The sequence below is a fragment of the Klebsiella sp. CN_Kp104 genome (assembly GCF_040064515.1).
In the GTDB taxonomy this organism is placed as follows: Bacteria; Pseudomonadota; Gammaproteobacteria; order Enterobacterales; family Enterobacteriaceae; genus Klebsiella; species Klebsiella aerogenes.
Genome location: NZ_JBEAII010000002.1, coordinates 508686 through 566356, shown reverse-complemented (window position 1 = coordinate 566356; position 57671 = coordinate 508686). Strand labels below are relative to the sequence as shown.

52 protein-coding genes, 1 pseudogene and 2 riboswitches (1 of these 55 only partly in view) are annotated in these 57671 nt (G+C 54.3%); of the genes and pseudogenes, 29 read left to right on the top strand and 24 right to left on the bottom strand.

Annotated features, from left to right (window positions below):
- The 3 genes from ABLU80_RS04710 to ABLU80_RS04700 all read left to right on the top strand — a co-directional run.
- Positions 1-577 carry the 3' portion of a cation diffusion facilitator family transporter gene (locus ABLU80_RS04710; protein ID WP_063445762.1) on the top strand. It extends 350 nt beyond the left edge of the window, so 577 of the gene's 927 nt are visible here — the last part of the coding sequence; the start codon falls outside the window, past its left edge; it ends in the stop codon at positions 575-577.
- Positions 578-646: 69 nt separating this feature from the next.
- Positions 647-1591, top strand: coding sequence for a Dyp-type peroxidase (locus tag ABLU80_RS04705; RefSeq protein ID WP_015366501.1), 945 nt, complete (start codon positions 647-649; stop codon positions 1589-1591).
- 259 nt (positions 1592-1850) lie between these two features.
- Positions 1851-2768: a bestrophin family ion channel gene (locus ABLU80_RS04700; protein ID WP_015366502.1), complete on the top strand. Its 918-nt coding sequence runs from the start codon at positions 1851-1853 to the stop codon at positions 2766-2768.
- 38 nt (positions 2769-2806) lie between these two features.
- Here ABLU80_RS04700 and ABLU80_RS04695 read toward each other — a convergent pair whose 3' ends face one another.
- Genes ABLU80_RS04695 through ABLU80_RS04685 form a run of 3 tightly spaced genes read right to left on the bottom strand, consistent with a single transcriptional unit; the run spans position 2807 to position 5389 of the window.
- Entirely contained in the window at positions 2807-2968 is a 162-nt protein-coding gene (locus tag ABLU80_RS04695) for a DUF2474 domain-containing protein (RefSeq protein WP_064568862.1), read from the bottom strand.
- Positions 2968-3978, bottom strand: coding sequence for a cytochrome d ubiquinol oxidase subunit II (cydB, locus tag ABLU80_RS04690; protein WP_020078720.1), 1011 nt, complete (start codon positions 3976-3978; stop codon positions 2968-2970). The genes ABLU80_RS04695 and cydB overlap by 1 nt, the downstream gene beginning before the upstream one ends.
- A 1-nt stretch (position 3979) precedes the next feature.
- Complete coding sequence (locus tag ABLU80_RS04685) at positions 3980-5389, bottom strand: cytochrome ubiquinol oxidase subunit I (RefSeq protein ID WP_015366505.1); 1410 nt, start codon at positions 5387-5389, stop codon at positions 3980-3982.
- Positions 5390-5842: 453 nt separating this feature from the next.
- On the opposite strand from ABLU80_RS04685, the gene ABLU80_RS04680 reads away from it, so the two are divergent.
- Both ABLU80_RS04680 and ABLU80_RS04675 read left to right on the top strand, forming a co-directional pair.
- The gene (locus ABLU80_RS04680) at positions 5843-8143 is read left to right on the top strand and encodes an FdhF/YdeP family oxidoreductase (RefSeq protein WP_063444729.1); all 2301 of its coding nucleotides are present in this window, start codon (positions 5843-5845) and stop codon (positions 8141-8143) included.
- 161 nt (positions 8144-8304) lie between these two features.
- The gene (locus tag ABLU80_RS04675) at positions 8305-9201 is read left to right on the top strand and encodes a LysR family transcriptional regulator (protein WP_015366507.1); all 897 of its coding nucleotides are present in this window, start codon (positions 8305-8307) and stop codon (positions 9199-9201) included.
- Here the strand turns inward: ABLU80_RS04675 and ABLU80_RS04670 are convergent.
- On the bottom strand, positions 9198-10100 hold the full coding sequence (locus ABLU80_RS04670; RefSeq protein ID WP_230249632.1) for a LysR family transcriptional regulator: 903 nt from the start codon (positions 10098-10100) through the stop codon (positions 9198-9200). The two genes, ABLU80_RS04675 and ABLU80_RS04670, sit on opposite strands and share 4 nt — an antisense overlap.
- A gap of 104 nt (positions 10101-10204) precedes the next feature.
- On the opposite strand from ABLU80_RS04670, the gene ABLU80_RS04665 reads away from it, so the two are divergent.
- Positions 10205-11395 (top strand): MFS transporter, encoded by a 1191-nt coding sequence (locus tag ABLU80_RS04665; RefSeq protein WP_327638374.1) that lies wholly within the window; start codon positions 10205-10207, stop codon positions 11393-11395.
- On the opposite strand, the gene ABLU80_RS04660 is transcribed toward ABLU80_RS04665, so the two are convergent.
- On the bottom strand, positions 11392-12798 hold the full coding sequence (locus ABLU80_RS04660) for an MFS transporter (protein ID WP_348849767.1): 1407 nt from the start codon (positions 12796-12798) through the stop codon (positions 11392-11394). The genes ABLU80_RS04665 and ABLU80_RS04660 overlap by 4 nt on opposite strands.
- Before the next feature lie 272 nt (positions 12799-13070).
- Here ABLU80_RS04660 and ABLU80_RS04655 point away from each other — a divergent pair, with 272 nt between their 5' ends.
- Positions 13071-13571 (top strand): anti-virulence regulator CigR family protein, encoded by a 501-nt coding sequence (locus ABLU80_RS04655; protein ID WP_047739718.1) that lies wholly within the window; start codon positions 13071-13073, stop codon positions 13569-13571.
- A gap of 40 nt (positions 13572-13611) precedes the next feature.
- Here the strand turns inward: ABLU80_RS04655 and ABLU80_RS04650 are convergent, their stop codons facing one another.
- Positions 13612-14733, bottom strand: coding sequence for a polysaccharide pyruvyl transferase family protein (locus tag ABLU80_RS04650; RefSeq protein ID WP_047064724.1), 1122 nt, complete (start codon positions 14731-14733; stop codon positions 13612-13614).
- Between the two features lie 683 nt (positions 14734-15416).
- Between ABLU80_RS04650 and mgtA the strand changes: the two genes are divergently transcribed.
- Genes mgtA through mgtU form a run of 3 tightly spaced genes read left to right on the top strand, consistent with a single transcriptional unit; the run spans position 15417 to position 18359 of the window.
- Positions 15417-18149, top strand: coding sequence for a magnesium-translocating P-type ATPase (gene mgtA / locus ABLU80_RS04645; RefSeq protein ID WP_348849766.1), 2733 nt, complete (start codon positions 15417-15419; stop codon positions 18147-18149).
- Between the two features lie 20 nt (positions 18150-18169).
- On the top strand, positions 18170-18262 hold the full coding sequence (gene mgtR / locus ABLU80_RS04640; protein ID WP_020078726.1) for a protein MgtR: 93 nt from the start codon (positions 18170-18172) through the stop codon (positions 18260-18262).
- 10 nt (positions 18263-18272) lie between these two features.
- A complete protein-coding gene (gene mgtU / locus ABLU80_RS04635) occupies positions 18273-18359 on the top strand; it encodes a magnesium transporter protection protein MgtU (RefSeq protein ID WP_251009860.1) in 87 nt (28 codons plus the stop codon).
- A gap of 95 nt (positions 18360-18454) precedes the next feature.
- Here the strand turns inward: mgtU and ABLU80_RS04630 are convergent, their stop codons facing one another.
- Positions 18455-19324 carry an arginase family protein gene (locus ABLU80_RS04630; protein WP_348849820.1) on the bottom strand — a complete coding sequence of 290 codons (870 nt, stop codon included), beginning with the start codon at positions 19322-19324 and terminating at the stop codon, positions 18455-18457.
- Between the two features lie 169 nt (positions 19325-19493).
- Here ABLU80_RS04630 and ABLU80_RS04625 point away from each other — a divergent pair, with 169 nt between their 5' ends.
- Both ABLU80_RS04625 and zapE read left to right on the top strand, forming a co-directional pair.
- Positions 19494-20102, top strand: a complete 609-nt coding sequence (locus tag ABLU80_RS04625; RefSeq protein ID WP_015366516.1) for a TetR/AcrR family transcriptional regulator — start codon at positions 19494-19496, stop codon at positions 20100-20102.
- Positions 20086-21108 (top strand): annotated as a pseudogene (gene zapE, locus ABLU80_RS04620) (cell division protein ZapE). Before ABLU80_RS04625 ends, zapE begins: the two are co-directional and overlap by 17 nt.
- 75 nt (positions 21109-21183) lie before the next feature.
- Here the strand turns inward: zapE and katG are convergent.
- A complete protein-coding gene (katG, locus tag ABLU80_RS04615) occupies positions 21184-23361 on the bottom strand; it encodes a catalase/peroxidase HPI (RefSeq protein ID WP_348849765.1) in 2178 nt (725 codons plus the stop codon).
- A gap of 264 nt (positions 23362-23625) precedes the next feature.
- Positions 23626-24558: a LysR family transcriptional regulator gene (locus tag ABLU80_RS04610; protein ID WP_015366519.1), complete on the bottom strand. Its 933-nt coding sequence runs from the start codon at positions 24556-24558 to the stop codon at positions 23626-23628.
- 100 nt (positions 24559-24658) lie between these two features.
- On the opposite strand from ABLU80_RS04610, the gene ABLU80_RS04605 reads away from it, so the two are divergent.
- The 4 genes from ABLU80_RS04605 to mrdA all read left to right on the top strand — a co-directional run bounded on the left by ABLU80_RS04605 (position 24659) and on the right by mrdA (position 28451).
- On the top strand, positions 24659-25093 hold the full coding sequence (locus ABLU80_RS04605) for a DMT family transporter (RefSeq protein WP_015705485.1): 435 nt from the start codon (positions 24659-24661) through the stop codon (positions 25091-25093).
- A 9-nt stretch (positions 25094-25102) separates the two neighbouring features.
- Complete coding sequence (locus ABLU80_RS04600; RefSeq protein ID WP_015705484.1) at positions 25103-25606, top strand: DMT family transporter; 504 nt, start codon at positions 25103-25105, stop codon at positions 25604-25606.
- A gap of 9 nt (positions 25607-25615) precedes the next feature.
- Positions 25616-25695: riboswitch (ZMP/ZTP riboswitch) on the top strand.
- A 17-nt stretch (positions 25696-25712) separates the two neighbouring features.
- Entirely contained in the window at positions 25713-26345 is a 633-nt protein-coding gene (locus ABLU80_RS04595; protein ID WP_020078729.1) for a LysE family translocator, read from the top strand.
- A 186-nt stretch (positions 26346-26531) separates the two neighbouring features.
- Positions 26532-28451 (top strand): penicillin-binding protein 2, encoded by a 1920-nt coding sequence (gene mrdA, locus ABLU80_RS04590; protein WP_015366523.1) that lies wholly within the window; start codon positions 26532-26534, stop codon positions 28449-28451.
- Positions 28452-28456: 5 nt separating this feature from the next.
- On the opposite strand, the gene pqqF is transcribed toward mrdA, so the two are convergent.
- The 7 genes from pqqF to ABLU80_RS04555 all read right to left on the bottom strand — a co-directional run bounded on the left by pqqF (position 28457) and on the right by ABLU80_RS04555 (position 35123).
- Positions 28457-30754: a pyrroloquinoline quinone biosynthesis protein PqqF gene (gene pqqF / locus ABLU80_RS04585; RefSeq protein ID WP_348849764.1), complete on the bottom strand. Its 2298-nt coding sequence runs from the start codon at positions 30752-30754 to the stop codon at positions 28457-28459.
- Positions 30754-31896 (bottom strand): pyrroloquinoline quinone biosynthesis protein PqqE, encoded by a 1143-nt coding sequence (gene pqqE, locus ABLU80_RS04580; protein WP_260841475.1) that lies wholly within the window; start codon positions 31894-31896, stop codon positions 30754-30756. The genes pqqF and pqqE overlap by 1 nt, the downstream gene beginning before the upstream one ends.
- Positions 31883-32161, bottom strand: coding sequence for a pyrroloquinoline quinone biosynthesis peptide chaperone PqqD (gene pqqD, locus ABLU80_RS04575; protein ID WP_015366526.1), 279 nt, complete (start codon positions 32159-32161; stop codon positions 31883-31885). The genes pqqE and pqqD overlap by 14 nt, the downstream gene beginning before the upstream one ends.
- Positions 32162-32163: 2 nt before the next feature.
- On the bottom strand, positions 32164-32919 hold the full coding sequence (gene pqqC / locus ABLU80_RS04570) for a pyrroloquinoline-quinone synthase PqqC (protein WP_020078733.1): 756 nt from the start codon (positions 32917-32919) through the stop codon (positions 32164-32166).
- Between the two features lie 2 nt (positions 32920-32921).
- Positions 32922-33839 (bottom strand): pyrroloquinoline quinone biosynthesis protein PqqB, encoded by a 918-nt coding sequence (gene pqqB, locus ABLU80_RS04565; protein ID WP_042897361.1) that lies wholly within the window; start codon positions 33837-33839, stop codon positions 32922-32924.
- A 54-nt stretch (positions 33840-33893) separates the two neighbouring features.
- Positions 33894-33965, bottom strand: a complete 72-nt coding sequence (gene pqqA / locus ABLU80_RS04560; RefSeq protein ID WP_002905689.1) for a pyrroloquinoline quinone precursor peptide PqqA — start codon at positions 33963-33965, stop codon at positions 33894-33896.
- Between the two features lie 138 nt (positions 33966-34103).
- Positions 34104-35123 carry a dipeptidase gene (locus ABLU80_RS04555; RefSeq protein ID WP_047080816.1) on the bottom strand — a complete coding sequence of 340 codons (1020 nt, stop codon included), beginning with the start codon at positions 35121-35123 and terminating at the stop codon, positions 34104-34106.
- A gap of 247 nt (positions 35124-35370) precedes the next feature.
- Between ABLU80_RS04555 and ABLU80_RS04550 the strand changes: the two genes are divergently transcribed.
- From ABLU80_RS04550 to ABLU80_RS04530, 5 genes are all read left to right on the top strand, one after another.
- On the top strand, positions 35371-36363 hold the full coding sequence (locus ABLU80_RS04550; RefSeq protein ID WP_348849763.1) for an alpha/beta hydrolase: 993 nt from the start codon (positions 35371-35373) through the stop codon (positions 36361-36363).
- A 160-nt stretch (positions 36364-36523) separates the two neighbouring features.
- Positions 36524-37771: a hypothetical protein gene (locus ABLU80_RS04545; protein WP_143830259.1), complete on the top strand. Its 1248-nt coding sequence runs from the start codon at positions 36524-36526 to the stop codon at positions 37769-37771.
- Between the two features lie 66 nt (positions 37772-37837).
- A complete protein-coding gene (locus tag ABLU80_RS04540) occupies positions 37838-38575 on the top strand; it encodes a response regulator (RefSeq protein ID WP_047080813.1) in 738 nt (245 codons plus the stop codon).
- A complete protein-coding gene (locus tag ABLU80_RS04535; RefSeq protein ID WP_047080812.1) occupies positions 38575-39927 on the top strand; it encodes an ATP-binding protein in 1353 nt (450 codons plus the stop codon). The genes ABLU80_RS04540 and ABLU80_RS04535 overlap by 1 nt, the downstream gene beginning before the upstream one ends.
- Positions 39928-40015: 88 nt before the next feature.
- The gene (locus tag ABLU80_RS04530) at positions 40016-41206 is read left to right on the top strand and encodes a cytochrome c biogenesis protein/redoxin (protein ID WP_348849762.1); all 1191 of its coding nucleotides are present in this window, start codon (positions 40016-40018) and stop codon (positions 41204-41206) included.
- 67 nt (positions 41207-41273) lie between these two features.
- Here the strand turns inward: ABLU80_RS04530 and ABLU80_RS04525 are convergent, their stop codons facing one another.
- From ABLU80_RS04525 to ABLU80_RS04500, 6 genes are all read right to left on the bottom strand, one after another.
- Entirely contained in the window at positions 41274-42755 is a 1482-nt protein-coding gene (locus ABLU80_RS04525) for an aspartate aminotransferase family protein (protein WP_161798787.1), read from the bottom strand.
- A 9-nt stretch (positions 42756-42764) separates the two neighbouring features.
- Positions 42765-44150 carry a diaminobutyrate--2-oxoglutarate transaminase gene (locus tag ABLU80_RS04520; protein ID WP_348849761.1) on the bottom strand — a complete coding sequence of 462 codons (1386 nt, stop codon included), beginning with the start codon at positions 44148-44150 and terminating at the stop codon, positions 42765-42767.
- 307 nt (positions 44151-44457) lie between these two features.
- Positions 44458-45387 (bottom strand): ABC transporter substrate-binding protein, encoded by a 930-nt coding sequence (locus ABLU80_RS04515; protein ID WP_129242724.1) that lies wholly within the window; start codon positions 45385-45387, stop codon positions 44458-44460.
- A 27-nt stretch (positions 45388-45414) separates the two neighbouring features.
- Positions 45415-46155 (bottom strand): ABC transporter permease, encoded by a 741-nt coding sequence (locus tag ABLU80_RS04510; protein WP_110921412.1) that lies wholly within the window; start codon positions 46153-46155, stop codon positions 45415-45417.
- Complete coding sequence (locus ABLU80_RS04505) at positions 46152-46877, bottom strand: ABC transporter ATP-binding protein (protein WP_032711677.1); 726 nt, start codon at positions 46875-46877, stop codon at positions 46152-46154. Before ABLU80_RS04505 ends, ABLU80_RS04510 begins: the two co-directional genes overlap by 4 nt.
- Positions 46874-47569 (bottom strand): TenA family protein, encoded by a 696-nt coding sequence (locus tag ABLU80_RS04500; RefSeq protein WP_032711676.1) that lies wholly within the window; start codon positions 47567-47569, stop codon positions 46874-46876. Before ABLU80_RS04500 ends, ABLU80_RS04505 begins: the two co-directional genes overlap by 4 nt.
- A gap of 66 nt (positions 47570-47635) precedes the next feature.
- Positions 47636-47739: riboswitch (TPP riboswitch) on the bottom strand.
- Between the two features lie 257 nt (positions 47740-47996).
- Between ABLU80_RS04500 and ABLU80_RS04495 the strand changes: the two genes are divergently transcribed.
- The 6 genes from ABLU80_RS04495 (at position 47997) to ABLU80_RS04470 (ending at position 53380) form a co-directional block, all read left to right on the top strand.
- A complete protein-coding gene (locus ABLU80_RS04495; protein WP_015705471.1) occupies positions 47997-49121 on the top strand; it encodes a BamA/TamA family outer membrane protein in 1125 nt (374 codons plus the stop codon).
- Positions 49122-49135: 14 nt separating this feature from the next.
- Positions 49136-50089, top strand: coding sequence for a hypothetical protein (locus ABLU80_RS04490; RefSeq protein WP_047076422.1), 954 nt, complete (start codon positions 49136-49138; stop codon positions 50087-50089).
- Positions 50090-50155: 66 nt separating this feature from the next.
- Positions 50156-51262, top strand: coding sequence for a DUF4056 domain-containing protein (locus ABLU80_RS04485; RefSeq protein ID WP_045366070.1), 1107 nt, complete (start codon positions 50156-50158; stop codon positions 51260-51262).
- Between the two features lie 66 nt (positions 51263-51328).
- Entirely contained in the window at positions 51329-52282 is a 954-nt protein-coding gene (locus ABLU80_RS04480) for a hypothetical protein (RefSeq protein ID WP_348849760.1), read from the top strand.
- 109 nt (positions 52283-52391) lie between these two features.
- A complete protein-coding gene (locus ABLU80_RS04475; protein ID WP_026612304.1) occupies positions 52392-52814 on the top strand; it encodes a hypothetical protein in 423 nt (140 codons plus the stop codon).
- A 17-nt stretch (positions 52815-52831) separates the two neighbouring features.
- The gene (locus ABLU80_RS04470; RefSeq protein ID WP_015366547.1) at positions 52832-53380 is read left to right on the top strand and encodes an RNA polymerase sigma factor; all 549 of its coding nucleotides are present in this window, start codon (positions 52832-52834) and stop codon (positions 53378-53380) included.
- Positions 53381-53427: 47 nt separating this feature from the next.
- Here ABLU80_RS04470 and ABLU80_RS04465 read toward each other — a convergent pair whose 3' ends face one another.
- Positions 53428-54312, bottom strand: coding sequence for a LysR family transcriptional regulator (locus tag ABLU80_RS04465; protein WP_047038477.1), 885 nt, complete (start codon positions 54310-54312; stop codon positions 53428-53430).
- 162 nt (positions 54313-54474) lie between these two features.
- Between ABLU80_RS04465 and ABLU80_RS04460 the strand changes: the two genes are divergently transcribed.
- Positions 54475-55452: a nitronate monooxygenase gene (locus tag ABLU80_RS04460; protein WP_213794022.1), complete on the top strand. Its 978-nt coding sequence runs from the start codon at positions 54475-54477 to the stop codon at positions 55450-55452.
- A gap of 74 nt (positions 55453-55526) precedes the next feature.
- Here ABLU80_RS04460 and ABLU80_RS04455 read toward each other — a convergent pair whose 3' ends face one another.
- Positions 55527-56810 (bottom strand): glycoside hydrolase family 10 protein, encoded by a 1284-nt coding sequence (locus tag ABLU80_RS04455; protein ID WP_162872090.1) that lies wholly within the window; start codon positions 56808-56810, stop codon positions 55527-55529.
- Between the two features lie 280 nt (positions 56811-57090).
- On the opposite strand from ABLU80_RS04455, the gene ABLU80_RS04450 reads away from it, so the two are divergent.
- Positions 57091-57405: a DUF2502 domain-containing protein gene (locus ABLU80_RS04450; protein ID WP_015705463.1), complete on the top strand. Its 315-nt coding sequence runs from the start codon at positions 57091-57093 to the stop codon at positions 57403-57405.
- Positions 57406-57671: the final 266 nt, after the last annotated feature.

The window sequence follows — 57671 nt, the reverse complement described above, 5'->3', positions numbered from 1 at the left end:
TCCGGAAACCATTCAATCCGTGCATGTAACGGCATTATGGGTGGCCCTTGCAGCGCTGATCGCAAAAGAGACGCTGTTCCGTTATATGCTGGCGGTAGCAAAGCGCATTCAGTCGTCATTATTAATTGCCAACGCCTGGCATGCGCGCTCGGATGCGGCGTCGTCGGTAGTAGTGGCGGTAGGGATCGTTGGTAACCTCGCCGGTATTGTCTGGTTGGATCCCGTGGCGGCATTGTTAGTAGGGGTATTGATTACACGAATGGGTTACACTTTTGCCGGCGATGCCTTGCATGATTTAATGGATCGCTCGGTCGACGCGGGAACCCAAAACGCAATACGTGACACCATCGCCGCAACCTGCGGCGTTGTGGGGCTGCACGATCTTAAAACCCGCAAGGCGGGCGACCTGATCCTCGTCGATGTCCATATTGAAGTTCCGGGCGAGCTGTCGGTTCGTGCAGGCCATGCTATTGCGCTGGCGGTGCGGGAAAATGTGCTCGCGCGCCATGAGGTGCTACAGGTGATGATTCACATTGATCCCTACGAAGCGCCCGGCGGTGAACTGGCTCACGCGTAAACAACTTTCGACTCCTGCCTGCAGGAGCCAACGCTACCTTGCCGTTAATTGGCAATAACAGAGGATGATATGAAAATTAACGAACCTCAGGCGATTACTTTACCGCTGCCGCGAACGGCGATATTCATCGTCGCGACCGTAGCGCGCAGCGCTGAGAGCCTGAGCCGCGTGCGCGACTGGTGCGATGATTTTGCCGCGGTGGTGCGTTCCGTTGGTACCCGCATGCCGGAGGCGGGGATTTCCTGCATCTGCGGATTTGGCGCTGAGATCTGGCCGCAGTTGTTTGGTCAACCCACCCCGCAGCAACTGCATCCTTTCCGCCGCGTGGGCAGCGGAGAGCGCGTGGCGGTCTCTACGCCGGGCGATCTGCTGCTGCATATCCGTTCCGATGATATGGGGCTTAGCTTCGAGCTGGCGACGCAGTTGATGGATAAGTTGGGGGATGCCGTAACGGTCGTCGATGAAGTTCACGGCTTCCGCTATTTCGACCGTCGGGCGATGATCGGTTTCGTTGACGGTAGCGAAAACCCGCAGGGGCGCGCGGCGGCGGATTTCACCATTATCGGTGACGAAGACCCGGATTTCGCCGGTGGTAGCTACGTGATTGTTCAGAAATATCTGCACGATATGGCGGGCTGGAATGCGTTAACCGTCGAACAGCAGGAGCGTATTATCGGGCGTAAAAAAATGACCAACATCGAACTGGATGCCGATGTCAAACCCAGCTGTTCGCACAGTTCGCTGACCACCCTTGAAGAGAACGGCGAGGAGATTAAAATCCTGCGCGACAACATGCCGTTCGGCAAGCCCGGTATGGGCGAGTTTGGTACCTATTTTATCGGTTATGCGCGCAGCCCGGCACCCATCGAACAGATGCTGGAAAACATGTTCGTCGGTCGCCCGGCCGGTAATTACGATCGACTGCTCGATTATAGCCGCCCGGTTACCGGCAGTTTGTTCTTTGTACCTTCCGCGACGCTACTTGAAGAATTATCCAGCCGCCAGGCTGAATAACCCTGCATAATATCGGCCATTAAGCCGTTACTGATGGTTTATTTCTCCGGCCTGCTTGCAGGCCGTATATTGCGTGGAAAATAAAAAGAGCCCATAATTAAACCACCATTAATTCATCGCTAATTAATGGCGGTTATCAACGCGATGTCGTGTTTGTGTACAATAAAATTAACCAATGGCTTAATAGATAATATCTATACTCGTCATCCTTCATTTAGGGTATGTACTGAGCATCATTGGGTCTTCAGGAAGTAATACAATGATCATCCGGCCAGAACAACACTGGTTTTTTCGTCTGTTTGACTGGCACGGTTCCGTGCTGTCAAAAATTGTTTTCCGTCTGTTATTGAACGTTCTGATGTCGGTCATCGCCATCATCAGCTATCAATGGTATGAACAACTTGGCATTCACTTAACCGTTGCGCCATTTAGCCTGTTGGGGATCGCGATTGCGATTTTTCTCGGCTTTCGTAATAGCGCGAGCTACAGCCGCTTCGTTGAGGCGCGTAATTTATGGGGAACCGTGCTGATTGCCGAACGAACCCTGGTCAGGCAATTGAAAAATATCCTTCCCGCTGAGGAGGAAACGCATAAAACGTTAGTCAGTTATCTGGTGGCGTTCAGCTGGAGCCTTAAGCATCAGCTGCGTAAAACCGACCCGGCGGTTGACCTCTATCGCCTGTTGCCGAAAGAAAAAGTGGCGGAAATTCTCGCCAGCTCAATGCCGACTAACCGAATATTATTATTGATTGGTAATGAGTTAGGTAAGCTGCGCGAGCAGGGTAAGCTCAGCGATATTACCTACGGCTTGATGGATAATAAACTCGATGAGTTAGCCCATGTTCTGGGGGGCTGCGAGCGTCTGGCGAGCACGCCGGTGCCGTTTGCCTACACCTTGATTTTGCAGCGTACCGTTTATCTTTTCTGCGCGTTATTGCCCTTCGCGCTGGTGGGGGATTTGCATTACATGACGCCGTTTGTTTCGGTGTTTATCTCCTACACCTTCCTGTCATGGGATTCCCTGGCGGAAGAGCTGGAAGATCCGTTTGGCACCTCGGCCAACGACCTGCCGCTGAATGCAATGTGCAATACCATTGAACGTAATTTGATGGATATGACCGGGCAACATCCGTTACCGGAAAAAATGCAGCCCGACCGTTATTACAACCTTACATAAAAAAACGCCGGGCGGGTCAGCCCGTCCGGCGTTGAGTATTAGTGAGTGCGCATTCCTGCCGCCGTCATCAATAGCTTAAAGAAGGTGGCGACCACGCCGAGCGCCAGCACGCTGGCCCCCCAGATAATCACCAGCCACATCAGTTTGTGCCAGAACGGACGATGATGCGTCGTTAACGTTTTATCAGATTGAGTCGCCATCAATGATACCCCTCATCGGGTTTGATTTTGCCGCGGAACACGTAGTAGCTCCAGCAGGTGTACATCAAAATAACCGGAATGATCAGCAATCCGCCGACCAGCATAAAGCCCTGACTCTGCGGCGGCGAAGCGGCCTGCCAGATAGAGATTGCCGGTGGAATAATATTCGGCCAGATGCTGATCCCAAGGCCGCTGAACCCGAGGAACACCAGCGCCAGAGTGAGTAAAAACGGCCCATAGCTGGCCTGACGATTATAGGCGCTACGGACAATCCCCCAGCAGCAAACCAGCACCAGCAACGGCACCGGCATAAACCAGATGATATTGGGGAATGTAAACCAGCGGTGAGCGATTTCCGGGTGAGTCAGCGGCGTCCAGATGCTGATAATAGCGACCACTGCTAACAACGCCAGCGTCAGCGGGATCGCCAGCTCGGACATTTTGCGATGTAGTGCGCCTTCGGTTTTCATTATCAGCCAGGTGCAGCCCAGCAGAGCGTAGGCAATCACCAGCCCGATGCCGCAAAACAGCGGGAAGGGCGCCAGCCAGTCGAGGGTTGAGCCGCTAAATTCGCGACCCGTGACGCTGAGGCCGTTGAGCAGGGTACCTACGGCTATCCCCTGACTAAACGTCGCCAGTAGCGAACCGCCGATAAACGCCTTATCCCACAACGGGCGATGTTCCGGCGTCGCCTTAAAGCGAAACTCAAACGCTACGCCGCGGAAAATAAGACCCAGTAACATGGCGGTTAACGGGATGCTGAGCGCATCGATAATCACCGCGTAGGCCAGCGGAAACGCGCCATACAGCGCCGCGCCGCCCAGCACCATCCAGGTTTCGTTGCCGTCCCACACCGGCGCCACGCTATTCATCATCATGTCGCGGTCGGTTTCATTTTTATTAAACGGGAACAGAATGCCGATCCCGAGATCGAAACCGTCCATCACGATATACATCAGGGTGGCAAAAACGATGATCGTGAACCAGATAATTGACAGGTCGATACCCATATTATTTTCTCCCCGAAGTATTCATAGGTTCGCGCACCGCAGACAGCGGGCGGGCAGGGGTTTGGTTCTGAGTCGGGTCCTCCGGCGTGTGCGCACTTTCCGGCCCTTTTTTTATCAGGCGAATCAGATACACGTAGCCGACGCCAAACACCGAGGCGTAGACCACGATAAAGGCCAGCAGGCTGAGGGACATATGCAGATCGCCATGGGCGGAGACCGCATCCCGGGTGCGCTGAACGCCATAGACTACCCACGGCTGACGGCCAATCTCAGTAGTAAACCAGCCAGCCAGTAGCGCGACCAGCCCGGAAGGGCCCATCAACAGGGCAAATCGCAGGAACGGTTTTGAGGTGTAGAGCCGGCCACGCCAACGCAGCCAGGCGCTGACCACGCCGAGCAGTACCATTAACATACCGAGCCCGGCCATCACCCTGAACGACCAGAAAATAATGGTGGAATTTGGGCGATCTTCTTTCGGGAAACTTTTTAAGGCCGGAACCTGTTTATCGAGGCTATGGGTCAGGATGATGCTACCAAGATAGGGAACCTCAATTTTATATTTGGTGCGCTCCTCATCCATATCCGGCAGACCAAACAGCACCAATGGCGTGGCTTCACCCGGTTTATTCTCCCAGTGCCCTTCAATCGCGGCGATTTTTGCCGGTTGATGTTCGAGCGTATTCAAGCCGTGCGCATCGCCAATCATCGCCTGAATGGGGGCGACGATCAGCGCCATCCACAGCGCCATCGAGAACATCTTGCGGATTGCCGGCGTATCATTGCCTTTCAGCAGATGCCAGGCCGCCGAAGCGCCGACGAAAAAGGCGCTGGCAAGGAAGGCGGCGGTAGACATGTGCAGCAGGCGATACGGGAATGAAGGGTTAAAAACGACCTTCAGCCAGTCTACCGGCACCACGATGCCATTCTCGATAATGTAGCCCTGGGGCGTATGCATCCAGCTATTGGACGCGAGGATCCAGAAGGTGGAAAACAGCGTGCCCAGCGCCACCATACAGGTCGCGAAGAAGTGCAGGCCGCGGCCGACGCGATGCCAGCCAAACAGCATGACGCCAAGAAAGCCAGCTTCGAGGAAGAAGGCGGTCAGGACTTCATAGGTCAACAGCGGCCCGGTAATACTACCGGCGAACTGCGAGAACCCGCTCCAGTTAGTGCCAAACTGATAGGCCATCACCAGCCCGGAAACGACGCCCATACCAAAATTAACGGCAAATATTTTTGACCAGAAATGGTAAAGCTGGCGGTAGGTATCCTCTTTTGTTTTTAACCACAGCCCTTCCAGTACCGCAAGGTAGCTGGCGAGACCAATGGTAATAGCGGGGAAAATGATGTGGAAAGATACAGTAAATGCAAACTGTATCCTGGCTAAATAAAAGGCATCTAATCCGAACATGGCTCACCCCTGTACGACATTACTTCATTGTATTTATGGAATATTTTCTGCATAGCGGATACGGCTTTACCTGCGTAAAGCCTCCTGTTGATGACAATTAAATTACGACGTTGACGGGCATTGAAATATGTTAATGCCCTTGATAATAAAGTTTAAAAATAATTCTTTAATTATCAAATAGGTTAAATTTAACACCCGATAGATAACATCTATTATACAACACGAAATGACATGTTATTATTTGGTTAACGAGTAAATTTGCTCATTTCATTTTCACCAGACATTTAGTTAAAGATTAAAAACAACGAGTTAACCCTGTCATTTGCTATTCATTGGAAAATGAAATGTGGTATTTCCCGCTTAATTAATGTGGTTATTTAACATCGCCGCAAAAAACCGTGACCAATGTTGTTAATAACATCCGTTAGCTGAAGAGAGTATTCAGGAGTTCATATGAATAAGAAAAAACGCGCTGTCCCCGGTGTTCATCCCTATGATGGCCCAGCGGGTGGATGGGGGGCGTTAAAAGCGACCGCCATCGCCGTGCGTACGCAAATGGACGCGCTTGACGCCCCGGTCACGCTGCTGCGTACCAACCAGCCTGACGGTTTTGACTGCCCCGGCTGCGCCTGGCCGGATAAAGAACATAAATCAACCTTCCAGTTTTGTGAGAACGGCGCGAAGGCGGTTACCTGGGAAGCCACCAGCAAACGCGTGACGCCAGAGTTCCTCGCCGCCAATACCGTGACCTCACTGCTGGCGAAAAGCGACTTTGAACTGGAAGGTTACGGACGTATTACCCATCCCTTGTCTTACGATCGTGAGAGCGACACGCTGCGCCCGGTCTCCTGGGAAAGCGCGTTTGCCCGCATTGGCGAAGTATTACAGGGCATGCAGCCCGATGAAGTTGAGTTCTATACCTCCGGGCGCGCCTCTAACGAAGCGGCATATCTGTTCCAGCTTTACGCCCGCGAGTTCGGCACCAATAACTTCCCGGACTGCTCCAATATGTGCCACGAGGCGACCAGCGTCGGTCTGCCGCAATCGATCGGCATCGGCAAAGGCACGGTGTCTTTGGACGACTTTGATAAAACAGAACTGGTTATTTCCATCGGTCACAACCCCGGAACCAACCATCCGCGCATGATGGGCACGTTGCATGAACTGTCCCGCCGCGGTGTGCCGATTATCGTCTTTAACCCGCTGCGTGAAAGGGCGCTGGAACGTTTTGCCGACCCGCAGAACGTCATCGAAATGGCAACCTACAGTTCGACGAATATCGCCTCAACCTATTTCCAGGTGAAAGCGGGCGGCGATGCCGCGGCGCTGAAAGGGATCGCTAAAGCATTACTGGAGATCGAAGCGGACCAGGGCCAGGTGCTGGACCAGGCGTTTATTAACGAGCACACCCTGGGCTTCGAGGCTTTTGCCGAAGATTTACGTCAGACCAGCTGGCCGGAAATTGAGCGTGAGTCCGGATTAACCCGCGACGATCTGCAGCGCGTTGCCGTTGCCTACGCCAAATCCAATGCCACTATCGTGACCTATGGCATGGGGATCACCCAGCATAACAAAGGCACCTCTAACGTCCGGTTGATTGCCGACCTTCTGCTGATGCGCGGCAATATCGGCAAACCGGGGGCTGGGATCTGCCCGCTGCGCGGTCACTCTAACGTGCAGGGCAACCGTACCGTCGGCATTACCGAAAAACCGAGTGCGGAGTTTCTGAATAACCTCGAAAGCGTGTTCGGTTTTGTCGCTCCACGCGGACATGGCCACGATGCGGTGAAAGCGCTGCAGGCAATGGTTGCCGGCGACGCGAAAGCGCTGATCTGTCTTGGCGGTAATTTCGCGGTGGCGATGCCGGATCATGAACGGGCGTTCCCGGCGATGCGTGGGCTGGATCTTAGCGTGCACATCGGCACCAAATTGAACCGTTCGCATCTGCTGGTGGCGAAAGAGACCTTTATTCTGCCTTGTCTGGGCCGCACTGAACTCGATATGCAGGAGAGCGGACGTCAGTCGATTACCGTGGAAGACTCGATGTCGATGGTCCATGCCTCATCCGGCAAATTGAAACCGGCCTCTGATCGTCTGCGCTCGGAACCGGCTATCGTCGCCGGGATGGCGGCGGCGACGCTGCCGAACAGTAAGATCGACTGGTTATCGCTGGTGGCTGATTACGACCGCATCCGCGATCTCATCGAGCAGACTATCCCCGGGTTCGAGGATTATAACGAACGTATTCGTCATCCGGGCGGTTTCCGTATGCCGTTGCCGCCAACCGAGCGGATCTGGCCGACGCCGACCGGCAAAGCGATGTTCTCGGTATTCAAAGGCGTCCATGAGAATTCCCGCGTTGACGGCGACGACGTGATGCGCCTGGTTACGCTGCGCAGTCACGATCAGTACAACACCACGATTTACGCGATGGACGATCGCTATCGCGGAGTGTTTGGCCGCCGCGATGTGCTGTTTATGAATGAGCAGGATATGGCCGAGCAGGGGCTGGAGCATGGTGACCGCGTCGATATTTTCACCGCGCTGCCGAATAGCGATCTGCGCCTTGAGGATATCACCGTGGTTGCTTACAGCATCGCGCCGGGCACCGTGGGCGCCTATTATCCGGAAGCTAACGTTCTGGTGCCGCTGGATTACATCGATGAAGAGAGCGGCACGCCGTCGTACAAATCAGTTCCTATCCGCCTGACGCTGCGTTCGAAAGAGGTGCGCGCCGTCCCCGGTTTGCGTTAATTTGCTGAATATTGCCAGTGGCCTGCGATCGGGCCACTGGCAAATGGCATCTTGAAATCAGCCCCTACCGCAAGTAACATTTAAATAACATATCTTATCGCAGCTGTGTTCTGCATCGCGTCCACCACTGACCCGCGGACGTCACTATTCTGGAAGTTAAGATGGACATTAAACAGCTGAAATATCTGATCGCGCTCGATCAGACGCGCCATTTCGGCCAGGCCGCGGCGGCCTGCCATATCACTCAACCGACGCTTTCAATGCGCATTCGCAACCTGGAAGACGAACTTAATCTCACGCTGATTCAGCGCGGCCAACGCTTTGAAGGCTTCACCCCGGAAGGGGAACGCATCCTCGCCTGGGCGCGGGCGCTGCTGGCGGCGCACGATGGACTGGCGGCTGAAGCGGCGATTTGTCGCGGCCAGATGGTGGGCCAGTTACGCGTAGGCATGGTGCCGTTAGCCAGCCTGAACCCGATGCAATTGATCAAACCGCTGGCGGAAAAATACCCAGAACTGCAGTTCAGTCTGCTGTCGATGACCTCTGAGCAAATTATTGACGGCGTCAGCCGTAACCAGCTCGATCTAGGCATCTGCTATTTGCACCACGTCGATAGCGCATTATTTAACGTCACCTGGCTGCCGAAAACGCGAATGGGCCTGCTGCACGACAGTCGCCATTTCCAGTTTGACGCAGGCATACCTGAGTGGGAGACATTAGCGGGGCTGCCGCTCGGTTTCCTTACCAAGGGAATGTATTATCGTGAATCGATTGAAATGAGCTTTAAAGCCAAAGGGTTAACGCCGAAATATGTCTTTGAAAGCGATTCGACATTTCAGATAATCCAGGCGGTACAGGCCGGGATCTGTTGCGCCATCATGCCGCTCAATAACGGCCTGGAAGCGCTGAGCGACAATCTGGCGATTATGCCTATCGGGGAAACCGAGGTTGATTCCACGCTTGCGCTTATCATGCGCAACCAGGAGCCGGTGTCGTCGTTGGCGGAAAAATGTTTCGCCGATGCGCAGATGATTTTTGGCGAAGCGCCGCAAATTTAATTGGCGGCCAAATGCTGCTGCATGAAATCGAGCCAGACGCGAGAGCGGGCAGGTAAAAAGTGGCGTTCGCGATACAGCGCCATTAAATGTAGCGGTGCCGGCGGTAGCTCCAGTTCAACCACCTTTAACTGACCTGAGGCGATAAACGGGCGGCAAGCCTGTTCAGCGAGGATGGCGAAACCTACGCCGGCGACGGCGGCATGAAGGGCGATCTCTCCGCTATTCACCCGAAAATGAGCCTGGACGTTCACTTTTTTAAACGCGTTTCGTGTGGTGATAAATTGCCAGGCTTGCCCCTTCAGCGCGCTGACGGTGGTGATGCAGGGAAGTGAGGCAAGCTGCTCGCAACGTACTGGCTGTCCGCATTTTTCCAGCAGCGAAGGCGCAGCGACAACACAACAGGGAAATGTCGCCAACGGCATGGCGATATAGCTGGCATCCTCCATTTTGCCTCGGACGATGGCGACGGCAATGTCGATATCTTCTTTAAGCGCGTCGGCTCCGGCAAGGCTGACCACACAGCTTACTTCGATTTTGGGATAACGCATGGCGAACTGCGCCAGCATGGGGCCAAAAAGGGTCGGTCCAATCTCGTTGGGAAGACATAAGCGCAACAGCCCCTCAGGATCGGCCTGCTGTTGAGTTAAGGCCGCTTCGGTTGCCGCGAGCTGATCAAGCAGGGGACGCATACTATTAAAAAAAGCCTGCCCGGCATCGGTGAGATGCATGTGTCTGGTGCTGCGCTGGATAAGGCGCAATTGCAGTTTTTCTTCCAGTTGAGAAATCTGGCGACTGACATTTGACGAAGGCATGCGTAATGCCCGCGCCGCCCCGCTGAAGCTGCCGTTTTCCACGACATTCACAAACACGCGTAGTGCATTCAAATCCAGTTTACTCACCGCTGATTATCCCATTTTTGATAATTAACCCGCCCATTTTTACCGACTTATGCGTTTTTTTACTAGCCGATAAACTGACGCTCCCCCTGATGAGAGGACGTGTAATGACCATAAATCTACGGCGAATGGGCGCGATCATCGCTTTTATCCAATTTACCAACGCGCTCGAATATATGATTTTTAATCCGCTATTTGTCTACATGGCGCCAACTTTTCAGGTGCCGGTGAGCTGGGCAGGTTATGTCAGCGGTATTTATACGCTTGCGTCGGTCATTTCTGGAATCGGCGCGTGGCGCCTGGTGGGAAAGCTAAATCCGCGTAAGTTTCTACTGGTTAATATGGCCTTACTGGGAGCATTAACGCTGATGGTTCTGGCTACCCAGCACTTCATATTGTTGCTGATACTGCGTTTTTTGTCCGGGCTCCTCGGCGGAATGACAATGGGGGTGGCCAGCAGTTTACTGATCAACGCGGCGGACCAGGAACACCGCGCGCGATTGTTGGCAACGGTCATCTCTGCCTTTTCGCTGGTCAGTATTCTCGGCATGCCCGCCATGTTGTTTCTCTGCGAACGTTTCGGCTGGCAGACGGCGCCGGCATTGATTGGCGTTCTCTGCCTGCTGGCGCTCATCATGATCTTTGTTGGTCTGCCGAAGGCTTCCGGCAGCGCTGGCTCTGGTACAAAGATACGCATCACGCCAACGATGCTGTTATTTGCCAGCGGCAATGCGTTAACCCAGTTTAGCCCGATGCTATTACTGCCGATCCTGGTGCCTTTGCTGCTGGGCAATATGCGGGCAAGCAGCGAGGCGCTACCGTGGTTATTCTTTCTCGGCGGTATGGCGGGATTCGCGGCGACAAAGTTGAGCGGCAGCCTGTGTCAACGCTTTGGCGGCTATCGGCTGAGCCTGGCGGCAACCGCAGTTTTTATCATTAGTTTGCTGATGGTGCTGTGGCTGGACGGCGCGAGTTGGTTGTTTATGATTACCTTCCTTGGGGCATCTTATAGCCGGCTGGTTGCCTCCTCGGCGGTGGCGATTCGTTTCCCGGACGATAACTGGCGCGCGGGATTTATCACTCTGCAAGGCGGTGTCATGTCATTCAGTACGGCACTTGCTTTTATGCTCTGCTCACTGTGGCTGGCCGACGGCGAGATGAGTCAGCAGGCGTCTACTGGGTTGATTGCATTTAGCGGCGCTAGCGCCTTGCTGCTGCCATTTTTACTGCGCTATCAAGAAAAAATACTCGTACGCAACGCCGCCGAACGGGCAACCGGCGGCGTTGGTGAGCTTTAAATATTCTCCAGACGAATACCCCGGGTTCTTGGCCCAAATATGCCTACCGACAGCATGACCATCAGCATACTGGCGACGATAAAGCTAATCACGCCCGGCGTTCCGGCATATTGCAGGATCACGCCAATCATAATGCTGGTAACCGCGGTGGACAGACGGCTAAAGGAGTAACAGAAGCCCACCGCCCGGGCGCGGATGTGGGTAGGGAACACCTCCGCCTGATAGGCGTGATAGCTGATGGTGAGCCAGGCATTGGACCAGGTGATCATAAAGCCGCAGATAACCAGCAGTACCGGACTATTTTGTAAAGCGAACAGTGTGCCGAAGATCACAGTCATCAGCGCTGACAGAACAATTTGCCATTTGTTTTCAAAACGATGGACAAAGCGAGTACAGAACAGGCAGCCAAGCGGGTAGGCAAGGGTGATAAAAAAAGCGTACAGAAGGCTATGGGTAATACTGGCGCCCTGGCCGGAGAGCAGCGCGGGCAGCCAGTTACCGAAACCGAAGAAGCCGATCGCCTGGAAAAAGTTCATCACCATTAACATGAGGGTGCGTTGACGGTACTGCGGCGCCCAAATCTCTTTAAAATTGCTGCGTAGCGGCACCGCTATCGCCGGACTGGCATGGCGCCGGGAAGGCGATAAACCGCAGCGTTGTTCCATTTCACCCATAACCCGGTGCGCGTCATCGTGGCGACCTTTGCTTTCCAGCCAGCGGGCGGATTCCGGCAGCTTTTTGCGGATAACCCAAATGACCAGTGAACACAGTGCGCCGAGAATAATCACCCAACGCCAGCCGCTCAGGCCGAGAATGGTCATTGGCACCAGTAGCCAGGACATCAGCGCCACCGTCGGTACCGAGAGAAACTGAATAAAGAAGGCGTAAGCGAAGGCTTTATTACGTAAATGCGTCGGCATCCATTCACTGAGATAAGTATCGATAGTCACCAGTTCAATTCCCAGGCCGATCCCCACCAGGAAACGAAAGAAAATAACCCCTTCAGCGCTATTTTGCAGCGCCATAATCAGCGAAAAGATGCCATACCACGCCAGCGCGAACATAAAGGTCAGGCGGCGTCCAAGTCTGTCCGCCAGCGGCGCGAGCAGACTGGCGCCGATAAACAGCCCCATAAAGGTCGAGGAAGCGAAGGCTGCCTGATCGGCAATACCAAATACCCCATCTTTCCCGGTATGGAAAATACCCTCGGCGAGCAGGCCGGTGCTGATATAACCGGTCTGGAACAGGTCGTAAAGTTCGAAAAAGCCGCCTAATGCCAGTAGGGTGATAAAGGACCAAAGACCGGGGGAGGAGGGCAGAGCGTCGATACGCGCGGTTAAGCTATCGGGATGTTGTCCTGGCGGGCTAAAGGAGGCGTCGCCGAGAACCTGGGTAGTAGACATATTATTATTTTCCTCAGGAGAAATGTTTGCCTGCTAATGTTAATTGGTTGTTAATGGTTTTAAATTTTAAATTGTTAGCGGTGTGGCGATTTAACAGTCGGAAATCATGTTTAATACGCTGATGGATGATAAATATGCTGCTTTTTTGTCAGCGCAGACGGCAGAATTGAAGTAAACGACCAGCAGCGATCAATCAGACTAAGAGAAATGGTGACTTCGGTGAAAATCACCTACATTTGCAGTGTGTATCTATGTCTACCAGGGAAAAGAATATGTTAAAGCGTCAGGCAATAAAAACGGCGTTGGCAATGGTGATGTCGGTAACGATGGCCGCGGCACCGGCGCTTGCTAATCCCGGGAACGGTAATGGCAATGGTGGGCACGGCAATAGTGGTAAAAACATCTATCATGGCGATAAAAGCAATAATGGTCATAGCGCCAGCCAAAGCGATAACGGCGGCGGCAAGGGACAGCGTAAGAACTACGGCAAACCGGATCACGTCGATAGTGATATCAGCTATAGTACCGCTCGCGCGCTGGCAGTAAACTACGGCTTAACCGGCTATCAGGCCCTGCCTCCGGGGATTGCGAAAAATCTCGCGCGAGGAAAACCGTTACCTCCGGGCATCGCTAAAAAAACAGTGCCTTCCTCGATGCTCAATCAGTTACCTTATTATCCCGGCTATGAGTGGCGGGTCGTTGGCAACGATCTGGTACTGATTGCGCTCAGTACCGCCGTGGTCACCGCGATCATTAATAGCGTCTTTGATTAAACCAGCGGTCCTCCGGCAGCGCCAGGGGACCGCTGTATCGTTATTCCTGATAAAGCGCTAAAGCCTTATTTAATTTGCTTGAGGCAATCTTACTGAGTTGCGTCTGAAAATCGTCATTGATGGTTGAGTGTAAATTGCCGGCAAGGGTTTCCGCCGATTGCACATTCCAGCCGGTACCTAACAGGCTCAATGACTCGTGTTTGTTCTTATAATATTCGCGATCGATATTAAGTGCGGTGCCTTTAATCCCAAGGCAAGCGCCTACCAGATGGTGATGAAAACGGGTACTAATAATCTCACCATCAGCCTGAACCGGGATACCTCCATGCCAGACATGCGAGAAAGGATAAAACTGAATATCAGGGATGGCCTTCTGCAGTTCGACAAATGCCGTGTTGTCGGCGCCTGGAATAGCTTCTATATAACCTATTTTCTTGCCGCATTTATGCTGTTGCTGAAGGTAATCGGCAACCAGGGAAACAAGTTTTTGAAATATATCGTCTTCAGAAAGTTCATTCTGAATACAGCATAAAATATCCGGCAGATCGGGGCTATTGTTTTTGGATACCACATCCAGGTCATAACCCAGGAACACATCGTCCTGAGTATTTTCAACCGCAAATCGACTGGCAGTTGCGGGATCGCGAACGGAAAAATAATCAAATGAGGTTATCGCATCGTTAAAAATTTCAGCGGCAAGGAACTCTTCGTGCGGGTAAATACTGATGCCGGTGGCAATCGTTTTAGCTTGCGAGACCTGTTTTAACGCCTGGCAAGCGAACAGGATGGCATAGTTTTCTTTCCAGTTGGCATTGATATAGCCGCCACCAAGAATATGTACAATATCAGCAGAGCGTAAAATATCGATATTCAGGTCAATATCAGGAGAACCATAATCCTTAATAAGACTAGCGGTTTTATTATTTATATCATTTAGAATATCTACGGAACGCCAGCAGATTTTCCACAAGGTATTAATGGCTTTGAAGTTGGGATGATACTTCATAAACAACGATTGCACGTTACCCGGTTCAGGGGTATCTAACCAGACTTCGTACTGTGGATAATTTTTATAAAGGAAAGATAGCCAGGTGGCGGTGATTAATTCATCGCCATAATTTGGTCTTCCGGAACATGAAACCAAATAAACTCTCTTGCTCATACCGTTTCCTTTACGTGGTTGTGTAAATTTGCTTAAATTATGATGGTATTTTGTACAGATAAATAATGCGAATATTTAAGATGTTAATATAAATAACGTTTACCGTATAGGTATGTTGTCTGATTTGGTGATGGGGGTGGCACAATGTTCACGATAAGAGCTGTATGATGGCGGTCTGACGCATGGGCAGCCGACACGATTGTGCGCTGTGACTCCTCTGACGAGAGGCGTTAAACGAGAGCAAATCTAAACCAAACCTCACTGACGGGCTTACGGAGCTTTACTCCCGGCAAGTCACGTCTATACTAAGCACAACTTTATACAGGAGAGATATGTTGGACAGTCACCCTTATTTAAACATCAAGGCAAACTGACGCTATCTATTCTGCGCTGTTTGCCAACCGGCAGGCAGCAATCCTTTCCCAATCCTGATTGCCTCCTGAGAACTGGAATTCGCTTTTTTGCGAGGTAATTCATCATGCTATTATTTTTCTACGCCCTGTTCCCTCCGCCTTTTACGCGGTAACACACGCTCACACAGGCCATTAAAGCTATCTCACTGCGGTTAAGCAATCTACGCAGGAATATCTACTACGCGCAATTTGTGAGTGTAAAAAAATAACATCTAACTATGCATGATTTATTTATGCAGGGATTACTACATCTAAATTTGGGGATGAATCATGACTGACATGAAAGTAGAAAACCGGAATACCAACCGGTCTGCGTCAGAAAATGATAAGCAGCATAAAAAGAGCTTTGCGATTGAAACGGAGGCCTTTAATAGTCCGGACCATACGTTGGCACGTTTAAATAGCAGTCGGCAGGGACTAACGACCGCCGATGCACTGGAACGGCTGGACGACTATGGTCGCAACGAAGTGGCACGCGAAAGTGTGCCGCCGTTTTTTATTCAATTACTGCAGGCATTTAATAACCCGTTTATTTACGTACTGATGGCGCTGGCGGCAGTCAGTTTTATTACCGATTACTGGCTACCGCTGCGAAACGGTGAAGAGACAGACCTCACCGGCGTTATTATTATCCTGACGATGGTGAGCCTGAGTGGTCTATTACGCTTCTGGCAGGAATTCAGGACCAATAAAGCCGCGCAGGCGCTGAAATCCATGGTCCGTACCACCGCAACGGTACTGCGCCGCGGGCCGGGCAATATTGGCCCCAGCCAGGAGGAAATACCCATTGAAGAGCTGGTGCCGGGCGATATTATTTTCCTTGCCGCAGGCGATCTGGTGCCGGCAGATGTTCGTCTGCTGGAATCACGGGACCTCTTTGTCAGTCAGTCCATTCTTAGCGGTGAATCACTACCGGTAGAAAAATATGATCTGATGGCCAGCGTGTCGGGAAAATGCAGCGACCGTCTACCGACGCCGGATAAAAATAAAAGTCTGTTAGAGATGGGTAATATCTGTCTGATGGGGACGAACGTCACCAGCGGCAGGGCGCAGGCGGTGGTGGTGGCGACCGGCGACCGGACCTGGTTTGGCTCGCTGGCAAAATCGATCGTCGGCACCCGCACGCAAACCGCCTTCGATCGCGGGGTGAATAGCGTCAGCTGGTTGTTAATCCGCTTCATGCTGATCATGGTACCGATCGTGTTGTTGATTAACGGTTTCAGTAAAGGCGATTGGGTAGAAGCCTCGCTTTTCGCCCTGGCGGTGGCGGTCGGTTTAACGCCGGAGATGTTACCCATGATCGTCAGTTCGAACCTCGCGAAGGGCGCGATTGCCATGTCGCGGCGTAAGGTGATCGTTAAGCGTCTCAATGCCATTCAAAACTTTGGCGCAATGGATGTGCTGTGTACGGATAAAACAGGCACCCTGACCCAGGACAATATCATCCTTGAGCATCATCTCGACGTTGGCGGCGCGGAAAGCAATCGAGTATTAATGCTGGCGTGGCTGAATAGCAGCAGCCAAAGCGGAGCGCGTAATCTGATGGACAGAGCCGTGTTGCGCTATGGGGAAGGGCGGCTGGCGCCGGCGGAAAAAGAGCGTTTCGTGAAGCTCGATGAATTGCCGTTCGATTTTGTACGCCGCCGCGTATCGGTCTCGGTGGAAGACAGCCGCTATGGCGATAAAAGCCTGATTTGTAAAGGGGCGGTTGAAGAGATACTCGAAGCCGCGACCCATATTCGTGAGGGCGACAAGATCGTTGGACTGGACGCGCTGCGCCGGGAACTATTGCTGACGAAAACCGAAGATTATAACGCTCAGGGTTTTCGGGTATTGCTGGTCGCTACCCGCAAGCTGGATGATACCGCGCTAAATGTGCCGCTCACCGCCGCCGATGAACAGGGGCTCACCGTTGAGGGCATGTTGACCTTTCTCGACCCGCCGAAGGAAAGCGCTGGCAAAGCCATCACCGCACTGCGTGATAACGGTGTCGCGGTCAAGGTGCTTACCGGTGATAACCCGGTCGTAACGGCGCGGATTTGTCTTGAAGTGGGGATTGATTCGCACGACATTCTCACCGGCCAACAGGTTGAGTCAATGACTGACCGCCAGCTTCAGCAGGAGGTCGAGAAACGCGCGGTGTTTGCCAAACTGACGCCGCTGCAGAAGTCACGCATTCTGCAGATGCTACAGAAAAATGGCCATACCGTTGGTTTTCTGGGCGATGGCATTAACGACGCGCCGGCGCTGCGCGATGCCGATGTGGGTATTTCTGTCGATAGCGCGGCGGATATCGCGAAGGAGTCCTCGGATATTATTCTGCTGGAAAAAGACCTGATGGTGCTGGAAGAGGGGGTTATTAAAGGACGCGAGACCTTTGGCAACATTATTAAGTATCTGAACATGACCGCCAGCTCCAACTTCGGCAACGTGTTTTCGGTATTAGTCGCCAGCGCCTTTATCCCTTTCCTGCCGATGCTGGCGATTCATCTGTTGATTCAGAATCTGATGTACGACATCTCACAGCTGTCGCTGCCGTGGGACAAAATGGATAAGGAGTTTTTGCGTAAGCCGCGCAAGTGGGATGCGAAGAACATTGGCCGCTTTATGCTGTGGATTGGCCCCACGTCGTCGATATTCGATATCACCACCTTTGCTCTGATGTGGTACGTCTTCGCCGCCAATCATGTGGAAGCGCAGGCCTTGTTCCAGTCCGGCTGGTTTATCGAAGGGCTGCTGTCGCAGACGCTGGTGGTGCATATGTTGAGAACGCAGAAAATTCCGTTCATCCAGAGCCGCGCGACGCTGCCGGTTTTGCTCACCACCGCCGCCATTATGGCCATCGGCATCTATATCCCGTTCTCGCCGCTTGGCGCCATGGTGGGGCTTGAGCCGCTGCCGCTGAGTTATTTCCCGTGGCTCGTTGCCACGTTGCTGAGCTACTGCCTGGTGGCGCAGGGTATGAAACGTTTCTATATCAAGCGCTTTGGCCAGTGGTTCTGATGACAAAAAGGAGGATGACGATGAATCGTTCACCGGAGGATCTCATCGCCTGGATGTTTTTACTGGCCGGTTTGCTGGTACTGGCGCTGGCGATACGGCAAATCTTTGAATAGCGGGGGGACTATGCGCAAAACGTCGTTAGACCCAATCTTTCTCCAGGCCGTGTTGATGATGGTGGTGATAGTCTTACTCACCGTCTGGATTAGGTAGTTTAAGGCCCGGGGCGTTATCGCTCCGGGCCTAAAGTCCCTGCGGTATTCCTGCAACATGGCAAATGGTACTTTCCACCACGGGGAACACGTCGATTAACTCAATAATGGTAGAGCTTCGAGCATATTCTTCAGGTTTAAGGTATCCCAGGGCAGGTGTTCGGCGACGGTGAGGCCGACCGGTTTGGCCTGAGCGGCGGCTTGATTGATAAGATTAACCACTTCGGCAATCGTCAGTTTTCCTTCGGCGACATCGCCAAAATCGTGTACGCCGCGCCCCGGACGAGCAAACAGCACTGCTCGAAACAGGGCCGGGTCGAGGACATCAAGATCGAGATGGATGGCCAGGTACTCAATACGTTCACGCGCTATCCACTCGTCAATCGCCTGCGGATTCTGACGCAGCTCTGATGGGCTTAAGGTGGCGATACCGCGTTCGCTAATAAACTGTTTTTCGACATCGAGCGGGCTATGGATCCCGGCAATGAGCGCTTTGCCAGGTGATAATGGCTTTCTGACCACCTGGGTTAATTCCGCGTCGCCATTGCCCATTAACGCCCCAAGAACGTGGGCATGGGCATGTGGGAACTGCTCTGGCGTCATAACGTCCGGGTGAGAATCAATCCATAATACCCCCAATTTATCGGCATATTTTTCCACAAGCCAGGCGAAAGGAGCCAGGGAGACCAGGCAATCGCCCCCTAAGGTGACAATGGTCTCTGGCTGATTTCGAGTGATTTTGTCTTGTGCATCAAGCAACTGTTCAACGATCGCCCGGCGGCCGACAATTCCATCTTCATTTGCCAGTTGAGCGTGTCCTGGTTCGGGGACACAGACCTCCTCGACAACGCCTTGCGCAGGCGGCGCCAGCCAGGACAGCATCCGGGAGCCGAAGAAGTAGGGCGGATTGTTGCCGCCTTGCCATTGCGGAAAAAGCAAACGCAGACTGGATTGGGTATTTGGCATCATGGTTCTCCTCATATTTATCATCACAAATGAACGAACGTTCATTCATTAATAATGAGGCGCACTGTCGGTGATGGCAAGTAAAAACGGGTTATTTACCCTAACATTAGGCTGCTAGCCAAAAAGCGCTTGAAGCAGGTAGAATTGCCCATCGCCGGAGGTAGTTGAAATGTTAAATAATTCAGAAACGTACCATAAGCTGATTGTCGCCGCGGCGGCGTGCTTTGCCGAAAAAGGATTTAATGGAACCAGCGTGCGCGAAATTGCACTGCGCGCAGGTATTAGCCTCGGCGCGATGTACACCTACTTCAAAGGCAAAGATGAACTCATTGAGGCGATTATCCTTGAAGAGCAAAAATCGGCATTAGCTAAGCATCAGGAGCGCTTCGAAGGTTCCCATTTTGCGCAGATTTGCGCCTTAGCCGTTTCCTGTATAGAAGAAGTGGGGTATCCCTCTTCGCACCAGCTATGGGTGGAAATTATTGCGGAATCGGCAAGAAAGCCGGCGCTGCGGCAGATTTTCGTCAATAGCGACAGGATCATGCGCGACGGAATGGCACAGATTATTGCTCAAGGAATTGCCGCTGGCGAGCTCAGCCCACACGTTAACGTCGAAGAAGCAACGCTCACCATCTTTGCATTCATCGATGGTCTGATTGGCCGTAAAGCGATGAATCCCGCATTTACCGTGGCTAAGGATCTGCCGCATTTTGACAACGTCATGGCGACCATTCTCAATAAAAATAGCGCTAGTGAATCCCATGCAACAGTACGCTGATTTCTGTTTTAGCGCCGTGATGGCTCAACGGGCGGCAAAAGAAAATCTCACCCTTGATGCCGACCAGCTCGCGTTGGTCGCCAACTTGCAAATGCTGAGCCAGCAGTTATTCCGGCAGCAAACGGCAATACAAGGATTGTACGTCTGGGGGCGAACCGGGCGCGGGAAGAGCTTTATTCTCGATAGCTTCTTTGCCAGCTTGCCGCTGCGTGAAAAGCGGCGGGTGCATTTTCATCACTTTTTCCGCGAGCTCCATCAGCGGCTGAACGCCCCTTCGGCGCCGCGGTTGTAAGAGGTCGTCGCGCAAATGACCGACAACTGTCGTCTGCTCTGTTTTGATGAGTTTCATCTTCATGACCCGGCAGATGCGATGTTGATAAAGGTGCTACTGGAGCATTTGTTCGCGCGAAATATCGTCTTATTAGCGACCTCCAATTATCCCCCCGACCGTTTGCTGGCGAATCCGCTCTATCACGAACGTTTTTTGCCTTCCATTAACCTCATTAAACGTCATATGACGGTAACGGCGCTCAACGGCGAACAGGATTACCGCGAGCGACATGCCTCGCTGGAGAATGATTTCTGCCAGGGAAAACTGTTGGTGCAGCCAACCCCCAGTACTCGCGCGGCGCTCGGTTTGCCGGATATTGCCCCGCAGGCGCAGGCTCTGCAAGTAGGTTATCGCACCCTGCAGACGGCATCTCGGCAAGATGCCTTTCTGCATTTCACTTTCGACCAGCTCTGCCTTGCGCCTACCTCGGTCATGGATTACCTGACGCTATGTGAGCAACACCAGAGCTGGCTCGTCGAGAATGTTCCACCGTTGGCGCGAGTTAGCCCTGCGGCACAGCAGCGCTTTATCAACGTGGTGGATATTTTGTATGAAAAACAGTGCCGCTTAATAATAATTACCGATTGCGGGCTGGAAACACTGGTGGCGGATGTGGAGCTGGATGATATTCAACGCACCTACAGTCGGTTACAGCAGCTCGCTCGGGAAGCATAAAAAAGCGCCACTCGATAATGAGCGGCGCTTTAACAGAGTAACCTGCCGCCGGTTGTTCACCGGCGGGCAGGGGAATTACAGATCGAAGCGGTCCAGATTCATTACCTTGGTCCATGCGGCAACGAAATCAGTAACGAATTTCTGTTGCGCATCGGCACAGGCATAGACTTCGGTCAGCGCGCGCAGGACCGAGTTAGAACCGAACACCAGATCGACGCGAGTGGCGGTATATTTCTCTTCGCCGCTCTTACGGTCGTGACCGGTAAACAGCTCAGCCTGTTCATCCGCGGCTTTCCATACGGTGCCCATATCCAGCAGGTTGACGAAGAAGTCAGTGCTGAGGACGCCGACGCGATCGGTGAAGACGCCATGTCGGCTGCCATCGAAGTTAGCGCCCAGCACGCGCAGGCCGCCGACCAGTGCCGTCATTTCCGGCGCCGTCAGGGTTAGCTGCTGCGCTTTATCGATAAGCAGGGTTTCCGTTGACACGCCGCCTTCGATGCGACGGTAATTACGGAAACCGTCGGCCAGCGGCTGCAGCAGATCCATTGCTTCAACATCGGTCTGATCCTGGCGCGCATCAACGCGACCCGGCGCAAACGGCACGTTTACTTGAACGCCGGCAGCCGCTGCGGCCTGCTCAACCCCCACAACGCCCGCCAGAACAATGATATCCGCCAGAGACGCTTTACCCGATGCTTTCTGGATGGCCTGTAGCGTTGGCAGCACTTTGCTGGCAATGGCGTTGACCGGCCATTCTCTCTGTGGCAGCAGGGCCAGACGCGCGCCGTTAGCGCCACCGCGCTTATCACCGCCGCGGAAGGTTGAGGCGGAAGCCCAGGCAACGGAGACCAGTTCGCTGACCGACAGGCCTGAATCCGCAATGGCCGTTTTCAGCGTAGCGATGTCGGAGGCGGTTGGGTTATGCGTCGGAGCCGGTAATGGATCCTGCCAAATCAGATCTTCTTTTGGCACTTCCGGACCGAGATAACGGGATTTTGGCCCCATATCGCGGTGAATCAGTTTAAACCAGGCGCGGGCGAAGGCTTCGTTAAAGGCCTGCGGATCGTTCAGGAAACGGCGCGAGATTTTGCCGAATTCCGGGTCGAAGCGCAGCGTCAGGTCCGTTACCAGCATGGTTGGCTTGCGTTTTTTATTCGGATCAAACGGGTCGGGAATAATCTCCGGCGCATCTTTCGCTTCAAACTGAATAGCGCCCGCCGGGCTGCGCGTCTGTACCCATTCGTATTTGAACAGGTTCTCGAAGAAGTAGTTGCTCCATTGGGTCGGGGTTTGCGTCCATACGACTTCCAGACCCGAGGTGATGGCGTCCGCGCCTACACCGCTGCCGTAAGTACTGCTCCAGCCAAGACCCTGAGATTCCAGCGGGGCGGCTTCCGGTTCCGGGCCAACGTGGCTTGCCGGTGCGGCGCCGTGCGTTTTACCCAGCGTATGGCCGCCGGCGATCAGCGCGACGATTTCTTCATCGTCCATCGCCATATTGCCGAAGGTCGCACGAATGGCTGCCGCGGCGGAAAGCGGATCGCCGCTGGCGTTAGGGCCTTCCGGGTTGACATAGATGAGACCCATTTCGGTGGCGCCCAGCGCCTGTTTTTCCAGGCTTTCCGGGTGGCGATGTTTCAGCCACTCTTTTTCATCGCCCCAGTCAACATCGAGGTCCGGTTCCCACACGTCTTCACGCCCTGCGCCGAAACCGAAGGTACGGAAGCCGGCGTTTTCTAATGCCACGTTACCCGCCAGCATATACAGGTCGGCCCAGGAGATTTTCTGACCATATTTTTGTTTCACCGGCCACAGCAGACGACGGGCTTTATCAAGGCTGACGTTATCCGGCCAGGAGTTAAGCGGGGCGAAGCGCTGCTGCCCGCGACCCGCGCCGCCGCGGCCATCGACGGTACGGTAAGTCCCCGCGCCGTGCCACGCCATACGAATAAACAGGCCAATGTAGCTGCCCCAATCGGCAGGCCACCACTCCTGAGAGTCGGTCAGTAGCGCGCGAAGGTCGGCTTTCAATGCGGAGTAGTCGAGCTTTTTGAACTCTTCCCGATAGTTGAAGTTTTCACCCAACGGGTTAGAACGATTGGAGTGCTGATTCAGCAGGTCAACACGAAGTTGGTTGGGCCACCAGTCACGGTTGGCGGTACCGCTGCCGGCGCTTTGCTTCGGCGTCCCGGCGTGGAAAGGGCATTTCCCTGCGGATGGGTTGTTAGTGGGATCATTTGACGTGCTCATATCAGGCTCCGTTTGCTTTTGTGAATGCCATTACGATATACACTGCTACCAATAAGCGATATTTGAATGAGTCTACGGATTTAATAGCTTTTACCGTTCAACAAACATAATTAAAACCAGTGTTTTAGTGTGTTTACTCGGCGAAATTCAAAACCACACCTTTAAACATAGTCGTAACGCAGCGGTAAAGGAAACGTTATGATGCGTTAACCGCTACGGATCGCTAATTGTTTGAGATATGACAATTTTACTGCGATGAAAGGATTAGCGTTGCCAGTAAAGCGGCGTGCCGAAAACGTCGGTAAAATAATCAATAACGGTGCGTACATTGAGCGACGGATGACGAGCATGCGGATAAATCGCGGCAATGTAAGAGGGCAAATGGTTAATGCCAACGCTGTAGTCATTCATCAGCGCTACTAATGTTCCCTGCGCCAGCGCGTCGCTCACCATCCAGTCCGGAAACAAAACAATGCCCATTCCGCCAATCGCTGAAGTGAGAAGGGCATCGGCGTTGTTTGAGATTAGCCGCGGTGTTTGCGGGTAATGGATCCACTCTTCTTCCCTCTGGCGAAAAAGCCAACGGTTAGCACCCTGTGAACCGCGATACACCAGCGTGCGGTGTTGATTAAGCTCAGAAGGCGATTGCGGCGCGCCGAAACGGGAAAGGTAACCAGGCGCTGCGGCGAGGTAATAGCGCTGGGCGCCAAAAACCTTTGCGTGATAGCTGGCGTCAGGCAGGGCGCTGATGCGAAAAATGATATCAGTCGCCTGGCGATGAGGATCGACAAAGTCATCGGTAAGGATTAATTCGTACTCCAGCTCGGGATAACGATCGGCCAGTCCCGCTAACCATGGCGCGATATGCCGTTGGCCAAAGTAGACCGGGGCGTTGATGCGCACGAGTCCGCCAGGTTGTTGGGCGCGATCCTGTAATTCGCGTTGCGCGTGAGCGAATTGCTCGGTCATCCCGCGGGCATAGTCAGCAAACAGGTTTCCGGCCTCCGTTGGAACGACCGCACGGGTATTGCGGTAGAACAGCTGCTGGCCTAGCGCATCCTCAAGTTGCTGGATGACTCGTGAAATCAGAGAAGGGGACACGCCTTCACGGCGCGCGACAACGGAAAAACTATGGCTGTCATACACGGCGATAAACAGCTGGAGGGCGCGGAGATTGATGTTACCTACGTCGGCCATTAATGCAAATCCTGCAAAGGTGTTTGCAAAACTATACTATTTTTTGCATTAGCGCGCCGTTCTATTCTCTTCCGCTCTTAACAACTGAAGAGTATTTAACATGCAGCGTGTGCTGATTTTTTTAGTGATTGCCGGCGGAATGGGGCTGTCCGTAGAGGCAGGTCTATTGGGGCCGCTGGCGGGTCAGGTCGGTGATTTATGGGCAACAATGAGTATTTTCGCCATTGGCGCGGCATTAACGTTTTTACTGATGCTTTTTTTTAGCCCGCGACAAAGTCCCTCTTTTTTTTCGCTCCCCGGTTGGCAATTAACCGGTGGTCTATTGGGGCCAGGTTATGTGCTGATATTAACGATTGTTACTCCGACGATCGGTATCGCAATGACGATTACCGGTGTTCTCGCCGGTCAAGTATGTAAGAGTCTGTTAATCGATCATTTTGGCTGGTTTGGTAGCCCGCGGCGAAAAATAGATCGCCGCCGGGTTATTGCGCTGTTGTTCATTGTGGCGGCATTAGTGCTGATTGCCGTTGATTGAGGTGCTGATATGAATATGTTGATGATTATTTTGTCGCTAATTGGCGGCGCATTGCTAAGCGTACAGGCTGCGGTGAATGGCCGTCTTGGCGCGCAAGTCGGAATATTGCGTAGCGCCTTTTTGACCTTTTCCATTGGCGCATTGGTGACCGGTTTATTCATCGTTTTCTTTGCTCCGCAGCAGTCAATGACGCTACTGGATGTGCCAAAGTGGCAACTGCTTGGCGCGTTCTGCGGGGTACCCTATATTGTCATCATGGTGCTGGCAGTACAGCGAATCGGCACGGCAACGGCGACGGTGGCGGTAATATTTGGTCAACTCGCGATGAGCTTGCTGATTGATAATTTCGGCTGGTTGGGAAATAGCGCTATTGCCTTTTCGCCACAACGCCTGGCAGCGGTGCTGTGTTTGGCGTTAGCGCTGTACTTTATATACGCTTCTGGCGTATCAGGAGCAGTTGCACCTTCTAAACGGCCGGGAAAGGCGAAATGGTTGTCGACTGAACGGGAATAAGCTAATACTTAGACACCATGTGACTGGCGCTAAAGACAGAATACTGTTGGGGAGCATGGTCAAGTACGCCGCGCGCCTGGGCATTACCCCTATCTGGAGATAAGTTATGCCTGAATTAGCTTCATTATCGGCTTTTGCCGCGGTGGCGTTGGGGTTGGTGTTAACGCCCGGCCCCAACATGATGTACCTCACTTCACGGTCGATTTGCCAGGGAAAACGTGCCGGCTTTATATCCCTTGCTGGCGTTGCGGTGGGGTTTTTCTTTTATATGCTGTGCGCGGCTTTTGGCATAACCGCGCTGGTTTTCGCCGTACCCTATGCCTACGATGCGTTGCGAATTTGCGGAGTGGCTTATTTACTCTATTTAGCGTGGCAGGCGATTAAACCCGGTGGGCGGCCGATTTTCGCGGTGCGCGACTTACCGGCTGATAGCGGGCGTAAGCTGTTTCTGATGGGCTTTCTTACCAGCCTGGCGAATCCTAAAGTGGCTATCTTGTATTTGTCTTTGCTGCCGCAGTTTATCACCCCCGGACTCGGTAGCGTGCTGAGTCAGTCCCTAATACTAGGCTGCACCCAGGCGCTAATAAGCGTGGCGGTTAACGGGCTTATTATTATGCTGGCCGGGCAGGTGGCGCTGTTTCTTGGGCGGCGACCGGGCTGGCAACACTTTCAGCGTTGGCTGATGGCGACGGTACTTGCCGGAATGGCGGTAAAGATCGCTTTTGAGGCCAAAAAATAATCGTTACCGCCTGACAACGCGTTCTTATGCCTTTCTCTCGTTGAGAAAGGCAACTCACGTTCTAACATACTGATACATTTCTGCCAGTTCATTAGCAACCTTTCAGTAGGGCTAATGCGTCAATAAAGCTATTCTTCCCCGCCTTTAGTTTTTGTGCTTTCCAGTGACGCAGGTAAATTGCCGCCAATGGCCCTATTGAGAGATGAGATCCGCGACCACTCGGCAGAAGAGATGCTGTTTATCCGCCGCGCCGTTATTGCTTTCCTGTTGGTGGTGGTCTGCTTTGGGGTGTTGATTTTCAATCTCTACCATCTCCAGGTAGAGCAGCATGACTTTTATCAGACCCGCTCCAATCAAAACGACATTAAAATGTTGCCGATCGCGCCAAGCCGGGGGCTGATTTTCGACCGCAACGGTATTCCGCTGGTGCAAAATATCACCCTGTATCGCCTGCAGGTGATCCCCAGCAAGATTGCCGATATGTCGGCGCTGCTGCAGGCGTTAAGCCCGATTGTCGACCTGACGGCGGATGATATCGCCAGTTTCCGCGACGATATGCACCACAATAGCCGCTATAAAGAGGTGACGCTGAAATCCGATCTTACCGATGTGGAAGTGGCGCGCTTTGCTGTCAACGAATTTCGTTTTCCCGGCGTTACCGTCGAGAGTTATCAGCAGCGAAGTTATCCCTATGGCGCGGAGCTGGCGCACGTTGTCGGTTACGTTTCGAAAATTAACGATAACGATTTACAACGGCTGGCGAAAAACGGCGAAGCAGAAAACTACGCGGCCGATCGCAATATCGGTAAACAGGGGATTGAAGGCTATTACGAGAAAGAGCTGCATGGCACCACCGGTTATCAGGAAGTCGAGGTAGACAACCACGGTCGCGTCGTTCGCCTGTTGAAAGAAGTCCCGCCGGTCGCCGGCAAAAATATCTATCTGACGCTAGACCTGCATTTGCAGCAGTATATTGAGTCGGTCCTGAAGGGCCAGCGCGCCGCGGTCGTGGCCGTCGACCCGCGCGACGGCGGCGTATTGGCAATGGTCTCCAGCCCCAGCTATGACCCCAACCCCTTCGTTAAGGGAATTGGCTACCAGGCTTACAAATCGCTGCTCGATAACCAGGATCGCCCGCTGATTAACCGCGTCACTCAGGGCTTGTATCCCCCGGCTTCCACGGTCAAGCCGTATATGGCGCTCTCAGCCCTTTCCGCCGGGGTGATTACGCCAAATACCACCTTCTTCGGCGCGCCGACCTGGACGCTACCGGGTACTCAGCGCCGCTATCGCGACTGGTTAAAAACGGGACATGGTATGTTGAATGTGACCAAAGCGATTGAAGAGTCGGCGGATACCTTCTTCTACCAGGTCGCTTTTGAGATGGGCATCGACCGTATACACGAGTGGTTGAGCAAGTTTGGTTACGGACAATCGACCGGCATCGATCTCAATGAAGAATACGCCGGGGTTTTGCCGAGCCGCGAATGGAAACAGCGGGTACATAAAAAACCGTGGTATCAGGGCGATACGATTTCCGTCGGTATCGGCCAGGGGTACTGGATCGCGACGCCAATCCAGATGGTGAAAGCGCTGACCACCCTAATCAACAACGGCAAGGTACAAAACCCGCATCTTTTGTACTCAATGAAGCAGGGGAATAAGGTCGTAAGGTACCAGCAGCCAGCCAATTTACCGCAGGTCGGCGATCCGAAATCGCCATACTGGGGGGTTGTCCGCAATGGTATGTATGGCATGGCGAACCTGCCGAACGGAACGGGATATAAGCTGTTTCATACCGCGCCGTACCAGATTGCGGCGAAGTCCGGGACCTCGCAGGTGTTTAGCCTGAAGGAGAACCAGACCTACAATGCCAAAATGATCCCGGTACGTCTGCGCGACCACATTTTTTATACCCTGTTTGCGCCGTATCAGCATCCGAAAGTGGCGATGGCGCTCATTCTCGAAAATGGCGGCGGCGATGGCGTTGTCGCCGGCCCGACGGCGCGTGCGATTCTCGACCATATCTTCGACCCGGCGAATGCGCCGGCTGCGGATAGCGCGCAAAGTAACGTTCCGCAGGTCGAAAGCGCCGATGCGCAGTAACCACTTTAAGTGGCGGACGTCGTCGGCGCGCTATACAGGATTCGCCAGCTGCGGCGACGGCGAGTTATCTCACGCCATAGTGCGATGACCTCGTCCAGCCGCAGGTCGTTAACGTTCTGCGGCGTGGCTACCGGTAGATGATAGCGCTGGCGCAGGGCGGAGAGTGCGGTGGCGCTGGCGTCCTGCGGCAGGCCGTTCTGCTCAGCCAGCTGGTGTTGTAACTGGCTGAACTCAGCTTGCCCACACAGTGTTAACTGGCGGAGAAAGGTTTTACAGCAGCGTAGTAGATTACTGATGGAACGATCTGGCGACTGCAGCGCCAGCAGCAGGCCATCGCGATCGGCGATCCGCTGATAACGGCAGCTCACCACGTAGCCAATCTGCTGTTCGACCCGCAGACGCTGGAAGAATTGCGGCTCGCAAAGTAGCGCCAGCAGTTGCAGCGCGGCCAGCGATGCCCCCTCGGGCAATGGAATAAAAACTAATAGCGCGTTATCCGAGCTGGCGTGAGGAATACGCTGAATACCGCGGCGACAGCCCGCCGAAGAGTGAAGTTCGGCGTTAACCGGGGTATTGAGCAGCGTCAACTGACGGGCAACCTGCTGCGCCAGATTGCCGCTGCCGCCCACCATCGCCGCAAGCCAACCCTCCTGCAGCGGAGCGATAGTCAGATGTTCAGGTAATTGTTGCAGTAGCTGGCGAATCGCGATGGTTTCAGGTGCGACCACCGTCCCCGGCGCGGGTTGGGATAATCTGCGCATGAGCGCGGTGACGACGCGCTCCGCTACGCCGTCGGCTTCAGGTAGCTGGAGGGTAAGCTGCCAGTTGCCGTCCACCGTTTGCCACTCACCGCTGCCGCCAGCATGGCGAAGTTGCGCGAGCATGGGACGGAGTTGCTGGCTTATCGCCATACCCTGCGCCTGGCTAATCACGCTATAGAAAGGTTTGCGAACGATCAGCGTTGGCGTTTGATTATCTGCAATGACGTGCAGCAGCGGGCTGGTCGTTGGCGGCAGGTCAGGTGCATCAGCGGTCGCCGCCTGCGGATAGAAGCTAAATGCCAGCGGATCAATCACGACTGTCCGTGGCTGCCTGCGGCCGAGCGGCAAGGTAAAGCCCTGGGTTGCCACGCCATCGCCAGCCGTTATTTTGCGGCACACCAGCGAAGAGGCTGGCGCCGTCAGCAAGCTGGCGCAGAAACGGGCAAAGTCGACGGGCGGGGAATCGGGCGCAAAACCCAATGCCCGCTGACGTAACTGTTCGAGCGGGGTGAGTGCGTTAAAACGCCGCTGCGCCAGCCTGTAATAGTGCAACTGCTGTTCAGGCGAGGTGTGGCGCAATGCCTGCAGCCATCGCTGGAGATGCTGATTGATGGCGTCGGGTTGGTCGCTGCTGAATACCAGCGCCAGCCAGCCGACACGTTCATCCTGGTAAAGCCAGTTCAGCGCGACATCGTCCGCGAGCCCGCATTCACGTAGCCCGGCCAGCAGGCTGGCGGGCGCTTCATCCAGTAAGAATTCACGAAAAATAGTGACGTTGTCACTTACTGCAATGAGCGGACAACGCCATACCGCCGGTTTGTCTTCAACGGCCAGTTGAAGATCCGAATTATTGCTAAAATACGCAGACGGCGGGCTTTCCGGCGGCAGGCCGCCAGGGAACCCCGCGGCAAAAAAATGGGCCAATGCGGCTAATTCATCAAGCGACTGCGGCCCCTGAAGCCATAGCTGCAGATGGCTGGCGACATAATAGCGCTGATGAAACTCGCCGAGCGCAACCTGCAGCGCAGGCAAGTTTCCGCCCAGAGAATCCATGCTGCCGACCTGAAAACGGCGAAAAGCCGCGGGCGCCGCCATCGCGTGACGGGCTGCGGCTTCACGGCGGGAGGGATCGTGCTGCTGGATAAGCCGGTTTTCCGCATCGATGACCGCCAGTTCCTGACGGATATCTTCAAGCGACAGCAGCGGCGCCTGGAGCGTATCCCGTAGACGGGTGATGCCCTCGGCCAGACTACTTGCGGCGACCTCGAAGAAAAAGGCGCTGTGGCGGGCAAGGGTGGTGGCGTTGACGCAGCCGCCCTGGCGTTGGATCCACGCCATTAATCGCTCGTCTGCGTGATAGCGCTGGCTGCCGCGAAACAGCAAATGTTCCAGTAAATGGGCCAGCCCCGGCAGGGCATCGGTTTCGTGATGGCTTCCGGCCCCCACCTTAACCAACGCCGCAGCACGCGTCGCCTGCGGCTGATGAACCAGCGTTGCGCGAATCCCGCCTGCCAGTTCCACGATGCGGGTGGCGGTGGTCATCACAATTCCCGGGTTTTATAAATCAGCTGTGAACGGGTGCGGTTGCGGAACTGCAGCTGGCTGATTTTGATGTCGCTACAGGCCGCTTCGCGCCGCGCTTCGAGGATTTTATGATGGTGCGGCGATTTGCTGCACACCGGGTCAGCGTTATCTGCATTGCCGGTCAGCATAAAGGCCTGACAGCGGCAGCCGCCGAAATCTTTCTCTTTTTCATCACAGGAACGGCACGGCTCCGGCATCCAGTCGAAGCCGCGGTAGCGGTTGAAGCCAAACGAGTCATACCAGATCGATTCCAGGCTCTGCTCCAGCACCGACGGGAACTCGACCGGTAACTGGCGCGCGCTGTGACACGGCAGCGCGGTGCCTTCCGGGGTCACGCTGAGGAATATTGAGCCCCAGCCGCCCATACAGCCTTTAGGGCGTTCTTCGTAGTAGTCCGGGGTGACAAAGAGCAGATTGGTCAGATTACCGTTAGCCGCCATTTTATGGCGGTAATCAGCAACGACCTGTTCAGCTCGGGCGATCTGTTCGCGGGTCGGCAGTAACCCCTGACGATTGAGGAACGCCCAGCCGTAAAACTGGCAGGTGGCGAGCTCAACATCATCCGCTTCCAGCTCGATACACAGCTCGATGATTTTATCGATCTGGTCGATATTGTGGCGATGGAGGACAAAGTTCAGCACCATCGGGTAGTCGCGTGCTTTTACCGCTTTCGCCATCGCCAGCTTCTGCTGGAACGCTTTTTTGTTGCCCGCCAGCGCCGCGTTAAGCACTTCATCGCTGGCCTGGAAGCTAATCTGGATATGATCCAGCCCGGCCTCGCTGAAGGCGTCGAGTTTGCTCTCGGTGAGCCCAATGCCTGACGTAATCAGATTGGTGTAAAAACCGAGATCGCGCGCGGCGCGGATAAGCTCCGGCAGATCTTTGCGCGTCAGCGGTTCGCCGCCGGAGAAACCCATCTGCACGCTACCCATGGCCCGCGCCTGGCTAAAGACCTCAATCCACTGTTCGGTGGTGAGTTCTTTCTCCTGCTGAGCAAAGTCCAGTGGGTTAGAGCAGTAGGGGCACTGCAACGGACAGCGATAGGTCAGCTCCGCCAGTAGCCACAGCGGCGGATTAACGGCGGGTTTATTCTGGCTCACGGAAGATAATCCACTTCTGTTGGTAAGCTATCTGCAGGAATTCGATGACGTCGTCATCGACGCCGCCGGCTTCCGGGAAACGGGCGTTGAGTTCGGCGATTATTTTTGCCGCGTCGCGTTGACCATCGACCAGTTCGAGGATCGCGGCGGCGGTCTCATTCAGTTTCGCCATTCCTTCCGGATAGAGGATCACGTGGCTATCCTGAGCAGCTTCCCACTGCAGGCGGTAGCCGCGACGAAAGGCGATGATTGCGCTTTTTTGCATAGTTATACCAGTCGGGTCGTGTGCCAGGCCGCCTTGTCGGTGACCGTATGATAGGGCGGGCGCTGCAACGCATAGGCCATGGTCATGGCATCCAGCATCGACCACAGAATGTCGAGCTTAAACTGCAGGATCTCCAGCATCCGGTTCTGCTTTTCCGCGCTATCGCAGTAGATCTTCGCCAGCTCCAGCCCATGTTCGACGTCGCGATTGGCCTGGCTTAAGCGGCTGCGGAAGTAGAAATAGCCTTCTTCTTTGATCCATGGATAGTGCTGCGGCCAGCTGTCGAGGCGCGACTGATGAATTTGCGGGGCAAACAGTTCGGTCAGCGAACTGCACGCCGCTTCCTGCCAGTTGGCCCTGCGGGCAAAATTGACGTAGGCGTCGACGGCAAAACGCACCCCGGGCAGCACGTGGCGCTCGCTGAGTAACTCATCACGGCTTAGCCCCACGGCTTCACCCAACTGCAGCCAGGCTTCAATACCGCCTTCCTGGCCGTTACTGCCATCGTGGTCGAGGATCCGCTGCACCCATTTGCGTCGGGTGTGTGGATCGGGGCAGTTTGCCATAATCGCCGCGTCTTTTAGCGGGATATTGGTCTGGTAGTAAAAACGGTTCGCCACCCAGCCCTGGATTTGTTCGCGGCTGGCCTCGCCGTTATGCATCGCAATATGGTACGGATGATGGATATGGTAGTAGGCGCCTTTTTCCCGTAGCGCTTGTTCAAACGCTTGTGGCGATAGGGTTTCGCGTATCTGCATAGTTAGTCCTGAAGCGTGATAGGCATCCCGTCCCAGCTCACTTCAATTCCCTGTTGCGTCAGGGCCTTGCGCTGCGGCGATTGCTCGTTAAGGATAGGATTCGTGTTATTGATATGAATCAGAATTTTGCGCTTTGCCGGGAGTGAGGCCAGCAACGCCATCATGCCGTGTTCATCGCCAAGCGCCAGGTGGCCCATATCACGACCGGTATTGCGCCCGACGCCGGCAGCCTGTAGTTCATCATCCTGCCAGACGGTACCGTCAATCAGCAGGCAGTCCGCTTTTTTCAGCCACGGCAGGAGCGCTTCATCCGGTTCGCCAAGCCCTGGCGCATAGAACAGCGTCTGGCCGTTACGGCGGTTTTCGATAAACAGCGCCACGTTATGGCCCGGCAGCGGGCGATCGCGAAACGGCGAGTAGGGCGGCGCATTGCTGGCGATGGGGACGGCGGTAAACTGCAGGTCGGGACAGGCGTCAACGGTAAAACTATCCAGCGGGGTGACAGGATGGTGAATCAGGCCGCCGTTCCAGTGCCGTAACATAGTAAAAATGGGAAAACCCGTGCTGAGATCCTCATGTACCTCCGGCGTGCACCAGACCTGATGGGGACACCCTTCACGCAGGCTCAGCAGCCCGGTTGTATGGTCAATCTGGCTATCGGTAAGGATAATGCCGCCAATATGCGTGCCGCGCAGCACGCCTTGTTTGTTTAACTCTGGCGTGTGGGCAATTTGCTGGCTGATATCCGGAGAGGCGTTACACAGCACCCACTCTTTGCCGTTATCGCTAACGATAATGGAAGACTGGGTGCGGGCGGTGGCCTGAATTGTGCCATTGCGCAGCCCCTGACAGTTGGCGCAGTTACAATTCCACTGCGGAAAACCTCCGCCAGCGGCGGAACCGAGGACTTTTATAAACATGAAGACGGACCAGATAAAAAAACAAAATGCCCGCACGGACGGCGGGCGGAGCGATTAGCGGTTGGAAATGTACAGCGTCACTTCCAGACCCAGACGTAAATCAATAAAAGCAGGTTTCTTCCACATCGTTTTTTCCTCTATAAAAATGCGACATCAACGTCTTCGGTTGTGTCGGTTTTGTGATGGCCATCAAATATTGCCCCTCAGGGAGACAAAGGTCAACCGGCAACATGTAAGCATTTAACCTTATGTTTACAATATAACCTATTGTTGCCAAACATTTTTTAATACCTTTTGCCAGTTGCCCCAAAGCAGTTTATCCAGCACCAATTGTTCATAACCGCTATGGCGCAACGCGTTGATTAGCCGTGGTAAACCGCTCACGTCGCCCAATTCGTCCGGCAGGGTGATGCCGTCAAAATCGGACCCCAGCGCCACGTGATCGTCGCCCATAATGTTAATAAGATAGTCGATATGGTGAACGATGGTAGCTAATGGGGTGTCGCTGTCGCGTTTGCCGTCGGCGCGCAGGAAAGCGTTGCCGAAATTGACGCCGACCACGCCGCCGCTGTCGCGAATCGCCCGCAGTTGTTCATCGGTGAGATTACGCGGCTGCGGGCATAGCGCGTGGGCATTAGAGTGGGTGGCGACCAGCGGTGACGTCGAGTGTTGGGCGGTATCCCAGAACGCTTTTTCATTCATATGAGACACGTCAATCTGCATCTTCAAGGCATTGGCCTGCTTAATCAGATCGATACCTGCCGCTGTCAGTCCAGGCCCAGTGTCCGGGCTACCGGGAAAGGAACCGTTAACGCCGCTGCCGAAGCGGTTCGCAATGTTCCAGAACGGACCAATGCTGCGGACCCCGGCGGCATAAAAGGCCTGCAGGTCGCGGCCCTCGCCATCAAAACCTCCGGCGCCCTCAATATGCGCCACCATTGCCAGTACGTTATCCTCGCAGCAGCGTTCGATATCCGCCGCGCTCAGACATAATCGCAAGCGTCCAGCGGAGTGCGCGACAAGTTGCTTCAGGATGGCCAGTTGCTGCCAGAGGATATCGATCGGATTCCATCGTTGGCTGGCGTATTGCGGCGCCATACGGGCAATATATTCCTGCGGTGGCACGAATAGCGCGAATAGCCCGCCGGCAAATCCGCCTTGCAGCATGCGCGGATAGTCGAGATGACCGTTCTCAATCCCGGCAAAGAAAGCGGTTGAAGGATCATCGCGATGGTGAAGCCATAAATTGAGCAGCAGGTCATTGTGACCATCAAAAATCGCCATAGCGCGCTCCATCTGGTGGTTGTACTGGAAATGCCTGACACGGTAACTGATTTGTTCGCTGCGGCAAGTGGAAATTCACAACTTAGCAACAATCGCTAAATCTGGCGTTTGTATCACACTGTATCAATCGGCACTCCTCATACATGGCGATGCAAAAACACGGTAAATCCCACACATGCTGGATACACAGGCCTGATTAACTATTCACGTACTCGCTTAACGCTTCCAGATAAAAGGTGAAATGAGGATGAACAGATTATCCGCAATCCGTCATGTCAGCGCTGCGGCGCTGTGTCTCTCCGCGCTGTGGTCCGCCAGCGTGTGCGCTGCTGAAGACGCAGGCGCTTTCGATAAGGTGCAACAAATCAACGCCGGCGATTTGAATATCGGTTATGTCGATATGGGGCCACGCGATGGCCAGACGGTAATTTTGCTGCACGGCTGGCCGTACGATATTCAAAGCTACGCGCAGGTGGCCCCGGCGCTGGCGCAGAAGGGTTACCGGGTCATCGTGCCGTATCTGCGCGGCTACGGCTCCACCCGTTTCCTGTCGGCTAAAACGCCGCGTAACGGTCAGCCATCGGCGATGGCGGCGGATATTGTGCATCTGATGGATGCGCTAAATATTAAGCAAGCGGATTTCGCCGGCTTTGACTGGGGCGCGCGTACAGCGGATATCGTCGCGGCGCTCTGGCCGCAGCGGGTTAAGTCGCTGGTATCGGTGAGCGGGTATCTGATTAGCAGCCAGCGAATTGGCGAGAAGCCGTTACCGCCGCAGGCGGAACTGTCGTGGTGGTATCAATTCTACTTTGCCACCCCGCGCGGCGAGGCTGGCTACCGGCAAAATACCCATGACTTCGCCAAATTTATCTGGCATCAGGCTTCGCCGGAGTGGAAATTCAGCGACGCGGTGTTTGCTACCAGCGCTAAAGCGCTGGATAACCCGGACCACGTAGCCATCACCATCAGCAACTACCGCTGGCGCTTAGGGCTGGAGCAGGGCGAAGCGAAATATGCGGCCTACGAACAGCGACTCGCGAAACTGCCGGCGATTAGCGTACCGACGATTACCATCGAAGGTGAAAGCAACGGCGCGCCGCATCCGGAACCGGATAGCTATCGGGCGAAATTCACCGGTAAATATGAGCATCGGAATTTCAAAGGCGCAGTGGGACATAACCCGCCGCAGGAGGCGCCAGCGGAATTTGTCCAGGCGGTTATTGACGCCGATCGCTTATAACAAAGACTTTATAAATAAGGAGCCTGTCAGGTTCCTTATTTAATCATATTGACCAAAATAATAGTTTGCGAACAAGGGTAATTTTTATCAATTAATAATAACCTCTCGTTAAAATAGACAAAGTGATATGCTTTGCCTTTCTGACATGGAGATGGTCATTATGAATAATGAATTAAGTAAAGGATATTTGCCGCTACTACGGCAATTACGTAGTCTTTTATTTATCACTGCTGCGTTGCTCAGCGCTAATGCCTGTGCATCAGTGCCCAAAGGGGATACCCATTTTAGTATTGCGATAAGCGATCTCTATATTCCCTATTTGTCGGCTGAAGAGAACGCGGCGGTGCAGCAAAACCTGCTTAAGGAAACCCAGATTGTCGCCACCTATGCCCGCTACAAACGTTCATTTCGCTGGTTTGCACGTATAGATGGCGTTACCGGTTTTTTCGCTCCTGGATTCGATGAAACGCGTATCGATGAAAAGCGCAGTTTTCCCTTACGTGCGGAACCGGGGCAGGCGAATACCTTTGGCGTTGATTTACCGCAATCTCTCGATGGCGGCTATGTTTTAGCTGGTCTGTATTTTACGCTTTCTGCCGATGCGTTTTATCGTCAGCCTTCGTATCGTACTCTTGTGGATAAAATGGCGGATAGCAAAGAAAAAAACAGAAAAGATTTTTCTGACCCTTATATTGAATATATGGTCTCTGAGGATAAATCTGGGCATAAAATAAAGTCTGGTGAACAGCAGGACTGTGTGGATATATCAACGCCATTTGGTTTTCCGGAAACTAAAATGCCGATGGTGGTGCGCAGAACATTAAGTTCCAAAACATTGTATTTGGTGCGTCTGATGCACTACACCTGCCCGTTAACTGAAGAAAAGTCAGATAATGGGCGTTTACCGCCGGCGCGCATTGCAGACGCGCAAAGCCGTTTCGAAGATTACCGATCGTCGGCGTTTATTAGCCATGACGGTGTTCTGCCAGTGACTCCAGCGATGACCCGCTGGTATAAGCGCGGCGGTTATAATGTCACTGGCTGGCGGCAGCAGTATGGCGCCTTTGAAAAGTTCCGTATGCATTTACGTGAAGACCGGACTTACGCGGTTAATGGGCGAGTGCCTTTTCGCATTGAGACATGGAATTTTTTTAACAACCAACTGGTGAAGTATGCCAACGAAGTCCACTATTTGAGCACTAACTACAGTAATGATTCTATAAGCATTGAAGAGGTGGTTTACTTTCAGCAGGGCGTTGAAGTGGCGAGAAAAAGTAAGCAGGAGAATTGTAGCGAAGCGGCCTGTCAGAAAGTTCTCGCCGACGTTAAGCAGCAGATGTCGCAGCCGTATGACGTTTTGCTTAATGAGGTTAACACCTACAAAGCGTTACCGTTACCGAAGGAATAATAACGTTGCGCTTCCTGAGAAGCCGCATATGCTTTTCATGAGCTTATTTTTCCGCAGGAGCCGCCTTTGGAACGTATTGACCACATCCTGGTTGTCGATGACGACCGCGATATCCGCGAACTGATCGTTGGGTATCTGGAGAAATCGGGCTATCGCGCCAGCGGCGCAGCTAATGGCAAAGCGATGTGGTCTGTACTTAAAAACCATCAAATCGATTTGATTGTCCTCGATATCATGCTGCCCGGCGACGATGGTTTAACCCTTTGTCGCCAGTTGCGCAATGATGGCCAACAGGATATCCCGGTGCTGATGCTGACCGCGCGTAGCGAAGATAGCGACCGTATACTTGGTCTCGAAATGGGGGCCGACGATTATCTGGTGAAACCGTTCGTAGCGCGTGAGCTACTGGCGCGGATCAAAGCCATCTTACGCCGCGCCCGCGCGCTTCCCCCCAATTTACAAATCAGCGAAGCCGGCAGGCTTATCGCCTTTGGCGACTGGCTGCTCGATACCTCGGCGCGGCATTTGATGGACAAGAGTGGCGCAATTGTAGCGCTAAGCGGGGCGGAATATCGCCTGCTGCGGGTGTTTCTTGATCATCCTCAACGGGTGCTCAACCGCGATCAGTTATTGAATCTTACCCAGGGGCGTGATGCCGAACTGTTTGAACGGTCTATCGATCTGTTGGTGAGCCGCCTGCGTCAGCGCCTGCGGGAGGACGCGCGTGAGCCCGCCTATATCAAAACCGTGCGCAGCGAGGGTTATGTGCTGTCAGTGCCGGTGTCGATCCGCGTGGCGCGATAATGAAAGTGTGGCCGGCGTCATTGCAGTCGCGCTTAATGATAATGATTTTTCTCGCTCTGCTGCTCGCTAATGCCCTGACGCTATCGCTTCTGCTCTATGAGCGCATGAGCAGTGCCCGTAGCGTCATGCTGGGCAACCTTGAATACGATGTCGCCACCAGCGTGGCTATCCTTGATCGTCTTCCTGCGCAAGAACGGCCGCATTGGTTGGCGCGTCTGGCGCGCGGTAACTACCGCTATCAGCTTTCAGCCGGACAAACTGGCGATTATCCCACCAGCTGGCGTACCCGCGATGCGGTACGCTCGTTACAGGAAGCCCTGAGCGGTCGCTATCCTGTGAGTATTATCGCCGTCCCTGGACCGCGCGAACATATTCAGGCCCACGTGACCCTGCGCGACGGCGCGCCGCTAAGCATTGACCTGTGGCCAAAGCTGCCGGCCATCGCACGTTGGCTACCGCTGGTGCTGGTCGCGCAGTTTCTGTTACTGCTATTTTGCGCCTGGTACGCCGTCCGCCAGGTGGTCGCGCCGATGACCCGCTTTACCCGCGCCATTGATACGCTGCAACCGGCTACTCCGGCTGCAGGGCCGCTGGCCGAGAAGGGACCACAAGAGGTGCAGCGCGCGGCGCGCGCCTTCAACGCGATGCAAAAGCGAATACAGGACCATTTGCAGGATCGCGCGCGGATCCTGGCGGCGATCTCCCACGATTTGCAGACGCCGATTACCCGCATGAAGCTAAGGGTCGAGATGGCCGATCAACCGGCACTCCGCGATAAGCTGTTACAGGATCTCGATAGCATGACCCGACTGGTTCGCGAAGGCATCGCGCTGGCACGAGCGGCCGAACCGCTGGCAGAAGCGCCGCAGCGGATGAGTCTTAATGCGTTACTGGATAGCATCGCCTGTGATTATGCCGATATCGGTAAAGCGGTCAGTTTTCGTGCCGGTAAAGGGGCGGACGTCATGACGCTTCAGCCGCAGGCGCTGCGGCGGATCATGAGTAACTTAATCGATAATGGGCTGAAATACGCCGAAAAGGTGGAAATCAGCCTGAGTTATCCGCCGAATGGCGATGTTATCATTCACGTTGTTGATGACGGCCCCGGCATCCCGGAAGGAGAGCTCACCGCCGTACTGCAGCCGTTCTATCGCCTCGAGCAGTCACGTAATCGCGATACCGGCGGTACCGGTTTGGGGCTGGCAATCGCCGCCCAGCTCGCCGGGCAGATGCAGGGAAGTTTGACCCTGCACAATCTGCAACAGGGCGGTCTTGAGGCGCGCGTACGTCTCAATGCCGCCGTTTTGTATCCTTCTGTATCCATTCCAACTGCAGATAAATCCATATACTAAACCGCCGTTTCGCGGACATATCCGCCATACAATCGCCTGTTGTAATGCTGACGTTGCCACTTCGGCAACGTTGCGAAGGAGAATGATCATGGCTGTTGTGATTGCATTTTTGGCCGGTATGTTGACGCTGCTCAGCCCCTGTACCTTACCGGTGATCCCGCTGGTGTTTGCCAGCGTTCGCGGGCGTAAGGGACAACTCATCCTGTTGTTGTTCGGTATGGGATTGATGTTTACCGCTGTATCGCTGCTGGCCACGGCGGCAGGGGGATGGTTAGTCAATCTGACCATCGTCGGGCGTTGGCTGGCGCTGGGCTTTTTGGTCGTTGTGGCTATCAGTTTGCTGTCATCACGCGTTGCAGGCTGGCTCGGATCGCCAGCGGTTGCGCTGGGTAATCAACTTAATCAACAGAGCTATCGTTATGGCAGTGGTCTCGCTTCAGTGTTCGCCGGACTGGCGATTGGACTACTTTGGGCGCCGTGCGCGGGACCGGTGCTGGGGGCGATATTTAGCCTGGCGTTGTTGCAAGGAAATTCAGTGACTACCGGTATCTTGCTGCTTTCCTATGCCAGCGGATGCGCGCTGATGTTGCTGCTATTGGGGTGGTTCGGCGCGCGGCTGATTTCCCGGTTGCGCGGTGGCCAGGTGATAAGTGGGCGGTTGCGCCAACTGGCTGGCATGGCAATGCTGGCTGCGGTGGCGTTAATCGCCAGCGGCAGCGATCGTTATCTGCAGGGCGCCAGCGGTTTAACCCATCGTCTGGAGCAGCGGCTCAGCGCGTTTTTGCCCCAGAATCCACAACGGGTTCGGCTGGAGCCGATCGTTGCGCCGCGGCCAACCAGCGCTATGCCGGATTTACAAGGCGGTACCGCATGGATTAATAGCCCACCCCTTACCAATGTGGCGTTAAAGGGCAAGGTGGTGCTGATTGATTTTTGGACCCGCGATTGCATCAACTGTCAGCATACGCTGCCTTATGTACGGGCGTGGGCCAATAAGTATAGCGATGCGGGGCTGGTGGTGATTGGCGTACATACGCCGGAATATCCGTGGGAACGGTCGTTGCCGCAGCTTCGTGAAGCGGTCAGCCAGCGGCAGCTAAACTATCCGGTTGTCGCAGATAACAACTACGCCATCTGGAATGCGTTTGGTAATCAGTACTGGCCGGCGCATTATTTCTTCGACGCGCGGGGGCAACTGCGTTATACCGCCTTTGGCGAAGGCGATTATGCCCGTCAGGAGCAGGTGATCCAACAACTGCTGCGCGAAGCGCGGACGTGAGAGGGAAATAAAAAAGCCGATAACAGCAGTTATCGGCTTTGCAGGACACTTGCTAATCGGCAGTGTCTTATTTCGCCAGCAGTTCCTGGGCGGTGCGTTCAACGAGGCTCAGCAAGACCTTCACATCGTCCAGCGTCACCACCGGGTTGAGCAGCGTCAGCTTCAGGCAGGTTACGCCGTTATGCTCGGTCACGCCGACGTTGGCGCGGCCGGATTCCAGCAGGGCGTCGCCCACGCGCTGGTTGAGCAGGGCGATCGCGGCGCTATCACTACCAGCCATTTGCGCCGGACGTGAGCGGAACAGCACGCTTGCCAGCTGCGGCTGCATGACCAGCTCCAGCGTTGGCTGAGATTTCACAAATTCCGCGACGTTTTTCGCCATCGTCACGCCATGATCGATGATTGAAGCGTATTGTTTCTTGCCCAGAGCCTCAAGCCCCATCCACAGCTTCAGCGCGTCGAAGCGGCGGGTGGTCTGCAGCGATTTGGAGACCAGGTTCGGAACGCCGTGTTCTTCATCAAACTCGGAGTTCAGATAGGCCGCCTGATAGCGCATCAGCTCGTAGTGGCGAGCATCTTTCAGCAGGAAGGCGCCGCAGCTAATGGTCTGGAAGAACTGCTTATGGAAGTCCAGGGTAACTGAATCCACTAACTCCAGGCCATCGAGGTAATCGCGATACTGCTCGGAGAGCAGCAGCGCGCCGCCCCACGCGGCATCAACGTGCAGCCAGATCTGGTGCTCCGCCGCGATACCGGCGATATCACGCAGCGGGTCAATCGCGCCCGCGTCGGTGGTACCAGCGGTGGCGACGATGGCCATGATCTGCTCGCCGTTGGCCTGCGCTTGCGCAATCTTGGCCTTCAGGTCGGTGACGTCCATACGGGCGAATTCATCGGTTTTCACCAGTGTGACCGAGCGGTAGCCAAGCCCCATCAGCGCCATGTTCTTCTGCACCGAGAAGTGGGCGTTTTCCGAGCACAGCACTTTGTACTGACGAATGTCGCCCGGAATACCATCCTGCTGGATGGAATGCCCCTGACGGGCAAAGAAGGCGTCGCGCGCCAGCATCAGGCCCATCAGGTTACTCTGGGTGCCGCCGCTGGTGAAGACGCCAGCATCGCCAGCCGGATAACCGACCTGCGCACGTAACCACTCGATCAGCTTCATCTCAATGATGGTGGCTGAAGGGCTCTGATCCCAGGAGTCCATGCTCTGGTTGGTGGCGTTGATCAGCACTTCCGCCGCCTGGCTGATAACCAGGCTTGGGCAGTGCAGGTGCGCCACGCACTGCGGATGGTGCACCGACAGGCTGTCTTTCAGGAAGTACTCGATCGCACGTTCAATCGCCGCCTGGTTGCCCAGACCCTGTTCGTTAAAATCAAGGGTGATGCGCTCACGGAGTTCATCAACGCTTTTCCCCTGATACATTTCAGGTTGTTGCAGCCACTGCGCAACCGCCTGGCTGGCCTGGGAAATGACCTGCTGGTAAGCGTCAATGCTTGCCGCGGACCCAGCCAGAATCGGATTCAATTTGGACATTGCGGTCACTTACTCCACTCAGACCGGTTTTACGCCGGCGGCCAGCAGGGCCTGTTCAAACTTATCGAGGAACACTTCCAGCTCCGCGTCGCTAATCAGCAGGGACGGCAGCAGACGCAGTACGCAACCGTGACGGCCGCCGCGTTCCAGGATCAGGCCAGCTTCGAAGCATTTCTTCTGCAGCAGTGCGGAGAGTTCGCCGTCAGCCGGGTAGCAGCCCATATGATCCTGCGCCTCGTTCGGCTTCACGATTTCGATACCGATCATCAGACCGAGACCGCGTACGTGACCGATAACCGGATAGCGTTTTTGCATTTCCGCCAGTTTGCCTTTCAGCCACTCGCCCTGGGCGGCGACTTTGTCGGCAATCTTGTTATCACGCAGATGGCGCAGGGTGGTCAGACCGGTGGCCATCGCCAGCTGGTTGCCGCGGAAGGTACCGGTATGATGGCCAGGTTCCCAGGCATCGAACTCTTTCTTAATGCCCAGAACCGCCATTGGCAGACCGCCGCCGACGGCTTTCGACATCACGATGATGTCCGGCTCGATGCCGGCGTGTTCGAAGGCGAAGAATTTACCGGTACGGGCAAAGCCTGCCTGAACTTCATCGATGATCAGCAGAATGCCGTGCTCTTTGGTGACTTTGCGGATGCGCTGCAGCCACTCAACCGGCGCCGGGTTCACGCCGCCTTCGCCCTGTACGGCTTCAAGGATAACCGCTGCAGGTTTGCGAACGCCGCTTTCCACGTCGTTGATCAGGTTTTCGAAGTAGTAGGTCAATGCCTTGACGCCCGCTTCGCCGCCGAGACCCAGCGGGCAACGGTAAAGGTGTGGATAAGGCATAAACTGGACTTCCGGCATCATGCCGTTGACCGCCGCTTTTGGCGACAGATTGCCGGTCACGGACAGCGCGCCGTGGGTCATCCCGTGATAACCGCCGGAGAAGCTGATCACCGCCGTACGGCCGGTGTATTTTTTCGCCAGTTTCAGCGCGGCTTCGACGGCGTCAGCGCCGGAAGGACCGGTGAATTGCAGGCAATATTCTTTCCCTTCGCCCGGCAGGCAAGAGAGCAGGTATTCAGAGAAGCGATCTTTTAACGGTGTTGTCAGATCGAGGGTATGTAACGGCAAGCCGCTGGTAATGACACTTTGGATGCTCTGCAGTACTTCAGGGTGGTTATGGCCCAGCGCGAGGGTCCCGGCGCCGGCGAGGCAGTCCAGGTACTGTTTGTTATCCGCATCGGTCAGCCAAACGCCTTCGGCTTTGGTGATAGCGAGCGGTAACTTGCGAGGGTAACTCCTGACATTCGATTCGAATTCAGCCTGACGAGCCAAAAAGGTTTCGTTGTTCGCGTCCAATAAATCTGCACTTAAAGTATCAATACGGACTTTATCCGTCATCATATCACTCCCACAACCAGCGTTACGTTTGAACTCTGGTTGAATAAAAAGGTTTAGAAAATTGAATCGGCATTCATAAAGCGCGCACAATATATGGCTTTTTAAATCCGCATTCAATCTTTAATTTAAGGCGCTATTTTGACGCGATTATTACATACAGGAATGTCAATATAATTGGCTGATTTTAAAACTAAATTTCGATTGTTTTTAAAACCATGGAAAGTGTAATTATTAGTGAGAAAGTCTATATATTTTTATTACCGCTTCGCTGAATGACTGACGGAAATACTTCCGTCAGTTTTATGGTTACTTAACGCAGTTCGATCGCATAATTTGCTAAAGGTGTTACTTTTTTCACCAACTTATTGTTATATAAAAATTGTTCATACGCGTCGTAGCGCGGCTTATCTAACGCTGCCGGATCGGTGGCGAACAGCGGCACGCTCTGCAACCACGCCTGCTGGTTCAGTTCGGTATTGAGTTCCGGATGCGCTTTGGCAAATCGCTGCCAGGTTTGCTGCGGATGCGCGCGCAAATAGCTCACTCCCTGCTGTAATGCGTCGAGGAATTTTTTGATTTTAGGGGCGTTGACCTCGGCTTTGTTTGCCACGATCACCAGTTCGTCGTAAGCGGGCACGCCATAGTCTTCCACATTCATGACCACCGGTCTTTTGCCCTGCAGTTTGAGTTCCAGCGCTTCGATATTGCGATAACCGCCGATAACAGCATCGACCTGGCCGGCCAGCAGAGCGCTGGTGAGCTGGAAATTAACGTTGATCAGTTTAATGCTATTAGGGTCGATGTTGGCGTGCTGCGCCATGGTGGCCAGCGTCGCTTGTTCAATACCGCTCACCGAGTATCCCACTTTTTTCCCTTGTAGATCGGCCGGAGATTTGATGCGCGGATCCAGCGCAATCACGGTATTCAGCGGCGAGTGGATCAGCGTCCCGACGCGAATCAACGGCAGTCCTTCATCGGCGAAGAAGTGAACCTGCGGTTGATAGGTTATCGCTAAATCCGCCTGGCGAGCGGCAACCAGACGCGGAGGGAGCGCCGGGTCGGAAGGGGGGATGATGTTGACATCCAGCCCGGCATCCCGAAAGGCGCCAATCTGTTCCGCCACCATAATGGGCGCATGATCCGGGTTGATGTACCAGTCCAGTACCAGGGTCAGCTTTTCATTTGCCGATGCCTGACCGGAAACCAGCAGAGTGAGGCCGGCCAACAGAGGTATACGCATATCTCTTCCTTATTATCTGTTGATAAGTTATTCCGGCGACCAGTCGATCAGCCGGTGCAAAAAGGCGTCGACCACCAACCACAGCGCGATGGTCAGCAGCACTAAAATGAACAAGGCGGCGAAGCAGATATCGGTTTGCAGGCGGGCATTGGCATTCAGCATTACGTAGCCAAGCCCCTCGGCGGAGCCGACCCATTCGCCAATAATCGCGCCAATGGGGGCGACGGCGGCGGCCATCCGCAGGCCGGAACCGAGCGCGGGTAGCGCCGCCATGAGTCGGACATGGCGCAATTGAGCACCAAAGGAGGAGCCCATGGTACGAGCCAGATCGAGATAGTCGCGATTGACCCGTTGCAGACCATCAAAGAAAGCCGAGGTAACGGGGAAGAAAATAACCAGCACCGCCATCATGACCTTGGCGCTCATACCAAAACCAAACCACAGCACCAGTAGCGGCGCGAGGGCGAAGACCGGAATGGCTTGGCTGGTCAGTACCAGCGGCATTACCCACCGCTGTAATCGCGGCGACATGGTCATACAAAGCGCCAGCACCATACCGAGCGCGACGCCGAGCGCCATTCCGCTGAGAATTTCGCTCAGGGTGACAAGGGTATGGCTGGCCAGATAGCTACGGTTATTCCACAGCGCTTCAGCGACCGCCGCAGGAGAAGGCAACAAAAAAGTGGGAATGCCGCTGTAGCTCGCCAGCTGCCAGAGCAACAGTAGGCCACAAAATACGCTGCACCCGCGCAGTAACTTGCCCCTCATCCGTTCGCCCTCATCAATTGCTGCAGCAGCTGCGCCTGGCTTGCCAGCAGCGCGGGATCATCCGGGGCGCGAGGCGGGATTCCGCTTAAATGATGACTATCATCAATCCTGCCCGTCGGCGAAAGCACCAGCAGCCGATGGCTGAGGCGGCAGGCTTCCATCGGGTCGTGGGTAATGAGCACTACGGTACGCCCGGTGAGCAAGCGCGCGGCAAGGGTCTGTATCCGCGTTCGGGTAAGCGTATCGAGGGCGGAAAACGGTTCATCCATCAGCACAATGGGACGATCCTCATAGAGGGTGCGTGCCAACGCCGCGCGCTGGCGCATCCCACCGGACAGCGCGGCCGGGCGTTCATCAGCGCAGGAGGCGAGCCCGACCAGCTCAAGAAGCTCGTTTACCCGCGCGTTATCGGCCTTTTCACCGCGCAGCCTGGCGCCGAGGGCGACATTTTCCCGCACGTTAAGCCACGGATAGAGCAGATCTTTTTGCCCCATCCACGCCAATCGCGTAGTAACAGGAAGGCCATCGCTGGCGACGACGGTTCCGCGGGTTGGCGCCGCCAGCCCGGCGATAATACGCAACAGGCTGGTTTTGCCCGCGCCGCTGGCCCCCAGCAGCGATACCCATTGCCCGGCGGCAATATCAAAGGAGAGATCGCGAAAGAGGGTCCGGGTGCCAAAGCGCAGACATAAATCGCGAATGTGAATACCTGGCGCCATCACCCCTGGTCCTGCCCGGCGGCGTTCAGTCCCATCTGCCAGAAATTACCTTCCAGCCGGGTAGCGGTAGTGAATATGTCGCTCAGTCCGGCTAACCGGGATTCCGCGCCGCGCTGTTGCCAGAGCGTTTCCAGCAGGTCGATCGCCGCGTTGACGCCGTGAAGATAGCTCTCGTCGCCGTAATTGCGGATCCACGGCGCGTAGGGGTTATCGTGCAAGTTGGTTTGTGGGTTGTGCAGCAGACCAAGCCCGATCTCCGCATAGCCCGCGACGCAGGGCAGCAGCGCCGCCAGTAGATCCAACGCGTCGCCGGAGTGGCCGATATCCAGTACGTAGCGGGTGTAGTTGATGGTTTCCATCGCTTCGCTTTGCAGGGCCATAGCGTCTTCACTCAACCCCCATTGCTCGCAATAGCCTACATGTAGCGGTAGCTCAGCAAGGATGGCATTCATCGAGGCGGCGGCGGCGCGCATCTCCGGCAACGTGCGAAGTTTGCTGACCAGCAGGGCATAGCTGCGGGCGAAATGGATTAGGAAAAGATAATCCTGGGTCAGATAGCGCCGAAAGGCTGCCTGCGGCAGCGTACCCGCGGCTAATTGCTGGAGGAAAGGGTGCGACACGTAGCGTTGCCATTCGCCACCGGCCTGCTCGCGCAGTCGACCGTAAAGACCTTGGGTAAAAGCGGGAATCATCATGGGACCTCCTGAAAATAGGGGGAGATCCGGGCGTGCAGAAGTGTGAACAGGCAAAACTGAAAACTGGCGAACATGCCGACCCGTCCCTTCGCTGGCATGACCCAGATCAGGTTCAAAGGGTTCGGCTTTTACGCCATCTCAGCCCTCACGGGACACCCCTCGGTTGCGACATGTTATACGTCATTCACTTTTTGATTACAACGGCGGCGAACTAAAAACCATCGCACATGGTGACACTGTCACTTATTAATGGTCATGAACCAGAACGATAAATAACATTTATCAATTTGTGTGATTAACCACGCTTTTTTATCCAAAAATAAGCAAAGTAAGGAGAGGGTAAGTTGGCGAAGAACAAGGGCTTACGATATATTTTTAGCTCATTCCCTTAATATTCCCTTATGAATGCGTCAGTGCTGGAGACCGCATGAAGCTGGCAGGCCTTACTCTTTTACTGATGCTTGCTCTCGCGCCTGGCGCGTCTCGTGCCGCCCAATTGTTCGACCCTGAAGATGGCATGCTCGATATGAGCCAGTATCTGCAGGATAACCCGTACGGTTTTTTGCCGGTGCCGGTGATGATTACCGAACCGGCTATCGGCTACGGCGGCGGTCTGTTTGGTTTATTTCTGCATGGTAAAGGCTCCCGCGAGGGCGATCGTTTTATTCCACCGGCGCTGACCGGATTCGGCGGCGGTGGGACGCAAAATGGTACCTGGTTCATCGGCGCCGCGCATCGTCATACCTGGAATCATGACAGTATTCGTTATCTGGTTGGCGCGGGCTACGCCAATGTCAATCTCGATATCTATTCGGGTGACATTGCCGGGTTTAACAAAAATGTGGCAGTGCAAACCCATACCAAAGGCTTTGGCGGTCTGCAAAAGCTGTTGTTCCGCGTGGGGGACTCACCGGTTTTTCTCGGCGCCTCGCAATTCTATGCGCACACCGATGTAACCGCGGACAATCAGCTGATCAACAAGGTGTGGCAGCGGGTGTTGGGGGAAAACAGCACCTCTTCGGCCTTGGGCGTGGTGGCGGAATATGACACCACTGATAATTTTTTCTACCCTAAGAAAGGGTTATCACTGCAGGGCGAGTACCGTTTTTACCGCGCTCTTCTCGGCGGCGACTATCATTACAATCAGTTGTCGCTGGATGGTAAATACTTTATCCCGCTGGCGCCGACCTTAACCCTGGCGCTGGCGGCAAATTATCAGTCGCTGACTCATCATGACAAGCATCTAACGCCAATGGCCCGGCCTTACATCGAACTGCGCGGCATCTCGCGTTTTCGCTATCAGGGCGATTATGTCGCTGTCGCCCAGACGCAACTGGCCTGGCAATTTGCGCCGCGCTGGATCCTGCAAGGTTTTGTCGGTATCGGCAGTGCGAGCGATGAGGCGGGGTCGCTGTGGCAGCAAACCGAAGTGGCGTGGGGCACCGGTTTTCGTTATCTGGTCGCCCGTCAGTATGGTTTATTTACCGGCGTCGATGTCGCATTTAGCGAACACGAACAGGCGGTCTATTTTAACGTGGGTTCCGGACTGTAAAGGTACGAATAAAAATGAGATGGAAAATAACCGTCATGACGCTGCTGTTGACCTCTGGCGCCGTGTGGAATGCCTGTGCGGCGGAAAGTGACGACAGTGATAGCTACTTTCCCATCTGGGGAGACGAAGCCCGCGCCCGCGGTTATTCCATCCCGCTGCCATTTGGCGTCAATCTCAGCTATATGAATATGCGCCAGGATATTATGGTCGACAGCATCACCTTTTCCGGACTGAAGCTGGGTAACCATCCGATCCCCAGCGATATGTTCGCCATAGATGCCGGGCACACGCGGGAGAAGAGCAAAACCGAGAATCTTCGTCTCGATATGTGGGTATTTCCGTTCCTTAATGTCTACGGGATTTTAGGCCACACCCGCGGTTCGTCGGTGTCGAATGTGTCGGTCGATGCCGACCCAACGCAATACCGCGGCCTGGATCGCATCATCGCCGGCACAGTGCATAACCTTAATCAAAGTGGCGAGTTGCAAAATATCGATTTTGTTCTCGATTTCAAAGGTACCACCTGGGGGGGCGGGTTCACGCTGGCTGGCGGCTATGAGAACTGGTTTGCCCTCGTCGATACAAATTACACCCGCACCGATTTCGATATTCTCGACGGCAGTATTTCTGCCGTGACAGTGTCACCTCGCGTTGGCTATCGCTTCAACCTTCAGGGGATTTCCGGCCCTTCGCATCTCAGCGTGTGGGTCGGCAGTATGTATCAGGATGTGCAGCAGGAATTTAAAGGCAACCTGGCCGATTTGCATATGCCGCCACAGCTGCAGCCATTGATTGCCGCGGTCAATAAAGACGGCGACGGCAAGTTTGATGTCAAACAGAAACTCACTTCACCATGGAATATGCTGATCGGCGCCCAGTACGAAATCACGCGTAACTTCAACGTTCTGACCGAATTTGGCTTTAACGATCGCAATAGTTTCTTTGTCGCCGGTGAATACCGTTTTTGACTTAACGGCGTGTAGCCATCGGCGAGTATGATGCGCGCTGTTTTTGTGTCATGGAGAACGCTTTTGATGCGTAAGAGTTTGTGGTGGTTATTGGCGGCTGCTTTTTCGGTATTTGCCCAGGACCCGGTATTACCGACGATTCCCGTTAACCATGTCAGCCCGGTAGTGGGTGAATTATCGCCGCCGGAATCGCTGCGCCCATGCTGCGCCTTCGGTTTCGATCTGCGGGTGCGCGCCATTGGCGTGCCGATCCCGGTTTATCAGATTGGTAATGTGCTGACGCTCGATACCTTAGGTGAACATCATTACAACGATAGCGCGCTCGGCGCGGTCAAAAATCTGGTTGGCTTAAGCGATGAGCACAATGGCCTTATTTATACCCGCCGCGGCGGTTTTATTGATATTGCCCATGTGCGTGATACCGCTGATTACACCTTTTATTTATTCAGCCGAATTTACCCGACGCTAGGGCAGTCAGGACGCATCTTTTATAGCGAGGAACTGGGCGTACGCCGCGTCCAGTTAAATGCCTTTACGCCGCCGGCTTCAATGCCGCAGCGATATACGATTGCCGCCTGGCTTGCCGGCCATCTGGCCTTCGAAATTGCGCAATGGCATGAGATCGCCCAATGGTATGGTTTCCAGTCGGTTCCGGGTTTTTCAGAAGAAATTTCCGCCTTTTCACCGGAAGATCTCTATTCCAATCTGCTTGGCGCGCGCCTGGCGATTAACGTCATTTTGCAAGGGCAAGCCGGTTCAGTCGATGCTTATAACCGGGCGATGGAAGCGGCGTTAAAACAGGCTCTGGTCAAACTGCTGGTCGCGCCGCAAAGTGAGACCGAGAGGATGTTCCGTGAAGTCGACGGCGACTGGTGGAACAGTAAACGGCGAGTGCCGGATAAATTTCTGGTGCTGAAGCGGAATTACGATCTCAGCGAAAATCGCCTGCCAACGCCGGTTCCTTTTGAACGCACGCCGCCGTATCGCCTGACGATGCCAAAGGAAGTTGCCGGGTTTACGCTCGCGGAACTGGGTCAACTGCAAATCCATCCGGGGCAGGATATGCAGTCGCTGCCAGCGCCGCATAATTTTTATTCTCCGCAGCAGTTCCAGGAGCTCGCTGATAAAGCGCAGCAGGCGGATGCCATTCAGCTGCAGCGTATTGAAAAATAACTAACGTTTGGACGCTGCTGGCTATACTCAATCAAACGAATCCCCCCGTTGAGGTAGCATCAGACCATGGTATTTGTCGTTCCGCGCGCGTCCTGGCTACTGCTGGCGGTGCTATTAGTCAGCCAGGCAGGCTATGCCCTCGACGGCAGTCGACTAAAGCAGCGCGCGGATGCGGTGCTCACCTTAATGAGTTACACCGTGGTACCTGACGTTACCGCCAGCGATCTGAATATTGGTTCCGGCGCGAATGAGAAAAACGAACTAACCCTCACGCAATTTGGCGGCGGCGCCACCTTGAGTGAGGATTTTCCGCTCTATCTGGAAGGCACCCTCGGTTACAGTCGCTACGATCCGCAATTTGTGGTCAGCGATGGCGCCCGGAGCCGTACCATTCCCACCAAATGGAACAGTCTGACCGCTACCGGCGGCGTCGGCTGGGACTTTCCATTGTATCAGGACCGATGGGGCGGAAAACTGGTGCTACGGCCTATCTTCAATCTGATGCTGGGCACCATGGCCAGTGATGCGCGTCTTGGTCGCTGGGCGCTCGAACGTAAAACGGATGCCGATATTCGCTTCCTCGATGGTGGGCGACTGAACGCTTACGGGTTGGGCGGGTCGTTAATGCTTGATTATGAAATGTTTTCCAAAACGCAGGATATTGACATAGAAGCGCGCTATTCCGCGATGAATTTGCAAACTTTCGGTAGCACATCAGAAGCGGTCCAGGGGCAGGCCAGCGCCGAAAATCTGGGTATCTACCTTCGTCGACGCGCGCCGATAGCCGACTGGACGCTGCTGAAAAGCCCGGTGCGCTACGTGCTGGAAGGCGCTCATACTATCTATCTTGGCGACCAGCGCGGTGAACTCGGCTTTGATAGCCTGAGTTCGCTCGGCATTGGTCTGGAACTCGACAGCAGCCAGTATCCGGTATTTATCACCCGTACCCGACTGGTGGCCCGCTATATGTTCGGTAATAACACCGAAGGGTATGGCCTCGGTTTAGCGATGAGTTTCTGAGTGATATTACCCGTTTTCATGATTGCGCTATTTTTTTCATTTTTATTGGCAATATTTTCTTCGCTGATTCGTCTACCTCGATACATACATTTTTATGAGGTAATTGACGATGAGAGATTTTGAACGACACGGGCATCATCACCAGGGTTTTGGACGTCACAGAATGGCGCGGCCGCTGATTATCGGCGCGGTGATTGTTGTGGTGCTGAGTCTGGTCGTGATGTCGCTATGGAACGCATTGCTGCCAGCTATCTTCGGGGTGAAAAGCATCGGTTTCTGGCAGGCTTTGGGATTACTGGCGCTGTGCCGTATCTTGTTTGGCGGTTTAGGTTTTCATCGCGGTATGTTTGGTATGGCGCAGGCGCGTCGACGCATGCATGAACGCTGGATGACCATGACCCCGGAGCAGCGAGAGGAGTTTGCCCAACGTTTCGGCCGCCACGGACATCGCGGCCGTTGCGGCTGGCATGAACGTCGCGGTGGGCAACCTACTGACGATAACCCATCGGCGAAAGCGCCGGATGCCGAGTGAACGAGGTAAACAACGCGATGGCGGGGGAATCACGGCTGCTGTCTGCGCTTGCCGCCTGTCGTGCGCGTTTAAGCGCGTTTATTCGCGGTAGAACCGCCGTACGTGACGATGCCGATGACATCCTGCAGGAAGTCACCCTGCAACTGATGAAGGTCGAGCAACCGGTGGAGAACGTAGCGGCATGGTTATTCCGGGCGGCGCGTAATGAAATGACCGACCGGTCGCGTAAGAAGCGCGAGTTGCCATTAACATTCGATACTGATGAAGATGGCGATGGCGGCTTTGCCGAGGATGAGCTGGCGGAAACGCTGTTTGGCGTCGCGCAGACGCCGGAGGAAGCCTATCTTAAAGAACTGCTGTGGGAGGCTTTAACCGAGGCGCTGGCGGAGCTGCCGCCGCTGCAGCGTGAAGCCTTCGAGAAAACCGAGCTGCAGGGCTATAGCTACAGGGAGCTGGCGGCAGAGAGCGGCGCTAGCGAGCAGGCGTGGCTGTCGCGTAAACACAAAGCGGTGCTGTTTCTTCGCAGCCGTTTGCGAACGCTCTACGATGAACTTACCGCACCTTAATTCATGCCCGGCGGCAGATAGCGCCGGGCTTTATTTTATCCGTATTCCTATAACATTGTCGCCAGCCACTCGGCGAAGACGCGCACCTTGCGCGATACATGACGATGGGGATAAATAAGCGATAACTTCCTGGAAGGAACCGGATTATTCGGCAGGACTTCAACCAGCTCGCCGCTTTTCAACCAGGGGTGAAGGAAAAGATCCAGGCCCTGCATAATGCCGAGTCCAGCAAGGCCAGCGGCGATGTAAGTCTCTGAATTATCCACCACCAGTTTACCCGCTAGCGAAATGTTCTGCTGCCCGGCGTCAGTTTGAAACACCCAGCGCATGGTCTGATGATTACTGTTATTCAGCCAGTTGATCGCCTGATGATGCCGCAGGTCGTCAAGGGTTGCGGGAACGCCGTATTTCGCCAGATAGGCCGGGCTGGCGCAGGTTTTCATACCGACGGTACCGAGATGACGTGCGATATAGTCACCGTCTTCAAGCTCGCCAATGCGCAGGACGCAATCGAGACCCTCGCGAAGCATATCCCGCCGCCGGTCGGAGCTGCTCAGCACAATTTCAATCTCCGGATGTTGCTGATAAAAGGCGGGGAGATTCGGCACGACCACTAACTTCGCCAGGGCGATAGGCATATCTATGCGCAGTTGACCACGTAGCGGACGCTGCGGGGCGAAAGACTCCATAAGGTCATCGGCCTGCGCCAGCAGAGGTTTACTACGACGATAAAACGCCTCGCCATCAGGGGTGAGGTGGATCTGTCGGGTGGTACGCTGCAGAAGCCGAACGCCGCAGTGCTGCTCAAGCTGCTGTAGCGCTTTCGTGACCGCCGGGCGATGGATCTGCAGATTCTCGGCGGCGCGCGTAAAGCTGCCAGACTCGATAATCTCGATAAAAATCTTAATAGATTCAAACAGATTTAAGTTCATTTGTGCCAATGTGCTCCGATGACAACATCGTATTTCACTTTGATTATTACTTATTTAATAACAGTGAAGGATAACTTTTACTATTTTTCCCAACAATAAAGCGGCCTACAGTGGCGTCATCCCAGCGCTAAGCGCCAGAAAACAAACTAAGGAAGCCGCATCATGCAAAACCATTCTGTTAGCCATATTCTCGGTATTGAAAAACCTGTGATACAGGGGCCGCTATCCTGGCTGACCGACGCCCGATTAGTCGCCGCAGTCAGTAATGCCGGCGGGCTTGGCGTATTAGGGCCGAACGCGGGTTTAACCGCACAAACCGCCGTCTCGACGCCGCAGGAAACGGCAGAAAAGATGCGTGAAGAGATCCGTAAAACGAAACGACTCACCGAGAAACCTTTCGCTGTAAATCTCATTCCGACGGTTGAAAACGATATCTGGACGCCGCCGATTGTAGAGGTAGTCAAGGAAGAGGGGGTTAAAGCGGTGGTTTATACCGGCTATGGTCAAGGAGCTATCATTCCCTCGCTGTTTGCCACGCTTAAGCAGGCCGGGATCAACATTATCTATCGTGATATTAACCCGACGCCGGAAAACAGCCGCGAGGCTGAGGAGATGGGCGCTGATGTTATCGTCGCCACCGGCTTTGACGAAGGCGGAACACTTCCGGGAACGGCGCTAGGGACGTTTTCAATCGTGCCATTGATTGTTGATGCGGTGAAGCGCGTGCCGGTGCTGGCGGCTGGCGGGATTACCGACCGGCGTACCGCCAGAGCGGCCCACGCGCTGGGCGCGCAGGGGGTATTTGCCGGCTCCGTGTTTATCAGCACCACCGAGAGCCGCGTGCCGCCATCGGTGAAAGAGATGATCGTGCAAGCTAACGGCTTGGATTTGCAGCTATTTCGCACATTGCCAGATTACTATCGTTCGCTGCCGGGTAAATTAGCCGCCAGGTTGGTGGCGTTAGATAAATCCGGCGCCAGTAATGAAACCATAGCCGCGGAAATGGGCGGTTTACGCGGCCTGCGAATTGGTATGCTGGAGGGCAACACTGACGAAGGCTACATTTCACTGGGAACCGGCATCGGCAGTATTCAGCGGATCAAGAGCGTAGCGGAAGTGGTGGAGGAACTGACGGTTTAATCTGCCTTCCCGCGCTCTCATGCGGAAAACAGAAACTCCCCGTTTGCGACAACGGGGAGGATGATTAGCCGGAATTAGCTACCCCAGCGCTGCTGCAGATACTGAACCGCCTGCTGGGTTTGCGGCTGGTTAAGGTTGTTTTCACGAAACAGAATCGTCCCCTGAATACCCGGTGTGGTTTCATTGAGGTCGATCTGTTTTTTCAGCTCCGGCACGCCGCCGTCGACCATCCAGTCTGGTTCATTTTTTGACGGTTCGCCGACTTTATACAGCGCCACGCCGATATAGAGCCGGGTGTGAGTGGGTTTCACGACATCGGCCCACCACTTAGCCAGCACATCATAGCGCGCGGCGTCCCGGGCGAACGGCCAGTACAACTGCGGCGCGATATAATCCAACAGCCCTTGTTGTACCCAACTGCGGGTATCAGCATAGGACTCGTCATAGGCCGCTGCGCCACGGGTGTCAGAACCGGCCGGATCGTGGGAGCGGTTACGCCATACCCCCGCCGGGCTGACGCCAAACTCAACCTGTGGATTGAGTTTCTTGATGGTCTGTGAGACCTGCGCTATCAGCTGTTGGGTGTTGTGACGCCGCCAGTCGGCTTTCGAGGCATAACCCTGGCCATATCGCTGATAGGTTTGATTATCGTTCAGCGTCGATCCCGGCGTCTCAGTATAGAAATAGTCATCAAACTGCACGCCATCGATGGGATAGTTTTGCACCACCTCCGCCACGATACTGGTGATCCAGTCACGGACTTCCGGGATCCCAGGGTCGAGCACAAAGCGATCGCTGGCGGTGCGTATCCAGTTGCGGTGGAGGACAAATACGCTGGCGGGGACCTGAGTCAGGGTGTGGTTAAGCTCGGCGATGGTAGCGGGTTTGGTATTAACCGATACCCGATACGGGTTGAACCACGCGTGAACTTTCATCCCGCGTTTATGCGCTTCATCGAGCATAAACTGCAGCGGATCGTAGCCGGGATTTTCGCCAATTTTGCCGGTCAACATGTCTGACCACGGCAAGATGTGGGAATCCCACAGCGCGGTGCCGTCAGGTTTGACCTGGAAGAAGACGGTATTGATGCCCAGGCGTTGCAGATTGTCGAGTTTGGCGATCAGCGCCAGCTTCTGCTGGCTGATGCGGCTTTCCGGGCTACTGGCGATAATTGAACCCACCGGGGGCCAGTCGAGACGGGAAACCGTGGTGATCCAAACGCCGCGTACTGGCTGCTGATTTTTTGCCGATTTTTGCGTAACGGGCGGTTTGCTGGCGCTCACCAGCGATTTTGGCGCTTTACTGGTGCAAGTCACGAGCAGCAATACGGCGGCAGCAACCGCGCCGAGCCGGGTCATGCAGGTGACGGAGAGAAGGCGACGAGAAGCGATAATCATTACTCCCGTAGGCATGTAGACGCTTGAAAAATCACATTGTCTTATGATTCCCCCACCAGGGCAAGCCGCGCTCCGATGCAAAGAAAAATAAAACGCATTTTGTCTATTATCCGTACGCGTAACGTGCAGAACTAACGACAACCTTTCTCAGCAGTTAGCTGAAAAAGCAGAATTAACCTGGATAATTAGCTGGTCAGTTGTGTTACAACATATTACGAGACGCACAGCTAAGGAGAATCCGATGCGAAAAATATTATTGCTGGCCGCCGTTTTGCTGGCATCCGCACCGATCGTCACCCAGGCCGAGGAGATTACGCTTTTACCGGCTATTAAACTGCAGATAGGCGACCGGGATTCCTACGGTCATTACTGGGATGGCGGCCGTTGGCGTGACAAAGACTACTGGCATCGTCATTATGAATATCGTGACAAGCACTGGCGAAAGCTAGAGAAAAAACAGCGTAAAGCCTACGAGAAGGGCTATCACGACGGTCGTAAAGACGCGAAGAAGCGTGAGAAAGAATACTATAAACACCACAAGAATCATCATCACTAAAACAACAACGGGGCCATCAGGCTCCGTTTTAGTTCCTGCATTTCATCCTCCTAAGATTCAACTCATTATTCGCTGTTGTAGTTGCTTCGCGTAATCTGCCTTTAGAAGCCCACCGCAATAATGTCAAATATCGCTTTGAGTTTTTACAGTGTAAGCATTACCTGATGACAATAAAAATAGCCTACCAAGATTGGTGGGCAATTTTGCCGCCAAATATTTTTTAAGACTATTCCATATTCACAGCGAATGAAAAATCCGATTTGCAA

Bases quoted from the DNA above. Each gene is read 5' to 3' on its own strand.
- ABLU80_RS04705 (WP_015366501.1), top strand. From the start codon at position 647: ATGAAAATTAACGAACCTCAGGCGATTACTTTACCGCTGCCGCGAACG.
- ABLU80_RS04700 (WP_015366502.1), top strand. From the start codon at position 1,851: ATGATCATCCGGCCAGAACAACACTGGTTTTTTCGTCTGTTTGACTGG.
- ABLU80_RS04695 (WP_064568862.1), bottom strand. From the start codon at position 2,968: ATGGCGACTCAATCTGATAAAACGTTAACGACGCATCATCGTCCGTTC.
- cydB (WP_020078720.1), bottom strand. From the start codon at position 3,978: ATGGGTATCGACCTGTCAATTATCTGGTTCACGATCATCGTTTTTGCC.
- ABLU80_RS04685 (WP_015366505.1), bottom strand. From the start codon at position 5,389: ATGTTCGGATTAGATGCCTTTTATTTAGCCAGGATACAGTTTGCATTT.
- ABLU80_RS04680 (WP_063444729.1), top strand. From the start codon at position 5,843: ATGAATAAGAAAAAACGCGCTGTCCCCGGTGTTCATCCCTATGATGGC.
- ABLU80_RS04675 (WP_015366507.1), top strand. From the start codon at position 8,305: ATGGACATTAAACAGCTGAAATATCTGATCGCGCTCGATCAGACGCGC.
- ABLU80_RS04665 (WP_327638374.1), top strand. From the start codon at position 10,205: ATGACCATAAATCTACGGCGAATGGGCGCGATCATCGCTTTTATCCAA.
- ABLU80_RS04660 (WP_348849767.1), bottom strand. From the start codon at position 12,798: ATGTCTACTACCCAGGTTCTCGGCGACGCCTCCTTTAGCCCGCCAGGA.
- ABLU80_RS04655 (WP_047739718.1), top strand. From the start codon at position 13,071: ATGTTAAAGCGTCAGGCAATAAAAACGGCGTTGGCAATGGTGATGTCG.
- ABLU80_RS04650 (WP_047064724.1), bottom strand. From the start codon at position 14,733: ATGAGCAAGAGAGTTTATTTGGTTTCATGTTCCGGAAGACCAAATTAT.
- mgtA (WP_348849766.1), top strand. From the start codon at position 15,417: ATGACTGACATGAAAGTAGAAAACCGGAATACCAACCGGTCTGCGTCA.
- mgtR (WP_020078726.1), top strand. From the start codon at position 18,170: ATGAATCGTTCACCGGAGGATCTCATCGCCTGGATGTTTTTACTGGCC.
- mgtU (WP_251009860.1), top strand. From the start codon at position 18,273: ATGCGCAAAACGTCGTTAGACCCAATCTTTCTCCAGGCCGTGTTGATG.
- ABLU80_RS04630 (WP_348849820.1), bottom strand. From the start codon at position 19,324: ATGCCAAATACCCAATCCAGTCTGCGTTTGCTTTTTCCGCAATGGCAA.
- ABLU80_RS04625 (WP_015366516.1), top strand. From the start codon at position 19,494: ATGTTAAATAATTCAGAAACGTACCATAAGCTGATTGTCGCCGCGGCG.
- katG (WP_348849765.1), bottom strand. From the start codon at position 23,361: ATGAGCACGTCAAATGATCCCACTAACAACCCATCCGCAGGGAAATGC.
- ABLU80_RS04610 (WP_015366519.1), bottom strand. From the start codon at position 24,558: ATGGCCGACGTAGGTAACATCAATCTCCGCGCCCTCCAGCTGTTTATC.
- ABLU80_RS04605 (WP_015705485.1), top strand. From the start codon at position 24,659: ATGCAGCGTGTGCTGATTTTTTTAGTGATTGCCGGCGGAATGGGGCTG.
- ABLU80_RS04600 (WP_015705484.1), top strand. From the start codon at position 25,103: ATGAATATGTTGATGATTATTTTGTCGCTAATTGGCGGCGCATTGCTA.
- ABLU80_RS04595 (WP_020078729.1), top strand. From the start codon at position 25,713: ATGCCTGAATTAGCTTCATTATCGGCTTTTGCCGCGGTGGCGTTGGGG.
- mrdA (WP_015366523.1), top strand. From the start codon at position 26,532: ATGGCCCTATTGAGAGATGAGATCCGCGACCACTCGGCAGAAGAGATG.
- pqqF (WP_348849764.1), bottom strand. From the start codon at position 30,754: ATGACCACCGCCACCCGCATCGTGGAACTGGCAGGCGGGATTCGCGCA.
- pqqD (WP_015366526.1), bottom strand. From the start codon at position 32,161: ATGCAAAAAAGCGCAATCATCGCCTTTCGTCGCGGCTACCGCCTGCAG.
- pqqC (WP_020078733.1), bottom strand. From the start codon at position 32,919: ATGCAGATACGCGAAACCCTATCGCCACAAGCGTTTGAACAAGCGCTA.
- pqqB (WP_042897361.1), bottom strand. From the start codon at position 33,839: ATGTTTATAAAAGTCCTCGGTTCCGCCGCTGGCGGAGGTTTTCCGCAG.
- ABLU80_RS04555 (WP_047080816.1), bottom strand. From the start codon at position 35,123: ATGGCGATTTTTGATGGTCACAATGACCTGCTGCTCAATTTATGGCTT.
- ABLU80_RS04550 (WP_348849763.1), top strand. From the start codon at position 35,371: ATGAACAGATTATCCGCAATCCGTCATGTCAGCGCTGCGGCGCTGTGT.
- ABLU80_RS04545 (WP_143830259.1), top strand. From the start codon at position 36,524: ATGAATAATGAATTAAGTAAAGGATATTTGCCGCTACTACGGCAATTA.
- ABLU80_RS04535 (WP_047080812.1), top strand. From the start codon at position 38,575: ATGAAAGTGTGGCCGGCGTCATTGCAGTCGCGCTTAATGATAATGATT.
- ABLU80_RS04530 (WP_348849762.1), top strand. From the start codon at position 40,016: ATGGCTGTTGTGATTGCATTTTTGGCCGGTATGTTGACGCTGCTCAGC.
- ABLU80_RS04520 (WP_348849761.1), bottom strand. From the start codon at position 44,150: ATGATGACGGATAAAGTCCGTATTGATACTTTAAGTGCAGATTTATTG.
- ABLU80_RS04515 (WP_129242724.1), bottom strand. From the start codon at position 45,387: ATGCGTATACCTCTGTTGGCCGGCCTCACTCTGCTGGTTTCCGGTCAG.
- ABLU80_RS04510 (WP_110921412.1), bottom strand. From the start codon at position 46,155: ATGAGGGGCAAGTTACTGCGCGGGTGCAGCGTATTTTGTGGCCTACTG.
- ABLU80_RS04500 (WP_032711676.1), bottom strand. From the start codon at position 47,569: ATGATGATTCCCGCTTTTACCCAAGGTCTTTACGGTCGACTGCGCGAG.
- ABLU80_RS04495 (WP_015705471.1), top strand. From the start codon at position 47,997: ATGAAGCTGGCAGGCCTTACTCTTTTACTGATGCTTGCTCTCGCGCCT.
- ABLU80_RS04490 (WP_047076422.1), top strand. From the start codon at position 49,136: ATGAGATGGAAAATAACCGTCATGACGCTGCTGTTGACCTCTGGCGCC.
- ABLU80_RS04485 (WP_045366070.1), top strand. From the start codon at position 50,156: ATGCGTAAGAGTTTGTGGTGGTTATTGGCGGCTGCTTTTTCGGTATTT.
- ABLU80_RS04480 (WP_348849760.1), top strand. From the start codon at position 51,329: ATGGTATTTGTCGTTCCGCGCGCGTCCTGGCTACTGCTGGCGGTGCTA.
- ABLU80_RS04475 (WP_026612304.1), top strand. From the start codon at position 52,392: ATGAGAGATTTTGAACGACACGGGCATCATCACCAGGGTTTTGGACGT.
- ABLU80_RS04470 (WP_015366547.1), top strand. From the start codon at position 52,832: ATGGCGGGGGAATCACGGCTGCTGTCTGCGCTTGCCGCCTGTCGTGCG.
- ABLU80_RS04465 (WP_047038477.1), bottom strand. From the start codon at position 54,312: ATGAACTTAAATCTGTTTGAATCTATTAAGATTTTTATCGAGATTATC.
- ABLU80_RS04460 (WP_213794022.1), top strand. From the start codon at position 54,475: ATGCAAAACCATTCTGTTAGCCATATTCTCGGTATTGAAAAACCTGTG.
- ABLU80_RS04455 (WP_162872090.1), bottom strand. From the start codon at position 56,810: ATGACCCGGCTCGGCGCGGTTGCTGCCGCCGTATTGCTGCTCGTGACT.
- ABLU80_RS04450 (WP_015705463.1), top strand. From the start codon at position 57,091: ATGCGAAAAATATTATTGCTGGCCGCCGTTTTGCTGGCATCCGCACCG.